This window comes from Klebsiella sp. HN106, assembly GCF_051209435.1.
Lineage (GTDB): Bacteria > Pseudomonadota > Gammaproteobacteria > Enterobacterales > Enterobacteriaceae > Klebsiella > Klebsiella oxytoca.
Map to the genome: position 1 here is coordinate 173,014 of NZ_JBLURD010000003.1, position 56,086 is coordinate 229,099.

Annotated in this window: 59 protein-coding genes and 3 tRNA genes (1 of these 62 cut by a window edge); 25 read left to right on the forward strand and 37 right to left on the reverse strand. The window is 53.8% G+C overall.

What is annotated here, in order from left to right; translation table 11 throughout:
- A complete protein-coding gene (locus tag ACSIPU_RS11760; RefSeq protein ID WP_004117442.1) occupies window positions 1-663 on the forward strand; it encodes a LysM-like peptidoglycan-binding domain-containing protein in 663 nt (220 codons plus the stop codon).
- 18 nt (window positions 664-681) lie between these two features.
- Here the strand turns inward: ACSIPU_RS11760 and ACSIPU_RS11765 are convergent, their stop codons facing one another.
- The 5 genes from ACSIPU_RS11765 to rpsF all read right to left on the reverse strand — a co-directional run bounded on the left by ACSIPU_RS11765 (window position 682) and on the right by rpsF (window position 3,217).
- The gene (locus ACSIPU_RS11765) at window positions 682-1,632 is read right to left on the reverse strand and encodes a DMT family transporter (protein WP_004109067.1); all 951 of its coding nucleotides are present in this window, start codon (window positions 1,630-1,632) and stop codon (window positions 682-684) included.
- A 146-nt stretch (window positions 1,633-1,778) separates the two neighbouring features.
- Entirely contained in the window at window positions 1,779-2,228 is a 450-nt protein-coding gene (gene rplI, locus ACSIPU_RS11770; protein ID WP_004109068.1) for a 50S ribosomal protein L9, read from the reverse strand.
- 41 nt (window positions 2,229-2,269) lie between these two features.
- Entirely contained in the window at window positions 2,270-2,497 is a 228-nt protein-coding gene (gene rpsR / locus ACSIPU_RS11775; RefSeq protein ID WP_000135199.1) for a 30S ribosomal protein S18, read from the reverse strand.
- 4 nt (window positions 2,498-2,501) lie between these two features.
- Window positions 2,502-2,816, reverse strand: coding sequence for a primosomal replication protein N (gene priB / locus ACSIPU_RS11780; RefSeq protein WP_004098002.1), 315 nt, complete (start codon window positions 2,814-2,816; stop codon window positions 2,502-2,504).
- Between the two features lie 5 nt (window positions 2,817-2,821).
- A complete protein-coding gene (gene rpsF, locus ACSIPU_RS11785; protein ID WP_004098001.1) occupies window positions 2,822-3,217 on the reverse strand; it encodes a 30S ribosomal protein S6 in 396 nt (131 codons plus the stop codon).
- 337 nt (window positions 3,218-3,554) lie between these two features.
- Here rpsF and ACSIPU_RS11790 point away from each other — a divergent pair, with 337 nt between their 5' ends.
- Together ACSIPU_RS11790 and ACSIPU_RS11795 are read left to right on the forward strand one after the other, a co-directional pair.
- Entirely contained in the window at window positions 3,555-3,830 is a 276-nt protein-coding gene (locus ACSIPU_RS11790) for a DUF1471 domain-containing protein (RefSeq protein WP_004109070.1), read from the forward strand.
- Between the two features lie 238 nt (window positions 3,831-4,068).
- Entirely contained in the window at window positions 4,069-5,262 is a 1,194-nt protein-coding gene (locus tag ACSIPU_RS11795; protein WP_004109072.1) for an MFS transporter, read from the forward strand.
- A gap of 62 nt (window positions 5,263-5,324) precedes the next feature.
- On the opposite strand, the gene ACSIPU_RS11800 is transcribed toward ACSIPU_RS11795, so the two are convergent.
- From ACSIPU_RS11800 to ulaA, 6 genes are read right to left on the reverse strand one after another with little or no spacing between them, the layout of a single operon-like run.
- Window positions 5,325-6,011: an L-ribulose-5-phosphate 4-epimerase gene (locus ACSIPU_RS11800; protein ID WP_108704292.1), complete on the reverse strand. Its 687-nt coding sequence runs from the start codon at window positions 6,009-6,011 to the stop codon at window positions 5,325-5,327.
- Window positions 6,011-6,865, reverse strand: coding sequence for an L-ribulose-5-phosphate 3-epimerase UlaE (gene ulaE / locus ACSIPU_RS11805; RefSeq protein ID WP_023329136.1), 855 nt, complete (start codon window positions 6,863-6,865; stop codon window positions 6,011-6,013). The genes ACSIPU_RS11800 and ulaE overlap by 1 nt, the downstream gene beginning before the upstream one ends.
- 9 nt (window positions 6,866-6,874) lie before the next feature.
- Window positions 6,875-7,525: a 3-keto-L-gulonate-6-phosphate decarboxylase UlaD gene (gene ulaD, locus ACSIPU_RS11810; RefSeq protein ID WP_004109088.1), complete on the reverse strand. Its 651-nt coding sequence runs from the start codon at window positions 7,523-7,525 to the stop codon at window positions 6,875-6,877.
- 12 nt (window positions 7,526-7,537) lie between these two features.
- Window positions 7,538-8,005 (reverse strand): PTS ascorbate transporter subunit IIA, encoded by a 468-nt coding sequence (ulaC, locus tag ACSIPU_RS11815; RefSeq protein WP_004109090.1) that lies wholly within the window; start codon window positions 8,003-8,005, stop codon window positions 7,538-7,540.
- 9 nt (window positions 8,006-8,014) lie between these two features.
- Window positions 8,015-8,320, reverse strand: coding sequence for a PTS ascorbate transporter subunit IIB (ulaB, locus tag ACSIPU_RS11820; RefSeq protein WP_004109091.1), 306 nt, complete (start codon window positions 8,318-8,320; stop codon window positions 8,015-8,017).
- Window positions 8,321-8,332: 12 nt separating this feature from the next.
- On the reverse strand, window positions 8,333-9,733 hold the full coding sequence (gene ulaA, locus ACSIPU_RS11825) for a PTS ascorbate transporter subunit IIC (protein ID WP_004109094.1): 1,401 nt from the start codon (window positions 9,731-9,733) through the stop codon (window positions 8,333-8,335).
- 365 nt (window positions 9,734-10,098) lie between these two features.
- On the opposite strand from ulaA, the gene ulaG reads away from it, so the two are divergent.
- The gene (ulaG, locus tag ACSIPU_RS11830; protein ID WP_004109111.1) at window positions 10,099-11,163 is read left to right on the forward strand and encodes an L-ascorbate 6-phosphate lactonase; all 1,065 of its coding nucleotides are present in this window, start codon (window positions 10,099-10,101) and stop codon (window positions 11,161-11,163) included.
- Between the two features lie 106 nt (window positions 11,164-11,269).
- Window positions 11,270-12,025 (forward strand): HTH-type transcriptional regulator UlaR, encoded by a 756-nt coding sequence (gene ulaR / locus ACSIPU_RS11835; RefSeq protein ID WP_004109113.1) that lies wholly within the window; start codon window positions 11,270-11,272, stop codon window positions 12,023-12,025.
- Here the strand turns inward: ulaR and yjfP are convergent.
- The gene (gene yjfP / locus ACSIPU_RS11840) at window positions 12,022-12,738 is read right to left on the reverse strand and encodes an esterase (protein ID WP_023329135.1); all 717 of its coding nucleotides are present in this window, start codon (window positions 12,736-12,738) and stop codon (window positions 12,022-12,024) included. The genes ulaR and yjfP overlap by 4 nt on opposite strands.
- A gap of 202 nt (window positions 12,739-12,940) precedes the next feature.
- Between yjfP and bsmA the strand changes: the two genes are divergently transcribed.
- Both bsmA and yjfN read left to right on the forward strand, forming a co-directional pair.
- On the forward strand, window positions 12,941-13,249 hold the full coding sequence (bsmA, locus tag ACSIPU_RS11845; RefSeq protein WP_004109119.1) for a biofilm peroxide resistance protein BsmA: 309 nt from the start codon (window positions 12,941-12,943) through the stop codon (window positions 13,247-13,249).
- 137 nt (window positions 13,250-13,386) lie between these two features.
- Entirely contained in the window at window positions 13,387-13,662 is a 276-nt protein-coding gene (yjfN, locus tag ACSIPU_RS11850; RefSeq protein WP_026055994.1) for a DUF1471 family protease activator YjfN, read from the forward strand.
- On the opposite strand, the gene ACSIPU_RS11855 is transcribed toward yjfN, so the two are convergent.
- Window positions 13,653-15,290 (reverse strand): isovaleryl-CoA dehydrogenase, encoded by a 1,638-nt coding sequence (locus ACSIPU_RS11855; RefSeq protein WP_049593779.1) that lies wholly within the window; start codon window positions 15,288-15,290, stop codon window positions 13,653-13,655. The two genes, yjfN and ACSIPU_RS11855, sit on opposite strands and share 10 nt — an antisense overlap.
- Window positions 15,291-15,395: 105 nt before the next feature.
- On the opposite strand from ACSIPU_RS11855, the gene ACSIPU_RS11860 reads away from it, so the two are divergent.
- A complete protein-coding gene (locus tag ACSIPU_RS11860; RefSeq protein WP_004109127.1) occupies window positions 15,396-15,758 on the forward strand; it encodes a hypothetical protein in 363 nt (120 codons plus the stop codon).
- 36 nt (window positions 15,759-15,794) lie between these two features.
- Here ACSIPU_RS11860 and rlmB read toward each other — a convergent pair whose 3' ends face one another.
- The 14 genes from rlmB to nnr form a co-directional block, all read right to left on the reverse strand.
- Window positions 15,795-16,526, reverse strand: a complete 732-nt coding sequence (gene rlmB / locus ACSIPU_RS11865) for a 23S rRNA (guanosine(2251)-2'-O)-methyltransferase RlmB (RefSeq protein WP_004109129.1) — start codon at window positions 16,524-16,526, stop codon at window positions 15,795-15,797.
- Between the two features lie 88 nt (window positions 16,527-16,614).
- Window positions 16,615-19,062 (reverse strand): ribonuclease R, encoded by a 2,448-nt coding sequence (gene rnr, locus ACSIPU_RS11870; RefSeq protein ID WP_016809365.1) that lies wholly within the window; start codon window positions 19,060-19,062, stop codon window positions 16,615-16,617.
- A gap of 37 nt (window positions 19,063-19,099) precedes the next feature.
- On the reverse strand, window positions 19,100-19,525 hold the full coding sequence (gene nsrR, locus ACSIPU_RS11875) for a nitric oxide-sensing transcriptional repressor NsrR (protein ID WP_004097980.1): 426 nt from the start codon (window positions 19,523-19,525) through the stop codon (window positions 19,100-19,102).
- A gap of 151 nt (window positions 19,526-19,676) precedes the next feature.
- Window positions 19,677-20,975: an adenylosuccinate synthase gene (locus ACSIPU_RS11880; RefSeq protein WP_196557782.1), complete on the reverse strand. Its 1,299-nt coding sequence runs from the start codon at window positions 20,973-20,975 to the stop codon at window positions 19,677-19,679.
- 102 nt (window positions 20,976-21,077) lie between these two features.
- The gene (locus tag ACSIPU_RS11885; RefSeq protein ID WP_004097978.1) at window positions 21,078-21,275 is read right to left on the reverse strand and encodes a DUF2065 domain-containing protein; all 198 of its coding nucleotides are present in this window, start codon (window positions 21,273-21,275) and stop codon (window positions 21,078-21,080) included.
- A gap of 335 nt (window positions 21,276-21,610) precedes the next feature.
- Window positions 21,611-22,615, reverse strand: coding sequence for a protease modulator HflC (gene hflC / locus ACSIPU_RS11890; RefSeq protein ID WP_004109137.1), 1,005 nt, complete (start codon window positions 22,613-22,615; stop codon window positions 21,611-21,613).
- A gap of 2 nt (window positions 22,616-22,617) precedes the next feature.
- Window positions 22,618-23,874, reverse strand: coding sequence for an FtsH protease activity modulator HflK (gene hflK, locus ACSIPU_RS11895; protein WP_163529557.1), 1,257 nt, complete (start codon window positions 23,872-23,874; stop codon window positions 22,618-22,620).
- 65 nt (window positions 23,875-23,939) lie between these two features.
- Window positions 23,940-25,220, reverse strand: coding sequence for a ribosome rescue GTPase HflX (hflX, locus tag ACSIPU_RS11900; RefSeq protein ID WP_004109143.1), 1,281 nt, complete (start codon window positions 25,218-25,220; stop codon window positions 23,940-23,942).
- A gap of 75 nt (window positions 25,221-25,295) precedes the next feature.
- Entirely contained in the window at window positions 25,296-25,604 is a 309-nt protein-coding gene (hfq, locus tag ACSIPU_RS11905) for an RNA chaperone Hfq (protein ID WP_004097968.1), read from the reverse strand.
- Between the two features lie 89 nt (window positions 25,605-25,693).
- Window positions 25,694-26,644 carry a tRNA (adenosine(37)-N6)-dimethylallyltransferase MiaA gene (gene miaA, locus ACSIPU_RS11910; protein WP_163529559.1) on the reverse strand — a complete coding sequence of 317 codons (951 nt, stop codon included), beginning with the start codon at window positions 26,642-26,644 and terminating at the stop codon, window positions 25,694-25,696.
- Window positions 26,637-28,532 carry a DNA mismatch repair endonuclease MutL gene (gene mutL / locus ACSIPU_RS11915; RefSeq protein ID WP_105889536.1) on the reverse strand — a complete coding sequence of 632 codons (1,896 nt, stop codon included), beginning with the start codon at window positions 28,530-28,532 and terminating at the stop codon, window positions 26,637-26,639. Before mutL ends, miaA begins: the two co-directional genes overlap by 8 nt.
- A gap of 10 nt (window positions 28,533-28,542) precedes the next feature.
- Window positions 28,543-29,874 (reverse strand): N-acetylmuramoyl-L-alanine amidase AmiB, encoded by a 1,332-nt coding sequence (gene amiB, locus ACSIPU_RS11920; protein ID WP_196557780.1) that lies wholly within the window; start codon window positions 29,872-29,874, stop codon window positions 28,543-28,545.
- 16 nt (window positions 29,875-29,890) lie between these two features.
- Window positions 29,891-30,352 (reverse strand): tRNA (adenosine(37)-N6)-threonylcarbamoyltransferase complex ATPase subunit type 1 TsaE, encoded by a 462-nt coding sequence (tsaE, locus tag ACSIPU_RS11925; protein ID WP_004109155.1) that lies wholly within the window; start codon window positions 30,350-30,352, stop codon window positions 29,891-29,893.
- Window positions 30,345-31,856: a bifunctional ADP-dependent NAD(P)H-hydrate dehydratase/NAD(P)H-hydrate epimerase gene (gene nnr, locus ACSIPU_RS11930; RefSeq protein ID WP_196557779.1), complete on the reverse strand. Its 1,512-nt coding sequence runs from the start codon at window positions 31,854-31,856 to the stop codon at window positions 30,345-30,347. The genes tsaE and nnr overlap by 8 nt, the downstream gene beginning before the upstream one ends.
- A 13-nt stretch (window positions 31,857-31,869) precedes the next feature.
- On the opposite strand from nnr, the gene queG reads away from it, so the two are divergent.
- A complete protein-coding gene (queG, locus tag ACSIPU_RS11935; RefSeq protein WP_004117369.1) occupies window positions 31,870-33,009 on the forward strand; it encodes a tRNA epoxyqueuosine(34) reductase QueG in 1,140 nt (379 codons plus the stop codon).
- A gap of 269 nt (window positions 33,010-33,278) precedes the next feature.
- On the opposite strand, the gene ACSIPU_RS11940 is transcribed toward queG, so the two are convergent.
- From ACSIPU_RS11940 to ACSIPU_RS11950, 3 genes are all read right to left on the reverse strand, one after another.
- Window positions 33,279-33,354, reverse strand: a tRNA-Gly gene (locus ACSIPU_RS11940).
- Between the two features lie 24 nt (window positions 33,355-33,378).
- A tRNA-Gly gene (locus ACSIPU_RS11945) sits at window positions 33,379-33,454 on the reverse strand.
- Window positions 33,455-33,598: 144 nt separating this feature from the next.
- Window positions 33,599-33,674 (reverse strand) — tRNA-Gly (locus ACSIPU_RS11950).
- A 286-nt stretch (window positions 33,675-33,960) separates the two neighbouring features.
- Between ACSIPU_RS11950 and ACSIPU_RS11955 the strand changes: the two genes are divergently transcribed.
- A complete protein-coding gene (locus tag ACSIPU_RS11955; RefSeq protein WP_196557777.1) occupies window positions 33,961-34,692 on the forward strand; it encodes an arginine ABC transporter substrate-binding protein in 732 nt (243 codons plus the stop codon).
- Between the two features lie 41 nt (window positions 34,693-34,733).
- On the opposite strand, the gene orn is transcribed toward ACSIPU_RS11955, so the two are convergent.
- A complete protein-coding gene (orn, locus tag ACSIPU_RS11960) occupies window positions 34,734-35,279 on the reverse strand; it encodes an oligoribonuclease (protein WP_004097954.1) in 546 nt (181 codons plus the stop codon).
- Between the two features lie 94 nt (window positions 35,280-35,373).
- On the opposite strand from orn, the gene rsgA reads away from it, so the two are divergent.
- The 3 genes from rsgA (at window position 35,374) to mscM (ending at window position 40,843) form a co-directional block, all read left to right on the forward strand.
- Window positions 35,374-36,435, forward strand: coding sequence for a small ribosomal subunit biogenesis GTPase RsgA (gene rsgA, locus ACSIPU_RS11965; protein ID WP_004109167.1), 1,062 nt, complete (start codon window positions 35,374-35,376; stop codon window positions 36,433-36,435).
- A 95-nt stretch (window positions 36,436-36,530) separates the two neighbouring features.
- Window positions 36,531-37,493 (forward strand): archaetidylserine decarboxylase, encoded by a 963-nt coding sequence (asd, locus tag ACSIPU_RS11970; protein WP_004109169.1) that lies wholly within the window; start codon window positions 36,531-36,533, stop codon window positions 37,491-37,493.
- Window positions 37,494-37,516: 23 nt separating this feature from the next.
- Window positions 37,517-40,843, forward strand: coding sequence for a miniconductance mechanosensitive channel MscM (mscM, locus tag ACSIPU_RS11975; RefSeq protein ID WP_196557775.1), 3,327 nt, complete (start codon window positions 37,517-37,519; stop codon window positions 40,841-40,843).
- 119 nt (window positions 40,844-40,962) lie between these two features.
- On the opposite strand, the gene epmA is transcribed toward mscM, so the two are convergent.
- Entirely contained in the window at window positions 40,963-41,940 is a 978-nt protein-coding gene (epmA, locus tag ACSIPU_RS11980; protein ID WP_196557773.1) for an elongation factor P--(R)-beta-lysine ligase, read from the reverse strand.
- Window positions 41,941-42,215: 275 nt separating this feature from the next.
- On the opposite strand from epmA, the gene frdA reads away from it, so the two are divergent.
- The 5 genes from frdA (at window position 42,216) to ACSIPU_RS12005 (ending at window position 46,169) form a co-directional block, all read left to right on the forward strand.
- Window positions 42,216-44,006 (forward strand): fumarate reductase (quinol) flavoprotein subunit, encoded by a 1,791-nt coding sequence (gene frdA / locus ACSIPU_RS11985; protein ID WP_023320198.1) that lies wholly within the window; start codon window positions 42,216-42,218, stop codon window positions 44,004-44,006.
- On the forward strand, window positions 43,999-44,733 hold the full coding sequence (locus tag ACSIPU_RS11990) for a succinate dehydrogenase/fumarate reductase iron-sulfur subunit (protein WP_004109180.1): 735 nt from the start codon (window positions 43,999-44,001) through the stop codon (window positions 44,731-44,733). The genes frdA and ACSIPU_RS11990 overlap by 8 nt, the downstream gene beginning before the upstream one ends.
- Window positions 44,734-44,743: 10 nt before the next feature.
- The gene (gene frdC, locus ACSIPU_RS11995; RefSeq protein ID WP_004117355.1) at window positions 44,744-45,139 is read left to right on the forward strand and encodes a fumarate reductase subunit FrdC; all 396 of its coding nucleotides are present in this window, start codon (window positions 44,744-44,746) and stop codon (window positions 45,137-45,139) included.
- A gap of 10 nt (window positions 45,140-45,149) precedes the next feature.
- Entirely contained in the window at window positions 45,150-45,509 is a 360-nt protein-coding gene (gene frdD, locus ACSIPU_RS12000; protein WP_004109192.1) for a fumarate reductase subunit FrdD, read from the forward strand.
- Window positions 45,510-45,638: 129 nt separating this feature from the next.
- Entirely contained in the window at window positions 45,639-46,169 is a 531-nt protein-coding gene (locus ACSIPU_RS12005) for a lipocalin family protein (RefSeq protein ID WP_004109193.1), read from the forward strand.
- Here ACSIPU_RS12005 and sugE read toward each other — a convergent pair.
- From sugE to efp, 4 genes are all read right to left on the reverse strand, one after another.
- Complete coding sequence (gene sugE / locus ACSIPU_RS12010) at window positions 46,166-46,483, reverse strand: quaternary ammonium compound efflux SMR transporter SugE (protein ID WP_023320197.1); 318 nt, start codon at window positions 46,481-46,483, stop codon at window positions 46,166-46,168. The two genes, ACSIPU_RS12005 and sugE, sit on opposite strands and share 4 nt — an antisense overlap.
- 139 nt (window positions 46,484-46,622) lie before the next feature.
- A complete protein-coding gene (gene ecnB, locus ACSIPU_RS12015; RefSeq protein ID WP_004109200.1) occupies window positions 46,623-46,769 on the reverse strand; it encodes a lipoprotein toxin entericidin B in 147 nt (48 codons plus the stop codon).
- A gap of 164 nt (window positions 46,770-46,933) precedes the next feature.
- Window positions 46,934-47,065, reverse strand: coding sequence for an entericidin A/B family lipoprotein (locus tag ACSIPU_RS12020; RefSeq protein ID WP_016809373.1), 132 nt, complete (start codon window positions 47,063-47,065; stop codon window positions 46,934-46,936).
- Between the two features lie 69 nt (window positions 47,066-47,134).
- Window positions 47,135-47,701, reverse strand: a complete 567-nt coding sequence (efp, locus tag ACSIPU_RS12025) for an elongation factor P (protein WP_004109203.1) — start codon at window positions 47,699-47,701, stop codon at window positions 47,135-47,137.
- A 42-nt stretch (window positions 47,702-47,743) separates the two neighbouring features.
- On the opposite strand from efp, the gene epmB reads away from it, so the two are divergent.
- Window positions 47,744-48,772, forward strand: a complete 1,029-nt coding sequence (gene epmB, locus ACSIPU_RS12030) for an EF-P beta-lysylation protein EpmB (RefSeq protein ID WP_004109206.1) — start codon at window positions 47,744-47,746, stop codon at window positions 48,770-48,772.
- Window positions 48,773-48,931: 159 nt separating this feature from the next.
- On the opposite strand, the gene ACSIPU_RS12035 is transcribed toward epmB, so the two are convergent.
- The gene (locus tag ACSIPU_RS12035) at window positions 48,932-49,498 is read right to left on the reverse strand and encodes a winged helix-turn-helix domain-containing protein (protein WP_004109209.1); all 567 of its coding nucleotides are present in this window, start codon (window positions 49,496-49,498) and stop codon (window positions 48,932-48,934) included.
- Window positions 49,499-49,989: 491 nt separating this feature from the next.
- Here ACSIPU_RS12035 and ACSIPU_RS12040 point away from each other — a divergent pair, with 491 nt between their 5' ends.
- The 6 genes from ACSIPU_RS12040 to ACSIPU_RS12065 all read left to right on the forward strand — a co-directional run.
- Entirely contained in the window at window positions 49,990-50,550 is a 561-nt protein-coding gene (locus tag ACSIPU_RS12040; RefSeq protein WP_004109211.1) for a fimbrial protein, read from the forward strand.
- A gap of 58 nt (window positions 50,551-50,608) precedes the next feature.
- Window positions 50,609-51,301, forward strand: a complete 693-nt coding sequence (locus ACSIPU_RS12045; RefSeq protein ID WP_004109214.1) for a fimbrial biogenesis chaperone — start codon at window positions 50,609-50,611, stop codon at window positions 51,299-51,301.
- A gap of 30 nt (window positions 51,302-51,331) precedes the next feature.
- Window positions 51,332-53,875, forward strand: a complete 2,544-nt coding sequence (locus ACSIPU_RS12050) for a fimbria/pilus outer membrane usher protein (protein WP_023320196.1) — start codon at window positions 51,332-51,334, stop codon at window positions 53,873-53,875.
- Window positions 53,876-53,893: 18 nt separating this feature from the next.
- Window positions 53,894-54,919: a fimbrial protein gene (locus tag ACSIPU_RS12055; protein WP_023320195.1), complete on the forward strand. Its 1,026-nt coding sequence runs from the start codon at window positions 53,894-53,896 to the stop codon at window positions 54,917-54,919.
- A 340-nt stretch (window positions 54,920-55,259) separates the two neighbouring features.
- Complete coding sequence (locus ACSIPU_RS12060) at window positions 55,260-55,625, forward strand: hypothetical protein (protein WP_023320194.1); 366 nt, start codon at window positions 55,260-55,262, stop codon at window positions 55,623-55,625.
- Between the two features lie 68 nt (window positions 55,626-55,693).
- A protein-coding gene (locus tag ACSIPU_RS12065; RefSeq protein ID WP_004109226.1) for an HlyD family secretion protein crosses the window boundary here: on the forward strand, window positions 55,694-56,086 show its start. It continues 894 nt past the right edge of the window; only the first 393 of its 1,287 coding nucleotides appear in the window; the start codon lies at window positions 55,694-55,696; the stop codon falls past the right edge of the window.

Genomic DNA, 56,086 nt, shown 5'->3' on the forward strand with positions numbered 1-56,086 from the left:
ATGCCCGGGCGCTTTGAACTGAAATCTACCCTGGAGAAGATCTGGCATGCCCCGGATCATTTTCGCCTCATGGATCCGCTACCGCCGATGCACCGCCGCGGTATTATTGCCGGAGCGCTGCTGGTGGTTATCGGCGTTCTGCTCCCTTCAGAGGATAACGGCAGTTCAGTTCAGGCCAGCCGCGAGGCGAATCTCGACCTGCAATCTCAGTCGCAGCCGCAGTCTTCAGGTAATCAGGCCGTCCCACTGCCGCCCATCACCAACACGCCGCCGGTCAACGATGCCGATCAGGTGGCGCCGGTCGCGCCGGAGCCCATTCAGGATGAGCAGCCGGATCAACCGCAGCAGCAGACCGCTTCCCAGCCTTATCAGGAGCCGCAGTCGACTCCCGGCATTGAGCAGCAGTGGCGGACCTACCGTATTGAATCCGGCAAAACCCTCGCGCAGCTGTTCCGCGACCACAACCTGCCGCCGACCGACGTTTACGCCATGGCCCAGGTTGAAGGTGCCGGTAAGCCGCTAAGCTCGCTGCAAACCGGGCAGACGGTACAGATCCGCCAGAATGCCAGCGGCGTGGTCACCGGGCTGACTATCGATACCGGCGGCGGGCAGCAGGTGCTGTTTACCCGCCAGTCGAACGGTAGCTTTATTCGCGTCCGTTAAGCGTTCCGGCCGGGTAGCTTACCCGGCCTGCTGTGAAGATTTTCCGGATGTTGCCCCCGGCTTATTTACCCACCAGATCCCGGCGCACACCAGCACCAGCGCAACCGCATATTTCGGTTCAAAAATATTCTCGCCAAGGAAGATGGCCGACAGCACGGTTCCGGCTACCGGGATGACAAAGTTGAACGGCGCAATCATGCTCACGCGGTTATGCTTCAGCAGCACGCTCCACAAAGCAAAAGCGATGGAAGAGAGCAGCGTCAAATAAGCCAGAACCAGCACCGCTGCGGAGCTGTGAACCTCGAGGGTTCCGCCGGTCAGGTAACCGCCGCCAACCAGCACCAGACCGCCAAACGCCAGCTGCCAGCCGGTCATCACCGTTGGGTCAACCGTTTGTGAAATGCGTTTACCATATAGCGTCGCCGCCGACAGAATAAAAGCCGCCAGCACCACAAAACCATCTCCTTGCCAGACAAAGCTAAAATCGCTCAATGAATGATTAAAGTTCACCAGCATGACGCCGGCAAAACCGAGAATGCAGCCGATGGCCTTGTTATAGCTCAGCTTGTCATTCTGATAGATGAAGTGCGCCAACAGGACGCTGAAGAAGGTTCCGGTAGCGTTCATAATCGAGCCCTTCACGCCGGTGGTAAACGCCAGGCCCACGTAGAAGAAAACGTACTGGATAGACGTTTGCGTAACGCCCAGTATCGCCAGCTGCCCGCACTGACGCGGATTTAAGCGGGCAATCGGCTTACGTTGCACCAGCGCGAAGAGCAGCAGCAGGGTTCCGGCAAACAGGAAGCGATAGCCAGCAAAAACGATTTTTGACGGCACATCATCAGTGGCAATCTGAAACAGTTCATAGCCGCTTTTAATCGCCGGATAGGAGCTTCCCCACAGCAGGCAGCAGAGGGTTGCGCAGGCATAAGCCACATTCTTGCGGGAAAATATTGAGGGTGCGTCCATTCACTTTACCAGAAATAAAATAGTGTTTTATTTTATTATCCAGAAAGTTGCTAAGAATAGCCACCATACCAGGAAAAGATTAGGCAAATACAGAAAAGCAAAACGCCGGCACAGGGCCGGCGTCTCGACGTGAGTTGAGTAATAAATTACTCAGCTACAACGTTAACAACCAGTTTAGCGAAGACTTCGCTGTGAACCTGGAAGTCCACTTCGTGCTCACCGGTGGTGCGCAGAACGCCGTTCGGCAGACGAACTTCGCTCTTAGCAACGGCAACGCCAGCTGCAGTTACAGCGTCAGCGATGTCGCGAGTACCGATGGAACCGAACAGTTTACCTTCGTCGCCAGATTTAGACGCGATGGTAACGGTGCCCAGTGCGTTGATTGCTTCAGCACGTGCGTTAGCAGCGCTCAGAACTTCTGCCAGTTTGGCTTCCAGTTCAGCACGGCGTGCTTCGAAGAATTCAACGTTTTTCTTGGTAGCAGGAACAGCTTTACCCTGTGGTACCAGGAAGTTACGAGCATAGCCCGCTTTAACGTTAACCTGATCACCCAGGCTACCCAGGTTTGCTACTTTATCAAGCAGAATAACTTGCATTACCTTATCCTCTCAAAGTCGTATTAATGGACCGTGACCGATTACTGATGACGATCAGTGTACGGCAGCAGGGACAGGTAGCGAGCGCGTTTGATAGCGCGAGCCAGCTGACGCTGATATTTTGCACGGGTACCGGTGATACGGCTCGGGACAATCTTACCGCTTTCGGTGATGTAGTTTTTCAGCGTAGCGATATCTTTATAGTCGATCTCTTGAACGCCTTCCGCGGTGAAACGGCAGAACTTGCGACGACGGAAATAACGTGCCATATGGCTAGTCTCCAGAATCTATCAATTCAATCTGCTCGGCATGCAGAACCATTTTGCTCAAGCCGTTCTTTGCCTTGTGGCAAGAGATGAACCCTCGAACGATTACTGCGCTACCGACCGTTATACTGTGAGTAATGGCCTGGTTCTGGTGTCCGCTGATTATCACGGGCATCTGGCACCACGCCTGCCGGTGAAAACCGGCTTCCTCCTGCACTGAACGATGCTCAAGCACGAACTGGCAGTGTGGAATTCCTGACGGGCTGACCTTACGAAGTGGAGTCCTGCAAACAATGCCGGACAGCTCCAGACGATTGGTCATCAGGATTACTCTTCAGAATCCCCAGCTTCAGAATCATCTGCGGTTTCGTTAGCGAAATCTTCGCGACGCTCACGGCGCTCGTCTTTCGCTTTAACCATCGGAGATGCTTCGGTAACAGCGTGCTTAGTACGCATTACCATGCTGCGGATAACGGCGTCGTTGAAGCGGAAGTTAGTTTCCAGCTCATCGATCGCTTCCTGCGGCGCTTCAACGTTCAGCAGAACGTAGTGAGCTTTGTGCAGTTTGTTGATCGGATAAGCCAGCTGACGGCGGCCCCAGTCTTCCAGACGGTGGATCGTACCTTCTGCTGCAGTGATTGCACCAGTGTAACGTTCGATCATGCCCGGAACCTGTTCGCTCTGGTCAGGATGGACCATAAAAACGATTTCGTAATGACGCATCGAATTGCTCCTTACGGATTATTCAGCCTCCTGTCTGGGTCAGCCGCGGCCCATGGAGGCAAGGAACGTGTTAAAGGGCGGCTGAAAAATTGACGCGTCATAATACGGGCGAGCGGGGTTTAAGACAAGTGAATTGTGCAAATAATTCGCACTAAGCGCAAAGTGACCCTAAGCCAGTGATTTAAAATTAATCAACAACGGAAGCGACAATTTTTTGAACAACTGCATCAGAAATGGTCGCGATGCGCCAGAGAGGCAGCGATTACAATTAGATCAGAAGCAATCCATACCCCAGGGAAGCGGGTGAACGTCAGGACTGTCATAAGGAGCGTAGATGATGAAATACATCCTCATAACCATGATGGCAGCGCTTTTGTTATGCGCCAACGCGCTGGCTGCTATTAAAATCGATGCCCGCCAGGCCCGCAATATGGATGATGTGCAGAGCCTCGGCGTTATCTATATCAACCATAACATCGCCACCGAGCAGGAAGCTGACCAGGCGCTTAGCCAGCAGAGCGATGTTCAGGGAGCGAAATACTTCCAGCCAATCCTTATTCATGAACCGGGAAGCGATGGGCAAATTCACGCCAGCGCCGTCATTTACCGCTAACGCCTCCGGAGCGCTGACTTCATCCAATAACAGAGGAAGTCAGCGATGCTCCTGCCCGGCCCGCTGACGTTGCTCAATTCGACACAAAACACAGAACCTGATGTTTGTAAGGCGTCAGCCGCGTCGCGGAAGAGAGCGTTGCTTAATGCAATTGAGAATTATTTTTCCACGTGACTTATCAGCCTGCGCGTAACCTGATTTAATCTCTCTTTAACTACATGATTCTCTGGAGTGATTCATGGTTCCGCGTTTTGCCACGCTCAGCCGTATCCCAAAAGGGGTTTGGGTGCTGGGCGGCGTTAGCTTGCTGATGGATGTTTCCTCAGAAATGATCCACAGCCTGCTCCCTTTATTTATGGCCACCACGTTGGGAGCCAGCGTGATTATTATCGGCATTATCGAAGGCGTGGCGGAAGCCACCGCGCTGATGCTGAAGGTGTTTTCCGGCGTCATCAGCGATTATGTCGGCAAACGTAAAGGGCTGGCGCTGCTCGGCTATGGTCTGGGAGCGCTGAGTAAGCCTCTTTTTGCTATCGCCCCTACCTCCGGCATGGTGTTTAGCGCACGAATGATCGACCGCATCGGCAAAGGAATACGCGGCGCGCCGCGGGATGCGCTGGTTGCCGACGTCACTCCCCCGGAAATTCGCGGGGCCGCCTACGGGCTGCGCCAGGCGCTGGACACCATCGGCGCGTTTCTGGGCCCGCTGCTTGCCGTCGCGCTGATGTTTCTCTGGGATAACGATTTCCAGTCGATTTTCTGGGTCGCGGCGATTCCCGCCGTCCTCTCAATCGCTCTGTTGGGCTTTGGGTTAAAAGAACCCAACACATCGGTCGTCCAGAAACGCACCAATCCCCTGCGCCGCGAGAATCTCAAGAAGCTTTCCGCCGCTTACTGGTGGGTGGTGGCTATTGGCTCGATTTTCACCCTCTCCCGCTTCAGCGAAGCCTTTCTGGTGCTACGCGCCCAGCAAATGGCGATCCCGCTATTCGCCATACCGCTAGTAATGGTCGCCATGAACCTGGTCTACAGCCTGACTGCCTATCCTTTCGGGAAATTATCGGACAGGATGAGCCACAGCAAAATGCTGCAGTGGGGCCTGCTGGTGCTGATTGCCGCCGATATCGTGCTGGCGCTGAGTAGCCACTGGAGCACGCTTTTAGCCGGCGTCGCGCTGTGGGGTATTCATATGGGCATGACGCAGGGTCTACTGGCGGCAATGGTGGCGCATACCGCCCCGCCTGAACTGCGCGGCACTGCGTTCGGAATGTTCAACCTGATGAGCGGAATCGCGCTACTGCTGGCCAGCGCCGGTGCAGGCGTGCTGTGGGAGATGTTGGGCGCCGCCTCGACATTTTATGCTGGCGCGATAATTTGCGTCGTGACGCTGATAGGTATGCGCTGTATGCCGTCGGCTTATCAACAACGATAAAAAAGGCTCCGGAGCAGACCGGTTGATTCATCATAAAGATGAAATGCTCCGGAGCACGTATTTCACTTTTGCCCGTAGTAGGCGTTTGGCCCGTGCTTGCGCATGAAGTGTTTGTCCATCAGCCAGCTATCGATGGGCTTCAGCTGCGGGTTGATCCCGCGAGCAATCCACGCCATCCGCGCCACTTCTTCCATCACCACCGCGTTGTGCACCGCATCGTGCGCATCTTTGCCCCAGGCAAAAGGCCCGTGCTGATAGACCACGACGCCCGGCGTATGCAGCGGCTCAACGTCGCCCAGCGTTTCGATGATCACGTGGCCGGTATTCAGCTCATAAGCCTCCGCCACTTCCTGCGCGCTTAACGCCCGGGTGCAGGGGATATCGCCAAAGAAGTAGTCCGCATGGGTCGTTCCCAGCGCGGGAATGGCCAGACCCGCCTGTGCCCAGGCCGTTGCGTGCGTCGAATGAGTATGTACCACGCCCCCCAGACTCGGGTAGCGGCGATACAGCGCCAGATGCGTGGCGGTATCGGAAGAGGGACGATACCGCCCGTCGACCACTCTCCCCTCCAGATCCACGACCACCATATCGTCCGCTTTCATAACCTCGTAGGCGACGCCGCTGGGCTTAATCGCCACCAGCCCGCGTTCGCGGTCGATAGAGCTGACGTTACCCCAGGTAAAAGTGACCAGGCCGTAGCGCGGTAAATCCATATTGGCTTCAAATACCTGCCGTTTTAGCGTTTGCATTATGCTGCCTCCACCAGACCGGCGCTGGCCATCCTCGCCTTCACCCAATCGCGTGCTTTCGCGACCTCGGCGGCCGGATCGTCGGTCGTTTCGCTCCACATTTCAATTAGATACGGGCCGCAGTAGCCCGTCTGCTTGAGCGTTTCGAAACAACGTTCAAAATCGACGACGCCTTCGCCGAACGGCACGTTTTTAAATACGCCGGGTTTCGTATCTTTTACATGCACCCCCACGATATGTCCCATACCGGCCTGCAGCTCCATCTGCACGTCGTTATCCCAGGCGGAAAGGTTGCCGATGTCCGGATAGAGCTGGAACCACGGATTATTCAGGTAATGAGCATAGCCCAGCGCCTTGCTGATCGAGTTCATCAGCGGATAGTCCATGATTTCCATCGCCAGCGTTACCTGCGCGCGGCTGGCCATTTCAACGCTCTCTTTTAGCCCGTCACGGAAACGACGGCGCGTCTCGTTGTTGGCCTCCTGGTAGTAAACGTCGTAACCCGCCAGCTGAATAACGCGAATGCCTACATCCTGCGCCAGCTGAATGGCTTTGCGCATAATCTCCAGCCCCTGCGCCCGTACCGCGTCGTCTTCGCTACCGAGCGGGAAGCGCCGATGGGCGCTCAGGCACATTGAGGGCACACGCACCCCGGTTTCGGCAATCGCGTTAACCAGCGCGAAGCGCTGCTCCCGGCTCCAGTCGAGTCGGGCCAGGCGGGCGTCAGTTTCATCGACCGACATTTCGACGAAATCAAAACCGAGCGCCTTAGCCAGCTGCAGGCGTTCCAGCCAGCACTCCCCGGCGGGGAGCGCTTTTTCATAGATGCCGAGCGGAATATGTTTCGACAGCATAGCCGCTCCTTAGCCCCACAGTTGGGCGATAGAACGTTTGAACTGCCGGGCGGCTTCCACCGGCGAAGCGGCGTCGCGAATGCTGCGCCCGGCGATAAAGACGTGGATCGGAATTCCCTGGAACAGCGGCAAATCCTCCAGCGCCAGGCCGCCGGTGACGGTGACTTTAAAGCCCATATCGGACAGGCGTTTGATAGCGTTAATATCCGCCTCGCCCCATGCCACCCCGGCCGCCTGGGCGTCGCGGCTACGGTGATAGACTACCTGCTGGATACCCGCTTCGCGCCACTCCTGCGCCTGCTCCCAGGTCCAGTAGCCGGTCAGTTCAATCTGAACGTCGCCGTTGAACTCTTTCGCCACGTCCAGCGCGCCTTTGGTGGTGTTGATGTCCGCACAGCAGATCACGGTTACCCAGTCGGCGTTGGCTTCAAAGCACATGCGGGAGAGGATTTTACCGGCATCGGCGATTTTAGCGTCCGCCAGCACGATTTTGTTGGGATAGAGCGCCTTCAGGTCGCGAACGGCGCGAACGCCTTCAGCCACGCAAAGGATGGTACCGACTTCAATAATGTCCACTTCATCGGCTATCAGGCGCGTCGTTTCATACGCGGAAGACATGGATTGATTATCGAGCGCAACCTGCAACATAGGTAATGACATTTTCTCTTCCTTTTAAACGGCCGCCGCCGTGGCGTTATCAATTAAATCCAGCACTTGCTGCGCGGTGCGGCAGGCGCGTAAACGGTCAAAATTGGCTTCGTCTTCAAACAGATTGACGATCTGCATGATGCCCACTTCCTGATGGGTATTGGCATCCACGGCCGCCATGGTGATCAGGATGTCGACCGGGTCGTTATCCTCATGATTGAAAACCAGCGGCGTTTTCAGCGTGACCAGCGCAAAGCCAGTTTTCTTGACTCCCTCTTCCGGGCGACCGTGCGGCATCGCCAGGCCTGGAGCTATCACAAAATAAGGGCCGTGCTGAGCTACGCCATCCAGAATGGCCTGGTAGTAGCGCGGCTCTACCACATCGGCTTTCACCAGCAAATCAACGCTCAGCTTGACGGCTTCCTGCCAGGTGCTGGCATCAGCCTGTAAAAGGATGGAGTTATTCTCCACCAGCGAATCACGTAATTTCATTTGGCGTCCTTACTTCACATCCTGCGGAAAGTGCGCTTTGATCACTTCCAGCAGTTTTGGGCCAAAATCCGCTGGCGAGAGCATGTTGCGTACCCCAACCACGTATTTATTGCCGGAGACGCTAATCTCACCGGCGATATGGGTGGAGGCGATGATAATGTCCGCGCCGTTTAGTTCGCTTTTATATTCCCCCACCGCGCAGCTGTTCACCGTGTGATCGATATTTGACTGGGTCAAAAACTGGTCCACCTTCATCTTCATGATCATGGAACTTCCTTGCCCGTTGCCACATACAGCCAGAATACGTACGGTCATAGTCAAAACTCCTTATTGAGCAGAAGCATCTGCCAGTTGTTTTTCCGCGTCCTCTTCAGCACGCAGCGTGCGCCCTGCGAAGAACATATAAGCCAGTGCAATAATGATGATGACGGCCATAAACGCGATACCGATGGAGGCGAAGCCCTGCATCATCGGCGGCGCCAGAATTGACCAGTCCGCCATGCCCATCCAGGCGCTCATGCCGGTCAGCTTCACCGCCCAGACGCAGCCAAAGATTTCAATCATTCCCATCACCAGGCAAATCTTGAGCGCCGCGCGCCAGCCGCCAAAGTGGTTAGCAAAGACGCCGATGGTGGCGTTCGAGAAGAACATCGGGATAAAGCCCGGAATAATCAGAATGGAAGAGCCGACGCCCACCAGAATACCGACGGCGATCAGCTGGCCGATGGTGCCCCACATAAAGCCCCAGACGACGGCGTTTGGCGCAAAGCTATAGATCGCCGCACAGTCAATGGCTAGCACGGCGCCGGGAATCAGGCGCTGGGAGATACCGTTGAACGCCTCGGAAAGTTCGGCGACGAACATGCGCACGCCCTGGGTGATAATGAAAATAGCCACGGCGAACGAGAAGCCCGTTTGCAGGATATAGACCGTCCAGTGGGTATTGCCCGCCATCGCCTGTACGGTATCGATGCCGAAGGAGAGCAGGATCGCGCCGAAGAAAATAGTCATCACAATGGCCGTGGAGACGATGTTGTCGTGAAAGATGTTCAGCCAGCCCGGCAGCTTAAGATCTTCAACGCTCTCCTCCTTTTTACCCAGATACGGAGCGACCTTGTAAGCAATCCATGAAGCGAACTGCTGCTGGTGACCGATGGAGAAGCCGCAGCCGTCAGTCACTTCCTGGGTCGGCTTGTACATCATGTTCGAGGTAATGCCCCAATAGAGCGATACCAGCACCGCCGTACAGATGATGGTCGTCCACATCGGGTAGCCGAAGATGTAAAAAGAGACGGCAATCAACCCAGCCTGCTGGAACATGATGTGCCCGGTCAGCATGATGGTGCGAATACCGGTAATACGCCGCAGCAGGACGTAACAAATATTCAACGCCAGAGCTAACAGCACGGCATAGCCCACCCAGCTGTAGGCGTCTCCCATGCGTTCGATCGTGGCCATCATTGATGCGTAGGTATCGGAGATAGCCCCGTTAATGCCATAAACCTCAGACATTTTCGCCACTACCGGCTTAAAGGTGCTGGTCAGAATGCCGGAGCCAGCCTGCAACAGCATAAAACCGATAATGGTTTTAATCGTCCCTTTAACAATAACGCTGGCGCTTTTACGCAGCAGGATATAGCCCAGGCAGGTCACAATCCCCAGCAGTAGCGGGGCGTTAGTCATTACCTGGTTAAAGAACACGGTAAAGATGTGGTAGAGAATCTCCATAACACACTCCAGAAGGTGGACGCTCTGAACGCACGCTACGCTCAGGGTTTGTTGTTGGGATCACTCTAATAATCAAAAATAATCACAACAAGATTATATTTGATTAAATGTGACGCACGCCGCAAATAATCACACAATCCGCCATCGTATTAATTCTCATTTTCATAAAATAAAAAATAATGCATTAAAATCAATAAAATATAATTCCACCCATATCATAAAATCTGTCTTAACCTCCGTTTACCCCTTAGGATTGCCCCCAGAACAGGCAAAATTCAGGATTGCAATCCTGAACAAACGATGCCAGTATTCTTCAAAACAAATCACAATGTGATTACTTTTGATAATATGTGAGGGGAAAATAAATGAGTAAAGTGCAAACCATCACCCGCGAATCATGGATCCTGAACACTTTTCCGGAATGGGGCAGCTGGCTGAACGAAGAGATTGAGCAAGAGCAGGTGGCGCCGGGCACCTTTGCCATGTGGTGGTTGGGTTGTACGGGCATCTGGCTAAAATCCGAAGGCGGAGCCAATATCTGCGTCGACTTCTGGTGCGGCACCGGCAAGCAAAGCCACGGCAACCCGCTGATGAAAACGGGCCACCAGATGCAGCGCATGGCGGGTGTGAAGAAGCTCCAGCCAAACCTGCGGACCACTCCGTTTGTCCTCGATCCGTTCGCCATTCGCCAGATCGACGCCGTGCTGTCTACCCACGATCATAACGATCATATTGATGTGAACGTGGCCGCCGCGGTCATGCAGAACTGCGCCGAAGACGTACCGTTTATCGGCCCGCAAACCTGCGTCGATCTGTGGATGGGCTGGGGCGTTCCGAAAGAACGCTGCATAGTGATGAAACCGGGCGATGTGGTTAAAATCAAAGATATTGAAATCCACGCGCTCGACGCCTTTGACCGTACCGCCCTGATCACCTTACCCGCAGAACAAAAAGCCGCGGGCGTGCTGCCGGATGGGATGGATCAGCGCGCGGTGAACTACTTGTTTAAAACGCCGGGCGGCAACCTGTACCACAGCGGCGATTCTCACTACTCTAACTACTACGCGAAGCACGGGAACGAGCACCAAATCGACGTGGCTCTGGGCTCCTATGGCGAGAACCCGCGCGGCATTACCGACAAAATGACCAGCGCCGATATCCTGCGCATGGCCGAGGCGCTGAATACCAAAGTGGTGATCCCTTTCCATCACGATATCTGGTCAAATTTCCAGGCCGATCCGCAGGAGATCCGCGTTCTGTGGGAAATGAAAAAAGACCGCCTGAAGTATGGCTTTAAGCCATTTATCTGGCAGGTCGGCGGGAAGTTCACCTGGCCGCTGGATAAAGACAACTTCGAATACCACTATCCTCGCGGATTCGACGATTGCTTCACCATGGAACCGGACCTCCCCTTTAAGTCCTTCCTCTAAGCCATCTCCGGCGGGAGCCCCCGCCGGAAATTATCCCCGTCAGCATTAGTATTTTCACCTGATTTCAAATATCATCTTTGCTTATCACTTTTAATCGGATTTGCTCATGACGGAAGCGCAAAGACATCAAATTTTACTGGATTTGCTGGCACAAACGGGATTTGTCACCGTGGAGCAGGTGATTTCCCGACTGGGAATTTCTCCGGCGACGGCACGGCGCGATATCAATAAGCTCGACGACAGCGGCAAACTAAAAAAAGTCCGCAACGGCGCGGAAGCCATCAGCGAGCAGCGCCCGCGCTGGTCACCAATGAATATTCACCAGGCGCAAAACCACGACGAGAAAGTGCGGATTGCACGTGCGGCTTCGCAACTGGTCAACCCCGGCGAAAGTATTGTTATCAACTGCGGCTCTACCGCCTTCCTGCTTGGGCAAGAGCTGTGCGGAAAACCGGTACAGATCATCACGAACTATTTGCCGCTGGCCAATTACCTGATCGATCAGGAACACGACAGCGTCATCATTATGGGCGGACAGTATAACCGCAGCCACTCCATCACCCTGAGCCCGCAGGGCAGCGAAAACAGCCTGTACGCCGGGCACTGGATGTTTACCAGCGGCAAAGGTCTCACCGCCGAAGGGCTATATAAAACCGATATGCTGACAGCGATGGCGGAGCAAAAAATGCTTAACGTCGTCGGTAAACTCGCGGTACTGGTCGACAGCAGTAAAGTTGGCGAACGCGCCGGAATGCTGTTTAGCCAGGCCGGGCAAATCGACCTGGTGATTACCGGAAAACAGGCGGATGAAGCGATCCTCAAGCAGCTTGAGGATCAGGGCGTTCAGGTGATTCGCGTTTAAAGATGGCGTTGAAAAAACGCCACCGTCGCTGCTAACGCCTCTGGCGTAATGCGGTGACGGACGCCCTTCTGCCAGAGGCAGGTTAACTTATCGGTCATTTCATGTTGCCGCAGCGCCTGCTGCAGACGGAAGGTCTCTTCCGGAGGCACCACATCATCTTCATCGCCGTGCCAGAGCAGCAGCGGCCGACTGGCAAGCGTCGCCAGCTGCTGGCTGACGTCCCAATCCGCCAGCTGCGTTGCATCAAATGAAGGCGAAGGGAAAAGCCTCTGCGAGAGCGTACTGAAATAGCCAGACCCCATCAGGCAGGCAACGCTTTTCAGCTCTGGATGATGGGTCATTATCCCCAGCGCCGTCATTCCGCCCATCGATGCTCCGGCAACCGCCAGCCTGTCGTCAGCAAGCCATCCCTGCGTACGAATCGCCTCCTGTAATGCCGGAAATTCAGCAAAATTTTGCATCAGGATCGGCCAGAAGCGCTGCATCCGCCCTTGTTCATCTCCCTGATAGCGCGCACCGTGTTCGGCCGCATCGGGCATAATGACCCGAAACCCGGCCTCTGCCAGAGCAACGGCAAAGTAGCTGTAGACTAGCTTAGAAGAGGTAAATCCATGATAAAAGACGATGCAAGGCAGCGGTGAATCCGCAGCGCCGTGCGGGCACGCATGGAGAACTTCCCCACCCGCAAGGTTACGCATTTCTAGTGCAATCATTTACCGTCTCCTTTCTCTATAGTGGTGTGGTGCTATGTTATTACTCGAGTCTCTTGTTCGCACATGATTCATAATCTTGAGAACCAGATTACGCTTTCACGATATTTTCATTCGAAAATCGCGTACCGGATAACAATTTGGGAACATTCCCCAGAAATGAGATTCAGGCTACCACTACACTATGACTATCAGGAAACGAGATATGGCTATGCGTAGGTTTATACCCTGGCTATTGGCTATCGCTTTAAGCGGCTGTAGTGCGCTACAAGGGACGCCAGAAGCGCCGCCGCCAGCAACCGACCATCCGCAAGAGATCCAACGTAATCAGACGATGGGCTTGCAGAAGATGGGCACGGTGAGTGTCTTAAAGTACGGCTCACCGATGGATGTCGAGGCTGCGCTAAAAGTCAAAGCTGAAGCAGCTAAGGCGGATTACTACGTCATCATTATGATTGATGACACCATGGTTCCCGGCCAGTGGTATTCGCAGGCGATTTTGTACCGTAAATAGCGGTCAATCTTTAAGCGAGCTTTACACTGCTTTGCGCCCATTCACGTTCTCCTGTGCATAATAACGTTCGGCCAGCTGTAACCTGGCAGAACGTTAGCAACGGACTGCCCTCAGGACTATGTGAAATGGAGCTGACGATGAAACGAAATTTTTCCCTACCCAGCCTGATGTTGACCACCGTCACGGCCAATACTTCCGCGCAGTCAGCGGAGTTTGCCAGCGCTGACTGCGTGACTGGCCTGAACGAAATTGGCCTGATTTGCGTTAACAATATTTCCGGCAGCCAGCAGGACGTTGAACATGCTATCGCCTTGCAGGCCGATGAGCAGGGCGCGTCCTGGTATCGCATCGTCCAGATGTACGAAGAGCAGCAGCCGGATAACTGGCGGGTACAGGCCATTCTCTATGCCTGAGGCGCCTGACGTCCACGCCCCATTGCCCGTAGCAGCAAGTCGTCCAGCGTCTGCTCGTCCAGACGCATGCCGCCGCGCGTGTCGAGCATCATACGGCACCAGGCTTCCGCCAACGGCGGTGAAGCAACGCGTAATACCTGCGCGCCAGCGCCCAGCCTATAGACCAGCCGGGTAATTTCCCGCCCCTGCGCTTCCACAGGTCGCCGCAACCATTGCTGCAACTGCCGCCATGCGCGATCGAAATGACGGTTTTGCCCTTTCACTTCCGCGCACTCCGCCGCCAGTAGTTCAAGCGCCGCCGGCTGCTTCATCAGTACACGCATCACGTCCAGGCACATAATATTAGCGGAACCTTCCCAGATACTGTTTACCGGCATTTCGCGGTACAAACGCGGTAGTTCACTCTCTTCGCAATAGCCCGATCCCCCCAGCACCTCCATCGCTTCAGCGACGAAGGCGATCCCGGATTTGCAGACCGCAAATTTTGCCGCGGGCGTGAAAAGCCTTGCCCACAGCGCTTCCTGCGCATCACCGCGTCTGTCCCAGGCACGCGCCAGGCGGAACAGAAAGGCGGTTTGCCCTTCCAGCCGCAGCGCCATTTGCCCCAGAACCTGACGCATCATCGGTTGATCGACCAGATTTTTGCCAAATGCCTGGCGCTGCAGAGCATGATACAGGGCGACTGAATAAGCCCGGCGCATCAGCGCATGGCTGCCCAGCGCGCAGTCAAAGCGGGTCAGGCCCCCCATCTTAAGAATCTGACGGATGCCATCGCCCTCTTCCCCGATCGGCCAGCCGCAAGCATTGTAAAACTCAACCTCGCCACTGGCGTTCGCGCGGTTACCTAATTTATCTTTCAGCCTTTCCAGGCGTACGCCGTTACGCTGACCGTCCGGCAGCAGGCGCGGGACAAAAAAGCAAGAGAGTCCCGCCGGCGCCTGCGCCAGCACCAGATGAGCATCGCTCTGCGGTACCGAGAAAAACCATTTATGACCGATAAGATGATAAAAGCCTTCGGCGGTTTTTTCCGCACGCGTCGTGTTGCTCAGGACATCGGATCCCCCCTGCTTTTCCGTCATCCCCATTCCGATAAGCAGCCCTCGCTTCTGGTTACCCGGCGCCAGATGCGGATCGTAGCGATCGCTTAGGAGCGGCGATAGCCAGTCGCTAAAAGCCCCGTGTAAGGAGCGCTGCAGCATTGGAATAGCGGCAAAGGTCATCGTGACGGGGCACAGGGTTCCCGCCTCGACTTGCGCATGCAGCATAAAGCGGGCAGCGCGGGCAACGAAGGCGCCTTCGCGAGCGTCATCCTGCCAGGCAAGGTTATGCACCCGGTTAGCGCATAATCCTTGCATCAGCAGATGCCAGGCGGGATGGAAACGAACATCGTCAAGCCGCGATCCCGTCGCATCATAGCGCAATAGTTCCGGCGGATTACCGTTAGCCAGACGCCCCAGCTCCAGCGATTCTGCCGTCCCCAGCTGTTGGCCAATACTCGCCAGCAGATCGCCATCCCAGCCCGCGCCTTCGCGGACAACGGCTTCACGCAGGGCGGTATCGGACAGGAATAAGTTGCTGTTACACAGCGGCGCGGGTTGATTAAATACGGTATGAGTTTGCCAGTGCATGATGTTTCCCTCCTTCAATGGCTCTGCCGATAAGTATGGACAACGGCGCACTTTCCGTCAGAGAACTCTGTTATAAAGTTCTCTCACAATCTGAAAGGGAATTTCATGATTCATTTAATTATTGAAGATCGGGAAAACGCACTGACCTATATTCCGCTTATCCGTCGGCATCTACCCCATCTGGCGATTAACGCCATCAAGCAGAACCTGAACGCTTCGGGCTACGTTACCTCATTTGATGAAAGCAAAATTTGCGACGATATCCTTGAAGAGCAGAATCCTGTTGGAAATTTTCTCAATCTCATCAAGATATTAAAAAATCGGGGCGCGCAGCTTAAATTCATCGAGCAAACGGGAGATGAACCAGGAGAGGCGTTATCCTTAAGCCAGCTATTGAACTATGTGGAAAGAGGTCTGGAAATCGCCCGTCAGACGGAACGAGAAGATGAACAGGCAAGACGAAGATAAGCCATCCCGGAGAATGGCTTATACAGGAAGAAGAGATTAGCTGCGCTGACGCACCGCTTCAAACAGGCAAATCCCGGTGGCGACCGATACGTTCAGCGACGAGACGCTGCCGGCCATCGGAATGCTGATCAATTCGTCGCAGTGCTCGCGGGTCAGGCGTCGCATGCCTTCACCTTCCGCGCCCATCACCAGCGCCAGCGAACCGGTCATCTTGCTCTGGAACAGCGTATGGTCGGCTTCACCCGCGGTACCGACGATCCAGACGTTCTCTTCCTGCAGCAGACGCATGGTGCGTGCCAGGTTGGTGACGCGAATGAGCGGAACGTTCTCCGCCGCGCCGCAGGCGACTTTTTTCGCCGTGGCATTCAGCTGCGCGGAGCGATCTTTGGGCACAATCACCGCATGTACGCCTGCAGCATCAGCGCTACGCAAACAGGCGCCGAGGTTGTGCGGATCGGTCACGCCGTCGAGGATCAAAAAGAATGGCTGATCGAGAGAAGCGATCAGATCCGGCAGATCGTTCTCCTGATACTGACGTCCGGGCTTCACGCGGGCAATAATTCCCTGATGAACGGCGCCTTCGCTTTTCTCATCGAGAAACTGGCGGCTGGCGACCTGAATCACTACGCCCTGTGCTTCCAGAGCATGGATCAGCGGCATAAGGCGCTTATCCTCACGGCCTTTCAGAATAAAGACTTCCTGAAAACGCTCAGGTGCGCGCTCCAGCAGTGCCTGCACCGCGTGGATGCCGTAAATCATTTCACTCATTTATCTACTCGTTTTAGGTTCTGTTATCAGTTCCCTTCACCCCGACCACTGCGGAATAACGCAAGAAGCCAGGGTAAAGGAAATCTCATTACTCAGCTATTTTCTTTTTCGCCGCGCGCCTGGCTTTGGTCGCAGCAGCTATCTTTTGGGTTTTCGCCGACGGCTTCTTCGCTTTCTTCTCGCCTTTTGGCTGAGCGGCCTTCGGCTGGGATTGACCTTTCGGTTTACGGAATGCGCTATCCGGCTCGAAGTTTACCTGCTTACCAGCCTGGCGGCGACGTCCGGAAGCTTTACCTGCCGCCCCTTTCTTCGCCTTTTCACGCTCGGTCTTACCGACGTTGCGCGGGGCGCGCTCGCTGGAGATAAGCGAGAAATCAATTTTACGCTCATCCATATTCACCGCTTCAACGCGTACTTCAACGCGATCGCCCAGACGATAGGTTTGACCGCCGGATTCACCGATCAGACGCTGTCCTACCTGGTCGAAACGGTAGTAATCGTTATCAAGGGAAGAGACGTGCACCAGACCATCGATAAATAGTTCATTAAGACGTACGAAGAAACCAAAGCCGGTCACGCTGGCAATCACGCCCTTAAAGACGTTACCGACCTGATCCAACATGAAATCACACTTCAACCAGTCCGAGACATCGCGCGTCGCTTCATCAGCACGGCGCTCGGTCATCGAACAGTGCGCCCCCAGTTGCAGCATCTCATCCATGCTGTAGTGCCAGCCGCCGGTCTCAGTGCTATTACCTTTATGCCCTTGCTCTTTCGCCAGTAAATACTTGATCGCGCGATGCAGCGACAGGTCAGGATAGCGGCGAATCGGCGAAGTAAAGTGAGCGTAAGATTGCAGCGCCAGACCAAAGTGGCCGCGGTTTTCCGGATCGTATACTGCCTGTTTCATCGAGCGCAGCAGCATAGTTTGCAGCATCTCAGCGTCAGGACGGTCGGCGATAGACTCCAGTAATTGCGCATAGTCGCGCGGCTCCGGCTTGTTGCCGCCAGGCAGCTCAAGCCCCAGCTCTGCAAGAACCGAACGGAATGCGGTAATCGCTTCGGTGCTTGGTTTGTCATGGATACGGAACAGCGCCGGCTCCTCGGCCTTCTCAACGAAGCGCGCCGCGGAAATGTTCGCCAGGATCATGCACTCTTCAATCAGCTTGTGCGCGTCGTTACGCTGAGTCTGCTCAATACGTTCAATACGACGTTCAGCATTAAAGATGAATTTAGCTTCTTCACTCTCAAATGAGATACCGCCACGCTCTTCACGCGCGCCGTCCAGCACTTTGTAGAGGTTGTGTAGCTCTTCAATGTGCTTGACCAAAGGCGCGTACTGCTCACGCAGATCCCGATCGCCCTGCAGCATATGCCAGACTTTGGTATAGGTCAGACGGGCATGAGAGCTCATCACCGCTTCGTAGAATTTGAAGCCGGTGAGACGACCCTTAGCCGAAATCGTCATTTCACAAACCATACAGAGTCTGTCGACCTGAGGATTCAGTGAGCACAGGCCGTTAGAGAGTACTTCAGGCAGCATGGGAACGACCTGCGACGGGAAGTAGACCGAGGTGCCGCGGCTGCGCGCCTCGCCATCCAGCGGCGTGCCAGGACGCACGTAGTAGCTCACATCGGCAATCGCCACCCACAGACGCCAGCCGCCGCCGCGTTTCTTCTCGCAGTACACGGCATCATCAAAGTCACGGGCATCTTCGCCATCAATAGTAACCAGCGGCAGATTACGCAAATCCACGCGACCGGCTTTCGCTTCTTCCGGTACCTGCTCTTTCAGGCCAGCAACCTGTTTTTCTACTGCTGGCGGCCAGACGTAGGGGATTTCATGGGTGCGCAGGGCCATATCGACCGCCATGCCGGTACCCATGTTGTCGCCGAGGACCTCAACAATTTTGCCGACCGCTTTGGTGCGCCGGGTTGGACGCTGGGTCAGCTCAACTACCACTACAAAGCCCATCCTCGCGCCCATGATCTCTTCGGGAGGAATCAGGATATCGAAGCTCAAGCGGCTGTCATCAGGCACAACGAAGCCTACGCCCGCTTCGGTAAAGTAGCGGCCCACGATCTGGCTGGTTTTGGGCACCAGCACGCGGACGATACGCGCTTCCCGGCGGCCTTTACGGTCGGCGCCTAACGGCTGCGCCAGTACCTGATCGCCGTGAATGCAGGTTTTCATCTGCTCGGACGACAAATAAAGGTCATCTTTACGGCCTTCAACGCGCAGGAAGCCATAACCGTCGCGGTGGCCAATAACGGTCCCCTTTAGCAGATCGAGACGTTCCGGCAGCGCATAGCACTGACGACGCGTAAAGACCAGTTGACCATCGCGTTCCATTGCGCGCAGTCTGCGGCGCAATGCTTCTTGTTGTTCTTCGCCTTCAATATTCAGCTCAATTGCCAGCTCATCTCGGCTGGCCGGTTTTTCACGTTTTGCTAAATGATCGAGGATAAATTCCCGGCTCGGGATTGGATTAGCGTATTTTTCAGATTCGCGGTCCAGGAAAGGATCTTGTGACATGTCGGTTCCTCCGTTGTCATCTCCAGTGAAGTTTACGTCACTCCACCAGTAATAATTTATAAAGCGGTTGATTCTTTTCAACCAAATCGGCCAGCGTGTAGTTATCCAGTTCCTTGAGAAAACTTTGCGCGGCTTCAGCAAGCGCCTGTTTCAGACGACAGGCGGGCGTAATATGGCAAAATTCACTGCTGCAGTTGACTAAAGAGAGCGGCTCCAGATCGCGAACCACATCACCCACGCGAATCATATTTGCCGGTTTCCCCAGACGAATTCCGCCGTTCTTTCCCCGAACCGCCGTCACATAACCCACGCGGCTCAGCTGATTGATTATCTTAACCATATGATTACGGGAAACGCCGTAAACCTCCGTCACTTCGGAGATACTGGTCATTCTTCCATCCGGCAGCGACGCCATATAAATCAGCGCGCGTAGTCCGTAATCAGTGAAACTCGTTAACTGCACAATCAACCTCAGGGAAAAGAAAAACAGAGTGCGTCGGTAGACGTAATTACTATTGATGATAAACCAGCCAGCGCTCAGGCCGCTAATTTATTTAAATGGGGCGGGCGAACAGCAAAAACAAGAGGCGCCTGAACGGCGCCCCTGGAGATAATTATGCGTCGAAAGGATCGCGCAGAATCATCGTCTCGGTACGGTCAGGACCGGTAGAGATAATATCAACCGGTACGCCGGTCAGCTCTTCAATGCGGGCGATGTAGTTCAGCGCTGCCTGCGGCAGACCGCTGCGCTCTTTCACACCGAAGGTGGTTTCAGACCAGCCCGGCATTGTTTCATAAACCGGCTCAATACCTTCCCAGTTGTCGGCAGCCAGCGGAGTGGTGGTCACTTCACGGCCATCCGGCATACGGTAGGCAACGCAGATTTTAACTTCTTTCAGGCCGTCCAGGACGTCAAGCTTAGTCAGGCAGAAACCAGACAGGGAGTTAATCTGCACCGCGCGGCGTATCGCAACGGCATCCAGCCAACCGGTACGACGACGACGGCCGGTGGTGGCGCCAAACTCGTTACCCTGTTTACACAGGAACTCGCCGGTTTCATCAAACAGCTCAGTCGGGAACGGGCCTGCGCCTACGCGAGTAGAGTAGGCTTTGATAATACCCAGAACGTAATCAACATAACGCGGGCCCAAACCGGAGCCGGTCGCCACGCCACCTGCGGTGGTGTTGGAAGACGTTACGTACGGATAGGTACCGTGGTCGATATCAAGCAGCGTACCCTGCGCGCCTTCAAACATGACGAAATCGCCACGCTTACGCGCCTGGTCAAGCAGATCGGAAACATCAACCACCATGGAGGTCAGGATGTCGGCAATCGCCATCACGTCATCCAGAACTTTCTGGTAATCAACCGCTTCAGCTTTATAGAAATTCACCAGCTGGAAGTTGTGATATTCCATCACCTCTTTCAGTTTGTCAGCGAAGGTAGCTTTATCAAACAGATCGCCAACGCGCAGACCGCGGCGAGCCACTTTATCTTCGTAAGCCGGGCCGATACCGCGACCGGTCGTACCGATAGCTTTCGCGCCGCGCGCTTTCTCACGCGCAACATCCAGCGCAACATGATATTCGAGGATAAGCGGACAAGCTTCAGAAAGCAGCAGACGCTCGCGAACAGGGATACCACGGTCTTCCAGACCTTTCATCTCTTTCATCAGCGCAGCCGGAGACAGCACCACACCGTTACCGATGATGCTGGTGACATTCTCACGAAGAATTCCTGATGGAATGAGATGGAGGACGGTTTTTTCACCGTTGATTACGAGAGTATGGCCGGCGTTGTGACCGCCCTGATAGCGCACAACATATTTAGCCCGTTCAGTCAGGAGATCGACGATCTTCCCTTTACCTTCGTCACCCCATTGGGTGCCCAGTACGACGACGTTGTTACCCATTTTTCAAAATCACCGTTTGCTTAAAAATGGATTCTACCATCGCTTTTTCAGAGTTACAGCACTTTTTGCACTCAAAAGACGGTAAATTAGTCTACTTTGCGCTCAGCCAATCGTTTTCCTCAACATGTAGTAGATGACGATGCCGGCAACCACAAGTCCCCCGCCAAAGCGGCGTAATAAATTATCCGGTAGCTGGCTCATCGTGGCGACCATACGGCGCCATGCGCGGGGATAAAGCAGCGGTCCAAGCCCTTCAAGTACTAAAACCAGCGCCAGTGCCAACCAGATTGTTGAGTTCATTATTCACCTTTATTTAAATGCAGCCAGTACAGCACCAGTCGCTCACTCGCGTTGAGTTGCACTCACTTCACATTCTCCGCTATTTCATCAATGTTATGAACCGGCTTTATGAAATGAAATACATAACAACCTGTTTTTTCTTAATTTCAATGATCGATTAGCGTACTAACCCCAGAAACGAAGATAATGAATTAAGCGCTGGTTTTATAAATGAAGCATTCTCGCAAAACGTAGCATCCGTGGGTTCATTGAATAAAAAACACCGCGGTAATTAATCGCTTTCATCATGTAAAAAAGGCGCCCCGATGGACGCCTTTTTGCATACTCATTGCTTATCAGCGAGTCGCTGCCGCTGGAGATTTCATATAGCGGAAGAAATCACTGTCCGGACTGAGAACCATCACGTCCTGATTGCTCTTGAAGCTGTTCTCGTACGCACGCAGGCTACGGATAAAGGCGTAGAATCCTGGATCCTGACTGAATGCATCAGCAAACAGTTTTGCGGATTCCGCATCGCCTTCACCGCGCAGGATACGCCCCTGGCGCTCGGCTTCCGCCAGCGTTTTGGTGACTTCATAGTCCGCAGTCGCGCGCAGTTTTTCAGCTTCTTCCTGACCCTGTGAGCGATGGCGACGAGCTACCGCTTCACGCTCAGCGCGCATACGGTTGTAGATCGCTTCAGACACTTCAGCAGGCAGGTTGATCTGCTTAATACGAACGTCGACGACTTCAATACCCAGCGCCGCCATACTGTTCGGGTTGATCACCTGAACCTTACCGTTCGTTTCTGCTTCAACTCGCTCCGCCGCTTTGGCAATTGCATCATCGGCAGCCGGCGTACTGACTTCATCTTCTGTGCCCGCAGAGCCTGAGTTCAGGGCATCGCGCACTTCCAGGGTCAAACGACCGCGGGAGTCGGTCACGATGTCTTTCACATCCAGACGACCAATTTCAGAACGCAGACGGTCGGAGAATTTACGCTTCAACAGTACTTCGGCCTGGGAGACGTCACCACCGCCGGTAGCCAGGTAGTAACGGCTAAAGTCGCTGATGCGCCACTTGATATAGGAGTCAACGATCAGGTCCTTTTTCTCTTTGGTAACAAAGCGGTCGGCCTGATTGTCCATCGTCTGAATACGCGCATCGAGCATCTTCACGGATTCAATAAATGGAATCTTGAAGTGAAGGCCAGGCGCATACACCAGCGGTTTGTTTTCATCGTCGCGCAGAACTTTACCAAAACGCAGCGTGATACCGCGCTCGCCCTCTTTGACAACAAAGATGGACATATAGAGCACCACCAGCACGATGACAATTATCGCGATAACAGATTTACGCATCGTTATTCCCCCTGACGCTGGTAGTCGTTACGCTGCGCGTTGGCGCGGCGTTGGTCCATAATGGTGCCTCCCGTAGAGGTAGAAGCGTTACTGGCGCTGCTTGAGCTGGATGCAGGCGGCAGACGCAGCAGATCGCTTGCGCCACTGCTATCACTCTTTGCCGCTGGCGCGCCAGCGCCTTTCAGCATCTGATCCAGAGGCAGAACCATCAGGTTGTTCCCCTTATCGTTAACCAGCACTTTGCGAGTATGGCTCAGCACTTTTTCCATGGTTTCGATATACAGACGCTCGCGGGTGATTTCCGGAGCCGCTTTATACTCAGGCAGAATTTTTGCAAAGCGAGCCACTTCACCCTGCGCTTCAAGAACGGTCTGGGTCTTGTACGCACGAGCCTCTTCAAGGATACGCTGCGCCTGACCGTTAGCCCGTGGCTGAACTTCGTTGGTGTAAGCTTCCGCTTCACGAATGTACTGCTGTTCGTTTTCACGTGCGGCAATCGCATCATCAAATGCGGCTTTCACTTCCTCCGGCGGACGCGCCGTCTGGAAGTTGACGTCCAGCAGGGTGATACCCATGTTATACGGACGAATCGTCTCTTCCAGCTCACGCTGGGTATCGCTACGAATGACGGTACGCCCTTCGGTCAGGATACGGTCCATCGTGTATTTACCAATAACGCCACGCAGCGCGCTGTCGGTTGCCTGACGCAGGCTGTCGTCAGCGCTGGTCACGCTAAACAGATAGCGTTCCGGGTCGGTCACGCGGTACTGTACGTTCATCTCAACGCGCACGACGTTTTCGTCTGACGTCAGCATGACGCCAGAGGCCGCCAGTTCGCGCACCGACTCAACGTTAACCGCCTGAACGTTATCAATGAAGGTGGGTTTCCAGTTAAGGCCAGGCTCAACCAGATGGCTAAATTTACCAAAGCGAGTGACGACGCCACGTTCAGCTTCTTTAATGGTATAGAAACCGCTGGCTGCCCAGATAATAACCGCAGCGGCGGCAACGATGCCGACGATACGTCCGCCCATAGGCCCGCGTGGTCCCTGTGAGCCGCTACCGCCGCCCAGTCCACCTTTTCCGCCGCCCAGGCCGCCAAGTTTTTTACTTAGCTTACGGAAGATATCATCCAGATCGGGAGGTCCCTGCTCGCGACCACCTTTGTTGCCATTTCCCCCAGAGTTGCCGCCTTGGTTATTGCTGCTTCCCCACGGGTCGCGGTCCTGTCCGTTATTACCGGGCTGATTCCACGCCATGTATATGCTCCATATTTGTTTTTGATATCCCCACAGGGGTTAATATCTTCAGGCAAGCTGCAAGGTCAAATCACGTATTCAACCAGCGCTGGCTCTTGTTTACAGAGGCGACGCCAGTCAACGATCGGCATGCGCACCTGCAGACCAACGCTACCGTCATCCTCCATCCACTCTTTCTCTATCGCCTGAAGCTGATAGAATCGGCTTCTCAACCGGCCTTCCTGCGGCGGCAGGCGCAGCGTATGCTGAGCCACTTCACCAGAGAGCCGTTCCGTCAAAGCCTGAAAAAGCAGCGGTACGCCAACCCCGGTCTGGGCGGAAAGCCAGACCCGAATCGGTTTGTTTTCTTCATCCCGATCGATACGCGGCTCAAAATCATCCAGCATGTCGATTTTATTCATGACCAGCAGCGCCGGGATCTCATCGGCCTCGATTTCCGCGAGTACCGTATTTACTGCGTCAATATTTTCCTGCACGCGAACATCCGCCGCATCAATGACATGCAGCAGCAGCGTCGCCTGGCGCGTCTCCTGGAGAGTCGCTTTAAACGCGGCCACCAGATCGTGCGGCAGATGACGAATGAAACCTACGGTATCCGCCAGCACGGTTTCGCCAACATCAGGGACATCGATGCGGCGCAGCGTCGGATCCAGAGTGGCGAACAGCTGGTTCGCTGCATAGACCTCAGCTTCAGTTATCTGATTGAACAGCGTGGATTTACCGGCGTTGGTATAACCGACCAACGACACGGTGGGAATATCGGCTTTGGCCCGTGACCGCCGTCCTTGCTCGCGCTGTTTTTCAACTTTTTCCAGTCGCGACAGGATCTGCATAATACGGTTACGCAGCAATCGGCGGTCAGTTTCGAGCTGGGTTTCACCCGGGCCGCGCAAACCAATCCCGCCTTTCTGTCTTTCAAGGTGGGTCCAGCCGCGAACGAGGCGAGTCGCCATGTGGCGCAGCTGCGCCAGCTCAACCTGCAGTTTCCCTTCGTGGGTACGCGCTCGTTGGGCAAAAATATCTAAAATCAGGCCGGTGCGATCGATAACCCGACATTCGCATAAGCGTTCGAGATTTCGTTCCTGCGCCGGACTCAGGGCATGATCGAAGAGCACGACCGATGCACCGGTCGCTTTTACGGCTTCCGCAATTTCGACAGCTTTACCTTCACCAACAAAATACTTCGGGTGCGGTGCTTTACGGCTACCGGTAATCACCTGCATTGCTTCGACACCGGCGGAAGAGGCCAGAGTTTCAAACTCCTGGAGATCTTCCATATCTTTGTCTTGCGAAAAATAGATGTGTACCAGTACCGCCTGCTCACCGGCATCATAACGGTCAAACAAGCGTAAACCCCTTATAAAATACCAGCGGGGAACGCAGAAAACCTGGCTCCCCGACGTGGAAAAACAGCATCTGCCTTATTCGGCGTCTTCGCTGTCTTGCTGCGGTGCAGAAGAACCCTGCGCACCACCACCGTGGTGATAGTTGTTAGTACCGCCGCCAGCATTGTTGCTGTGGTGTGACACCGGGCGAGACGGAACAACGGTAGAAATTGCGTGCTTATAGACCATCTGGCTGACCGTGTTTTTCAACAGGATCACGAACTGATCGAAAGACTCAATTTGCCCTTGCAGCTTAATACCATTCACCAAATAAATAGAAACCGGAACACGTTCCCGACGCAAAGCGTTCAGGAACGGATCTTGTAAAGATTGCCCCTTAGCCATTCTCTCTTTTCCTTATATGTATGCTTGTTTTGTACTCAGAACCTTACGATTCTTAAAAATTACGCACGATACCGTTCAATTGTACACGTTCAGTCCAGGCTAGCACCAACAACCTGTAATACTTTGTTGAACGCTTGTTCAGGTTGTTCACTGTCTAACCAGTGAATACCTTCCCAACCGCGCAGCCAGGTAACCTGACGTTTAGCTAACTGTCTCGTGGCGCAAACACCTCGATAAACCATTTCATCATACGGGATCTCGCCATTAAGGTAAGACCACATCTGGCGATATCCGACACAACGAATGGAAGGCATATCCGTATGCAAATCTCCCCGGGCAAAAAGCGCCCGCACTTCTGCTTCAAAACCTGAAGCCAACATCTGATGAAAACGCTGTTCTATGCGCTGATGGAGCAGTTCACGGCTCGCCGGGGCGATGGCGAACTGGTGCACCTTATACGGCAGAGCATCACCTGACGTTTGCGTCAGCTCCGTTAAAGTTTTACCCGAAATGAAAAAAACTTCCAGTGCTCGGGAAAGTCTTTGCGGATCATTTGGATGAATACGCGCTGCGGCAACGGGATCTATTTCCTGTAGCTGCTGGTGTAACGCGTTCCATCCCTGCTCTGCGGCCTGTTGCTCAATCCGCGCTCTGACCTGCGGATCTGCCGAAGGCAAAGGCGACAATCCTTCCAGCAACGCTTTGAAATACAACATTGTTCCGCCAACCAGTAGCGGAATACGCCCGGCCGCAACCATATCAGCCATCTCTGCCAGCGCATCGCGACGGAAATCCGCCGCGGAATAAGCCTCGGCCGGGTCCAGAATATCCAGCAGGCGATGCGGCGCAGCGCTCAGCTCCGCGGCATCGGGCTTGGCCGTACCGATATCCATCCCTCGATAGATTAGGGCTGAATCAACGCTAATCAACTCTACTGGCAAAACTTTACGCAGGGCGATAGCCAATGCGGTTTTACCAGAGGCCGTCGGGCCCATTAAAAATATTGCCTTAGGCAGGCTTGCCTCGGTTACATTACTCATCTTTCAGGGCATTCATCGCCGAATGTAAATCAACAGGTTGTAACAGGCCACCCGGCGGCGCTTTAACCAGCTGCGGACATAAACGCTCGATATCCGCCAGGACGGCAATCGCCTGCGCCATATTCCACTGCGCATGTTCGCTCGCCAGATTACGCGCTATCCACTGAGCAATATTGTCGGCGTCGCATGTTTTTTGCTGCGCCAGGTAGCCTATCAGTTCAGGAATCAAGATTTGTAAATTTTGTTGTCTTAAGGGTAAAGGCACTGCGCGGATCGTCACGTAGTGCGCATCGGACTGCAGTTCAATACCGACTTCTGCCAGCGCCGACTGCGCCTGCTCAAGCGCGTCCTTTTCTGCCCCGGACACTTTTATCCGCAGCGGGATAAGCAGCGGCTGGGCACAGACCGCCTCCGCGCCCGGCGTTAGCTGCGCCTGGCGTAGCCAGCGCTCGGCAACCGGCAGGGCCAGCAGCGCAAGCTTGCCATCGCGCTCCAGCAGCGCACAGTCGTTATCGACGATCGTCAGCACGCGGCCAAAACTTTGGCTATGGCCTGCCAGGCCTTCCGCTACCGGCGCAGGAGATTTTGGTTTTCGCTCCGCGGCCGGAGTATCCAGCAGTTGGCGATAGAGCGCCCCCTGCTGTTTTTGATAACCTGGCTGCGCATGCGGCCAGCCGGCTCCGCCAGATGACCCCGTGGCAGCGGATTCTCGCGAGCCGCCGGTGCTGGTATTAAAGCGCGGCGCGACGGGCTCGTCACGATAACGGGGAGCGGCAGTTTCACGCGCAACGGCGGGCTGGGCAAAATGATTGCCGCCTGCCGCAATGCGGTTTTCAGGCACCTGACGCGGCGCGGGCTCTGCGCCCTCTTCTGCCAGGGGAGCGTTCAGTTGCTGCTGCAGAACGCTTAGCACGCCTTGATAGATAAAATCGTGCACCAGGCGCGACTGATGAAAACGCACCTCATGCTTGGCCGGGTGCACGTTCACATCCACCTGATGCGGATCTATCTTCAGGTACAGCACAAAAGCGGGCTGCTGATCGGCGCCCAGTTTGTCTTCGCAGGCCTGACGGATCGCGTGATTAATCAGGCGATCGCGCATCATCCGTCCGTTGACATAGCAATACTGAATCTCCGCCAGCGTCGGATTGGTATGCAGAGGATCGGCCACCCAGCCGCTGAGGGTCAGGTCGCCGTGCTGCCACTCGATAGCCAGAGCATGTTCGAGAAACGGCAAACCGCAGATTGCGCCCAGACGCCGTTCGCGCTGGCCATCCTGCGATACCGCCCGGTACTGGCGCACGGCCTTTCCGTTGTGGCTGAGGTTAATGGTCACGTCAAAGCGCGCCAGCGCGATGCGCCGTACGATCTCGTCGATATGGCCAAACTCGGTTTTCTCAGTACGCATAAACTTGCGCCGGGCGGGGGTGTTATAAAACAGATCCAGTACTTCCAGCGTCGTACCCACCGGGTGCGCCGCCGGCTTCACGGTTACCGCCTGATCGCGTCCTTCGGCATAGGCCTGCCAGGCCTCCTGCTGATCCTCGGTACGCGAGGTCAACGTCAGGCGAGCGACTGAGCTGATACTGGCCAGGGCTTCGCCGCGAAAACCGAGGCTAATTATCGCTTCAAGATCATCAAGCGAAGCAATTTTACTGGTCGCGTGGCGAGCCAGCGCCAGCGCCAGCTCGTCTTTTTTAATGCCGCAGCCGTTATCGCGGATGCGGATTAACTTCGCGCCGCCGCGCTCAATATCAATATCGATGCGCGTCGCCCCGGCATCGAGGCTATTTTCCACCAGCTCTTTAACCACCGACGCCGGTCGTTCCACCACTTCACCTGCGGCAATCTGGTTGGCGAGCTGCGGCGGTAGAACCTGAATCGGCATGGCCGTCTCCTTAATTTAACAGCGTCCCATCTGACGAACCTGCGCTGGCAGTCTGCGCGGCTGCCCCGCGCGGCGCGGATTGTAGAGGATGTTGCATAAAGTAGTTACGCAGACCGTTATAAATGGCCTCTGCGACCTGCTGTTGATAAGCATCGCTCCCCAGCAGCCGCTCTTCGCCGTTATTACTGATAAACCCCGTTTCCACCAGGATTGACGGGATATCCGGCGAGCGCAGTACGCCGAGGCTGGCATGTTCAGGACGACGCTTATGTAAATCGCCGATCCGCTGCAGCTGGCTCAGCACGTTAGTCGCCACATCATACCCGACGCGCTGGGAATGGCCGAACTGTAAATCCAGCACCGCCTGGCTCAGGTAAGGGTCCGACTGGCTGTTGGCCAACACATCGCCTGCACCGCCCAGCAGTTCGGATTGTTTCTCATGTTGCTCGAGCCAGCCGGCCATTTCGCTGTTCGCGCGACGGTTGGAAAGCACCCAAACCGATGCTCCGGTAGCATCGCGATTCGGTGCAGCGTCGGCGTGAATCGAGACAAGGAAATTGGCGTTTTGCTTACGCGCGACGTCAGAACGCCCCATTACTGAAATGAAATAATCGCCGTCGCGCGTCAGCACGGGTTTGAACTGAGGATCGGCATTCAGCAGCGCGCGGAGCTTACGCGCAATAGCAATGGTCACATTCTTCTCTTTAGTGCCGTTCGGACCAATCGCTCCCGGATCCTGGCCACCGTGACCGGCATCAATGGCGATAATCACTTTATCGTCGGTAGAAACGGTACGTGCCGCAGGACGCGTTACGCTGGTCGTACTGGTCACCGCAGTCAGGCGGTCGTTATCGGCTTTAAACGGGTTGCGCGCCGGCTCGCTCGGACGCACGGGCTGCGCCACGGGCCGTTCTGCCTGTTTCACCACGACACGCGGTGGCGGAGGCGGAGGCGGTTCATCGGCATTAATCGTAAACACCACGGTATAGTAAGAACCGTTCTGCTGTTTCACCGCGCGCGTTTTGCCGTCGGCGGTTAAATCCACCAACAGACGCAGCGACTGGGTATCCTGCGGCGCTCCGGAACGAATGCTTTTTACCAGATTATTGCCGCTAAACTGCAGCGGCAAGCCCTGGAGTACGCCGCTCTGTTTGATATCCAGCGCGACGGTGCGTTTGCCCTGCGGGCTAAACGAATATTCAGGGTCGCCGATAAAACTTATGGTAATACGGGCCTGCCGATCGCCATTTGAGACCTGGATATCGGATAAACTTGCCGCAGTGGCCTGAATGCTGAACAGCATCAGTGCGGCGGTCAGCCAACTGGTTAAGCGATACATCATCCCGTCGTCCTTCAGGCTAATTAGCCAAACGCGCCAATAAAGACTCACCCAATGAGGAGACCGCAGTTACGCGCGCCTCACGCCCTTGAGCCTGATATTCAAGGTGAATTTCAACATCCGGTTCCGGCAGTACGCCTGTACCCTGCTGCGGCCATTCCACCAGGCAGATGGCGTCGTCGGTAAAATAATCGCGGATCCCCATAAACTCGAGCTCTTCAGGGTCCGCCAGGCGATAGAGATCGAAGTGATAGACCATCAACTTATCGAGACTATAAGGCTCGACAAGGGTATAGGTCGGGCTTTTAACGTTGCCGCGGTGACCGAGAGCCTGAAGGAAACCGCGGCTAAAGGTCGTCTTACCCGCCCCTAAATCGCCGTACAAATAGATGACCGTCGCGCCAGTGCATGCCTGCGCTACGCGGTTGCCAAGGCTGAGAGTTGCCTGCTCGTCGGGTAAAGGAATCACTCGATTAATCATGGTCTACGTCAATCACATCCGGGTTAACAACACGCCTGAGCGTGGAAAAAAGATCGGTCGCCAGCATGCCGCGGGTGCCGTATCTGGCCGCCAGACGATCGGCGGCTTCGCCATGAACAACGCATCCGGCGCAGGCGGCATCATACGGCGTCAGCTGCTGGCCTAACAACGCAGCAATTATGCCGGTCAGGACATCGCCCATTCCGCCGCTGGCCATTCCGGCGTTGCCGGCATCGATAATACCCGTCTCGCCAGCGTCACTCGCCACGATCGTACCTGCGCCTTTCAGCACTACGACGCCGCCATAACGTTTTACCAGACGTTGTGCAGAATGTAAGCGATCGCTTTCAATTTCTGCCGCACTCACGTTCAGCAGACGAGCGGCTTCGCCGGGATGCGGCGTCAGCACGCGATTGTGACGTTTATCGGGATTGATTGCCAGCAGGTTCAGCGCATCCGCATCCCAGACCATCGGTTTGCGAAAATTCTCCACCTGGCGCAGCGCATTTTTACCCCACTCGCCCTGCCCCAGACCCGGCCCAATCGCGACGACATCCGCCCATTGCAGGCTCTCTTCGAGAGAGCGGGAGGTCAGCTCATGGACCATCAGTTCAGGCCTGGCGGTCAGAATGGGCGCAATGTTGTCCCGGTGAGTCAGTACTCGCACCAGCCCGGCGCCCGCGCGCAGCGCCGCTTCACCGCTCATTCGTATGGCGCCCGCCGTCCCCGGTTCGCCGCCAATAATCACCAGCTTACCGTGGTCGCCTTTGTGCGACGTTGGGCGTCTGGGCGGTAGCCAGTCGGCAAGCTGCGAGGCATCGAAGCGATTGAGTGCCGTCGTCTGGCCTGCCAGCCAACCCTCAAGCCCCAGGGCGTGGTGATGCAAGCGGCCAACGACATCGCGAGCCTTGCCGGTCAGCAATCCGGGCTTAAGCGCGATAAAGGTGATGGTATGAGCGGCCTGGATAACCGCACCCGGCGTTGTCCCCGTCTGCGCATTCAGACCTGAGGGGATATCCAGCGCCACAACCGGCGCCGGATGGGCATTAACGCGCGCGATAAGCTCCGCAACGTTTTCCCGTGGAGCGCTCTGTAATCCGGTCCCGAGCAGGCCGTCAATAATTAGCGTGATATCTTCTGGCCAGGCGATGTCGGCGGCATGAATCGTACCGCCAGCGTTGAGCCACTCTTCACGCGCGGTACTGGCCTCTTCCGGCAGCGGCTTCTCGCTCTCCAGCGCCAGCAGCGTGACCTGAATACCTCGCGACTGCGCCAGGCGAGCCACCACGTAGCCGTCGCCGCCGTTATTGCCGTGACCGCAGAGAATCAGCCAGCACCGGTTTTCAGGATAGTGCTCGTAAGCCCGTTCAAAAGCCGCTTCGCCCGCACGACGCATCAGCTCGTATAACGTCAGCCCGAGAGCATCCGCCGCCTCTTTTTCCGCCCGCCGTAGCGCATCCGCCGACCAGATGATATGTGGTATACTGTCAGCGTTTTTCGTCATCGTATGGTCCATCATGTCACAGCCCCTCGATCTCAATCAGTTAGCGCAGCAAATCAAACAATGGGGCACAGAGCTGGGGTTCCAGCAGGTCGGTATTACCGATACCGATCTCAGCGCCAGCGAACCCAAACTGCAGGCGTGGCTGGATAAACAATACCATGGCGAAATGGAGTGGATGGCACGTCATGGCATGATGCGCGCGCGACCTCATGAACTCCAGCCCGGTACGCTCCGCGTGATTAGCGTCAGGATGAACTATCTTCCCGCTAATGCCGCTTTCGCCCGCACCCTGAAAGATCCCGCGTTGGGTTACGTTAGCCGTTATGCCCTTGGACGGGACTATCACAAGCTGTTACGTAATCGCCTGAAAAAATTAGGTGAGATGATTCAGGGGCAGTGTGCTTCGCTCAATTTTAGACCTTTTGTCGATTCCGCGCCGATTCTTGAACGCCCTTTAGCCGAAAAAGCGGGGCTGGGATGGACAGGTAAGCACTCACTCATCCTTAGCCGCGATGCCGGCTCGTTCTTTTTCCTCGGCGAATTGCTTATCGATCTCCCTCTTCCCGTCGACCAGCCCGTTGAAGAAGAGTGCGGACGCTGCATTGCCTGCATGACCATCTGCCCAACCGGCGCCATCGTCGAGCCCTATACCGTTGATGCCCGGCGCTGTATCTCCTATCTGACTATCGAACTGGAAGGCGCTATTCCGGAAGAATTTCGTCCGCTGATCGGTAACCGCATATACGGCTGTGATGACTGCCAGCTGATTTGCCCGTGGAACCGCTTCGCGCAATTAACCGATGAAGATGATTTCAGCCCGCGTCAGGCGCTGCATGCCCCGGCGCTGGTAGAACTGTTCGCCTGGAGCGAGCCCTGGTTTTTAAAAGTGACGGAAGGATCGGCCATTCGCCGTATTGGTCATCTGCGCTGGCTGCGTAATATCGCCGTTGCGTTGGGCAATGCGCCCTGGAATGAAGCGAACCTGCAGGCGCTGGAAAGCCGCCGGGGTGAGCACCCACTTCTCGACGAACATATCGAATGGGCGATTGCGCAGCAAATTGCAAAAAGAAATGCCAATGTGATTGAGGTGCAACTACCGAAAAAGCTACGGCTGGTCAGGGTGGTTGAAAAAGGGTTACCGCGCGACGCCTGATTCATTCACAGGGTGTGAATAAAAATAAAAACACATTGCGTTTCAACATGCAGACGTTCGTCAAGCGATCGAGTTAACACTTTGAAATGAAATTTTCTTATTATATTTCAACAATATAGATAAATACTATTTACATAGTGAAGTATTTTTCGGGATTAAGGCAAAAGATTAACCTGTGGATAAGTCTGTTCACAGTATTTTCTGGACAGGACGAAAATCATCCCCGGCGCGTGATTGCGCTGTGGATAAATCAGGTATAAGAAGAAATTTGGAGCGGGAAACGAGACTCGAACTCGCGACCCCGACCTTGGCAAGGTCGTGCTCTACCAACTGAGCTATTCCCGCTTGGGTATGGTGACTTTCAAATTTTGGAGCGGGAAACGAGACTCGAACTCGCGACCCCGACCTTGGCAAGGTCGTGCTCTACCAACTGAGCTATTCCCGCTTAATCTTTGTCTTTCAAGCCGCTTCTGCGTTAGCTGCCTTCACTCACTTTAGTCACTTACTTTAGTAAGCTCCTAAAGATTCGTTCAGTTGCTGCCTTGCTGCAACTCAAAATCCGGTGATTAGGATGGTACTTTCAAATTTTTGGAGCGGGAAACGAGACTCGAACTCGCGACCCCGACCTTGGCAAGGTCGTGCTCTACCAACTGAGCTATTCCCGCAAACTTCTGGCCATATTTCTATGGCGTCGTGATTTGCATTTCTGCTTCGTCACGGGAGGCGCATTATACGAGAATTCGATTTACCTGCAACCCCCCTGAAAGCAATTTTTTTCGTTTTTGATTTAAGTGACCACTTTATCGCCACATTCAGGCCTGTTTTGTCTAAATAAGCAGCAAATGCGGCAAAATGACTTTTTCCGGGCTCGCTAAAGGCGCAAAATCACTCAAGTTTACAGGCGGATATCGCCCGCTGACGGTCAACAACGATGATAACCAGGGAAATAAAATGAAAAAAGCGCTTACCGTCCTGCTGCTGGCTATGCTTGCCACAGGAACAGCATCGGCAACAACGCTACATTTTGGAACAACGACGGCCAACCCGCCGTTTGAAACCGTCAGTGGCAAAAACCAACCCACGGGTTTTGATATCGATTTGGCCAACGCGTTGTGCAAGCAGATGCAGGTCGAATGCAAATTTACTCCCCAGGGCTTCGATACTCTCATCCCGGCACTGCGCTTTAAGAAATTCGACGCCGTGATTGCCGGTATTGAAGTGATTCCAATGCGAGAAAAGCAGGTTGCATTCAGCCATCCCTATCGCCAGGAGCTCTCCGGTGCAATAGTTACAGCGAAAGACGCTGCCCATACCTTTGCCGATCTCAAAGATAAAAAACTCGGCGTCGTAAAGGGCACCATTCATCAGCACTACCTGCGTGATAAACAAAAAGCCGTGCACGTGCTGCCTTATGACAGCGATGAAAGCGCCCTGAACGCGCTGAAAGAAGGTGTGATTAGCGGAGTGATGGGCGATCAGGAGACCTTAACGAAATGGCTCGAGGATAATCCCGAATACGCGATTATGGACGAGCGCGCCACGGATCCCAGCTACTACGGTAAGCAGTACGCCATTGCGGTGCGTAAAGATGATCCTGAACTGCTGAATAATATCAATGCCGCTCTGGATGTCGTCAAAGCCTCGCCGGAATTCCAGGCGATGGAACAGAAGTGGTTTAAATAGTCAGACGTACTACCGGGGCGCTTCTGGCCCCGGCATAAGCATTAGAGCTTGATGAAGTGCTCGCGGTAGTAAGCCAGTTCCGCTACCGATTCGCGAATATCATCCATCGCCTGATGCGTTCCTTGTTTTTTAAAGCCGTCGAGAATTTCCGGCTTCCAGCGACGAGCCAGCTCTTTAAGCGTACTGACGTCAAGATAGCGATAGTGGAAATAGGCTTCCAGCTCAGGCATATATTTAAACAAGAATCGGCGATCCTGGCCGATGCTATTGCCGCAGATCGGTGACTTACCCGCCGGCACCCACTTTTTGAGGAATTCGATAGTCGCCAGTTCTGCCTCACGATCGCCCTGGGTACTCGCCTTCACCCGCTCCACCAGTCCGCTACCGGTATGGGTACGCACGTTCCACTCATCCATTAATGCCAGCTGCGCGTCTGACTGATGTACGGCAATCGTCGGCCCTTCCGCCAGAATGTTCAGATTCGCGTCAGTCACCAGGGTGGCGATTTCGATGATGCGATCGCGCTCCGGATCCAGCCCCGTCATTTCAAGATCGATCCAAATCAGGTTGTTTTCATCTGCACTCATGTTATTTTCCACCCTTCTTACGTCACTATATTCATCTAAAATAGCGTGTATCATAGAGGTTTTGCCCGTACAGGGCGACCAGGAGCCAGTTCGATTGAGTAAAAATAAACTCTCCAAAGGCCAACAGCGCCGCGTGAAGGCCAACCACCAGCGCCGCCTGAAAACGACTTCGGAGAAGGCCGATTTTGATGACAACCTTTTCGGTGAAAAATCCGAAGGGACCGTTATTAGCCGCTTTGGCATGCATGCCGATGTCGAATCCGCCGACGGTAGCGTCCACCGTTGCAATATACGCCGCACTATCCGTTCGCTGGTCACCGGCGATCGTGTGGTCTGGCGGCCAGGCAAAAGCGAAGCTGACGGCGTCAACGTCAAAGGCATCGTCGAGGCCGTGCATGAACGGACCTCCGTACTGACGCGCCCGGATTTCTATGACGGCGTCAAACCTATCGCCGCCAATATCAATCAGATTGTCATCGTTTCCGCCATCTTGCCTGAGCTTTCTCCGAATATTATCGACCGCTATCTGGTGGCCTGCGAAACGCTGAACGTCGAGCCGCTGATCGTGCTCAATAAAATCGATCTCCTGGATCAGGAGAGCATGGACTTCGTCAACGAGCAAATGGACATTTATCGCCATATTGGTTACCGCGTACTGATGGTCTCCAGCCGCACGCAGGATGGCCTGAAGCCGCTTGAAGAGGCGCTTACCGATCGTATCAGTATCTTTGCCGGGCAGTCTGGGGTAGGCAAATCCAGCCTGCTGAACGCGCTGCTGGGCCTGCAGGATGACCAAATCCTTACCAATGACGTTTCGGATGTCTCCGGACTGGGGCAGCACACCACTACGGCCGCGCGCCTGTACCACTTCCCGCACGGCGGCGATGTGATTGACTCGCCGGGGGTACGCGAGTTCGGCCTGTGGCATCTCGACGCGGAACAAATCACCCACGGCTTTGTCGAATTCCATGATTATTTAGGCCGATGCAAATACCGCGACTGCAAACACGATACCGATCCGGGCTGCGCCATTCGCGAAGCGGTGGAGAAGGGCGAAATCGCTGAAAGCCGGTTTGAAAACTACCATCGCATTCTGGAAAGCATGGCGCAGGTGCAGGTAAAAACGCGTAAAAGCTTTTCATCAACCGATGACTGACATTTAAGCTGAGCATCGTTAGAATCGTCCCCCTTTTTCAGGCCCCCGCCGACGCGCGGGGGTCAGGAACGACAAATAATGGCCTGGAGGCTACCTTGTTAAACGATCTTAAACTTTCACTGCAATACATTCTGCCTAAACTGTGGCTCACCCGCCTCGCAGGCTGGGGTGCACGCAAGCGGGCAGGCTGGCTGACAAAACTGGTCATCGATCTGTTCGTGAAATATTACAAGGTCGATATGAAAGAGGCGCAAAAGCCTGATACTGCCAGCTACCGGACCTTTAACGACTTTTTTGTTCGCCCGCTGCGCGATGACGTTCGTCCATTAAATACTGACCCGAACGTTCTGGTGATGCCCGCCGATGGCGTCATCAGCCAGCTCGGCGCTATTGAAGACGATAAAATTTTGCAGGCCAAAGGCCACAACTACAGTCTGGAAGCGCTGCTGGCCGGCAACTACCAGATGGCGGATCTGTTCCGAAACGGCAGCTTTGTCACTACCTATCTTTCCCCGCGCGATTACCACCGCGTGCACATGCCGTGCAACGGTATTCTGCGCGAAATGATCTACGTACCGGGAGATCTGTTCTCCGTAAATCATCTGACCGCGCAAAACGTGCCGAATCTGTTTGCCCGCAACGAGCGCGTCATCTGCCTGTTCGATACTGAGTTTGGCCCCATGGCGCAGATCCTGGTCGGCGCCACCATCGTCGGCAGCATCGAAACCGTGTGGTCCGGTACCGTCACGCCGCCGCGTGAAGGCATCATTAAGCGCTGGACCTGGCCTGCGGGCGAGAGCGAAGGTTCCGTCGCCCTGCTTAAAGGCCAGGAGATGGGCCGCTTTAAACTGGGTTCCACGGTGATTAACCTGTTTGCTCCGGGTCAGGTGAAGCTGGTTGAGCAGTTACAAAGCCTGTCGGTAACCAAAATAGGCCAGCCGTTGGCGATCGCGCCTGAAGCCGTGACGCCGGTCGAGCCCGCTCCGCTGGCAGTCGAAGAAGTCCGCGCTGAACACGCCGCCAGTCCGCTGGTTGACGATAAACAAGACGAAGGTTAATTCCTGAAAGAAAAGGTTACGCCGTGCGCCTGATATACACTTTCCTGTTGGCCTGGTGCCTCAGTTTCGGGGCGTACGCAGCGACAGCCCCGGATGCTAAACAGATAGCCCAGGAGCTGGAACAGGCGAAGGCGGCAAAGCCCGCCCAGCCTGAAACCGTCGAAGTCCTGCAGTCTGCCCTGAATGCGCTTGAGGAGCGTAATGCCTCCCTTGAGCGCACCCGCCAGTATCAGGACGTTATTGATAACTTCCCCAAACTGTCGCAAACCCTGCGCGCGCAGCTCAACAATCTCAGCGATGAGCCGCGCCAGGTCTCCACTACCCTCTCCTCCGATGCCCTGAACCAGGAGATTCTCCAGGTCAGCAGCCAACTGCTGGAAGCCAGTCGTAAAGCTCAGCAGGAGCAGGACCGCGCCCGCGATATCGCCGACTCGCTCAACCAGCTGCCGCAGCAACAGAGCGATGCCCGCCGCCAGCTGAATGAGGTCGAGCGCCGGATCGGCGCGCAAAGCAGCAATACGCCGCTGGCGCAGGCGCAAAATCTTGGTTTACAGGCGGAGTCCGCGCGGCTGAAAGCGCTGGTCGATGAACTGGATCTGGCGCAGCTTTCCGCCAATAACCGCCAGGAGCTATCACGGTTGCGATCCGAGCTGGCGCAGAAAGAGAGTGAGCAGCTCGACGCCTGGCTACAGGCATTAAGAAATCAGCTCAATAACCAACGGCAGCGCGAGGCGGAGAAAGCGCTGGAAAGCACCGAGCTGCTGGCGGAAAACAGCGAAAACCTGCCGCCGGATATCGTGGCGCAGTTCAAAGTGAACCGCGAACTGTCGCAAGCGCTAAACCAGCAGGCGCAGCGGATGGACTTGATCGCCTCTCAGCAGCGCCAGGCGACCAATCAAACCCTGCAGGTGCGTCAGGCTTTAAACACGCTCCGCGAGCAGTCCCAATGGTTAGGTTCTTCCAATCTGCTTGGCGAAGCCCTGCGCGCGCAGGTGGCGCGTCTGCCGGAAATCCCGCGACCGCAGCAGCTGGATACCGAAATGGCGCAGCTGCGCGTGCAGCGCCTGCGCTATGAGGATCAGCTCGGCAAGCAGCCACAGCTAAGACAAATTCGTCAGGCCAACGGTGAACCCCTCACCAGCGAGCAGAACCGCATTCTTCAGGCTCAGATGCGCACGCAGACAGAGCTGCTCAACTCCCTGCTGCGCGGCGGCGATACGCTTATGCTCGAACTGACCAAGCTGAAAGTCGCCAACGGCCAGCTGGAGGATGCGCTCAAAGAGATCAACGAAGCGACCCACCGCTATCTGTTCTGGACCTCCGACGTCAGCCCAATCGGCTTCTCCTGGCCACTGGAGATTGTTCAGGATTTACGCCGACTGATCTCGCTCGATACCATGAGCCAGCTCGGTAAGGCCAGCATGATGATGCTGACCAGCAAAGAGACCCTGCTGCCGCTCTTCGTCGCACTCATTCTGGTAGGGTTCAGCGTCAGCTCGCGGCGCCATTTCACCAGCTTCCTGGAGCGTTCCAGCGCGCGCGTCGGCAAGGTTACGCAGGATCACTTCTGGCTCACCCTGCGAACGGTGTTCTGGTCTATACTGGTGGCCTCGCCGCTGCCGGTACTGTGGATGACGCTGGGCTACGGTCTGCAGTCTGCCTGGCCTTTCCCGCTGGCCGTGGCGATTGGCGATAGCGTCACCGCAACGGTGCCGCTGCTGTGGGTGGTAATGATTTGCGCCACTTTTGCCCGCCCGAACGGTCTGTTCATCGCCCACTTTGGCTGGCCGCGCAGTCGGGTTAGCAAGGCGATGCGCTACTATCTGATGAGTATCGGGCTCATTGTGCCGCTTATTATGGCGCTGATTACTTTTGATAATCTCAACGATCGCGAGTTCTCCGCCTCGCTGGGTCGCCTCTGCTTTATGCTGATTTGCGGCGCGCTGGCGATGGTGACCCTGAGCCTGAAACGCGCCGGCATCCCGCTGTATCTCGATAAAGAAGGCAGCGGCGACAATATGCTGAACCGACTGCTGTGGAATATGCTGCTCGGCGCGCCGCTGGTGGCAATGCTGGCGGCGGCAATCGGCTATCTCGCTACATCGCAGGCGCTGCTCGCCAGGCTCGAAACGTCGGTCGCCATCTGGTTCCTGCTGCTGGTGGTTTATCACATCATTCGCCGCTGGATGTTGATTCAGCGCCGTCGCCTGGCGTTCGATCGCGCTAAGCACCGTCGGGCGGAGATCCTCGCCCAGCGCGCGCGTGGCGAAGAGGACGTCCAGCATACCAGCAGCCCGGAAGGTTCAATGGAAGCCGAGGTCAGCGAGGTCGATCTGGATGCTATCAGTACCCAGTCCCTGCGTCTGGTGCGCTCCCTGCTGATGCTGATCGCGCTGGTGTCGGTTATCGTGCTATGGTCAGAAATCCACTCCGCATTTGGCTTCCTGGAGAATATCTCGCTGTGGGACGTGACCTCCACGGTGCAGGGCGTTGAGAGCCTGGAGCCGATCACCCTCGGCGCGGTGCTGATTGCTATTCTGGTGCTGATTATTACCACCCAGCTGGTGCGCAACCTGCCCGCTCTGCTGGAACTGGCCATCCTCCAGCACCTGGAACTGACGCCGGGCACCGGCTACGCCATCACCACCATCACCAAGTATCTGCTGATGCTGATTGGTGGTCTGGTCGGTTTCTCGATGATTGGGATTGAGTGGTCGAAACTGCAGTGGCTTATTGCCGCGCTCGGTGTAGGTCTCGGTTTTGGTTTGCAGGAGATCTTCGCCAACTTCATCTCCGGCCTGATTATTCTGTTTGAAAAACCGATACGCATTGGCGATACGGTCACCATTCGCGATCTCACCGGTAGCGTGACGCGCATTAATACCCGCGCCACCACCATCAGCGACTGGGACCGTAAAGAGATTATCGTGCCGAACAAGGCGTTCATCACCGAACAGTTCATCAACTGGTCGTTGTCGGATTCTGTAACCCGCGTGGTGTTAACGGTGCCTGCCCCGGTGGATGCCAATACCGAAGAGGTGGCGCAGATCCTGCTAAATGCCGCGCACCGCTGTTCGTTGGTTATCGATACCCCGGCGCCGGAAGCGTTTCTTGTTGACCTGCAGCAGGGGATCCAGATTTTCGAGCTGCGTATCTACGCCGCCGAAATGGGTCACCGTATGCCGCTACGCCATGAGATGCATCAGCTGATTCTGGCCGGATTCCGCGAGCACGGTATCGATATGCCGTTCCCGCCGTTCCAGATGCGCCTGGAGAGCATCGATGGCAGAAAAAGCAGCAGGGCGCTGACCTCGGCAGGGAAAACCAGTCGCGCGCCCGGCAGTCTGTAATATCGGCCTTGCCTGAACGCGGGCAAGGCCAGAACTGTCGCACTCCCGGACAATCAACCATACCGCCGCACATCGGCGGTCATCCCGGTCAATATCCTGCGGGAAAGCGGAAAGAAAGATCAGGCGCGGTCGACGGTAAACGAGATAACGTCGCCGATGCTTTCTGCGCCCAGCGCCAGCATCACCACCCGGTCAACGCCCAGCGCTACGCCGGAACAATCCGGCAGCCCGGCTTCCAGAGCGGCCAGCAGATGATGATCGATTGGCTGCTTCGGCAGACCGCGAGCCGCACGCTTGCGGTTATCCTGCTCAAAACGCTGCCGCTGTTCTCGGGCGTCGGTGAGCTCATGAAAACCATTAGCCAGCTCAATGCCTTTGTAATAGACCTCGAAACGTTCCGCTACGCGATGATCTTCGGTGCTGATTTGCGCCAGTGACGCCTGGCTGGCCGGGAAATGATAGATAAACGTCGGACGATCCTTACCAATATGCGGCTCAATGCCCATGACAAAAAGTAGCTGAAGCAGCGTGTCCCGATCCTCTTCCGTATCGGCAATATTGCTCAAATCGAGCTTAGCCGCCACTTCGCGCAGCTGCGTTTTATCTGCCGACAGCGGGTCGATTTCCAGATGACGCAGGAAGGCTTGCTGATAAGAGAGGCTTTCGGCCGGCTGGCAGTCGAGTACCTGCTGTAGCAGATCGTCTACTTCGTTGATTAGCCGGTACATGTCATAGCACGGACGATACCACTCCAGCATGGTGAATTCCGGATTATGGTGGCGACCCATCTCTTCATTGCGGAAGCTACGGCATAGCTGAAAAACCGGGCCGCAACCGGCCGCCAGCAGGCGCTTCATGTGATACTCCGGGCTGGTCATCAGATACAGATTCAGCCCCTGAGAATGACCCGGTCCTACGAAACGCGTTTCAAACGGGACCATATGGATATCCGTCACCGTCGCCTGACTCATGCAGGGCGTCTCCACCTCCAGCACGCCGCGGTCAGTAAAGAAACGACGAATTTCCGCCATCACCGCTGCACGTTTTAACAGGTTTGGAATGGATGCGCTCGGCTGCCAGGTTGCCGTTTCGCTCATGGTACTTTCTCCGATTTGAAACAAGGGCCCGAAGTCTACTCGTAACTGGCGAATGAAACAAATTTTGTGCGAAAAGGCAAAAGCGTCACATACGCTTAATTTATTGATAACCCAAAAACATACAGTGGATAGATAAACAACCGCACATAACGATAAAAAAATCGAACACGTCAATTTTCCCTCATAACCCTGCGGCTATACTCCTTACCTATAAAGGAGCAGTGATACGTTTTCGCCAGCCCGGCGGCGAAATAAACAAAAACTGGAGGAATGTCGTGCAAACTTTTCAAGCCGATCTTGCCGTTATTGGCGCAGGCGGAGCAGGTCTTCGTGCTGCAATTGCCGCCGCGCAAGCTAATCCAAATGCTAAAATCGCTCTAATTTCAAAAGTCTATCCTATGCGCAGCCATACCGTTGCTGCTGAAGGGGGTTCCGCTGCCGTCGCGCAGGATCATGATAGCTTTGAGTACCATTTCCACGATACTGTTGCAGGCGGCGACTGGCTATGCGAACAGGATGTCGTCGACTACTTCGTTCATCACTGCCCGACGGAAATGACCCAGCTTGAGCAGTGGGGTTGTCCGTGGAGCCGCCGCCCTGACGGCAGCGTCAACGTCCGGCGCTTCGGCGGTATGAAGATCGAGCGAACCTGGTTCGCAGCCGATAAAACCGGCTTTCATATGCTGCACACCCTGTTCCAGACCTCGCTTCAGTTCCCCCAAATCCAACGCTTCGACGAACACTTTGTCCTCGATATCCTGGTCGACGAAGGTCAGGCGCGCGGTCTGGTCGCGATGAATATGATGGAGGGTACGCTGGTACAGATCCGCGCCAACGCGGTAGTTCTGGCGACCGGCGGCGCAGGACGCGTATATCGCTACAATACCAACGGCGGGATCGTCACCGGCGATGGTATGGGTATGGCGCTCAGCCACGGCGTACCGCTGCGCGATATGGAGTTCGTGCAATATCACCCAACCGGCCTGCCGGGTTCCGGTATTCTGATGACGGAAGGCTGCCGCGGTGAAGGCGGTATTCTGGTCAACAAGAATGGCTACCGCTATCTGCAGGATTACGGCATGGGCCCGGAAACTCCGCTGGGCGAGCCAAAAAACAAATATATGGAGCTGGGTCCGCGCGACAAAGTCTCCCAGGCTTTCTGGCACGAATGGCGTAAAGGCAACACGATCCCAACGCCGCGAGGCGACGTGGTCTACCTCGATCTGCGTCATTTGGGCGAGAAAAAGCTGCTTGAACGTCTGCCGTTTATCTGTGAACTCTCAAAAGCCTACGTGGGCGTCGATCCGGTGAAAGATCCCATTCCGGTACGTCCAACCGCGCACTACACCATGGGCGGTATCGAAACCGACCAGCAGTGTGAAACCCGTATTAAAGGGCTGTTTGCCGTTGGCGAATGCTCTTCTGTCGGTTTGCACGGCGCTAACCGTCTCGGCTCCAACTCGCTGGCGGAGCTGGTGGTGTTTGGTCGTTTGGCCGGTGAACAGGCCATGCAGCGCGCCACCGAAGCGGGCGAAGCCAATAGCACCGCGCTGGACGCGCAGGTCGTCGATATCGAGAAGCGCCTGAAGGACCTGGTGAATCAGGAAGGTAACGAAAACTGGGCGAAGATCCGTGATGAAATGGGTCTGTCGATGGAAGAAGGCTGCGGCATCTACCGTACGCCGGAGCTCATGCAGAAAACGGTTGATAAGCTGGCCGAGCTGCAGGAGCGCTTCAAGCGCGTGCGTATCACCGACACCTCCAGCGTGTTCAATACCGACCTGCTGTATACCATCGAACTGGGTCATGGTCTGAACGTCGCCGAATGTATGGCGCATTCCGCCATCGCGCGTAAAGAGTCCCGCGGCGCGCATCAGCGTCTGGATGAAGGCTGCACCGAGCGTGACGACGTCAACTTCCTCAAGCATACCCTCGCCTTCCGCGACGCCAACGGTAATACCACTCTGGAGTACAGTGATGTGAAAATCACCACTCTGCCGCCGGCAAAACGCGTGTACGGGGCGGAAGCGGAAGCAGCCGAGAAGAAGGAGACGACGAATGGCTGAGATGAAAAACATGAAAGTCGAAGTGGTGCGCTATAACCCGGAAGTGGATATCGCACCGCACAGCGCTTTCTATGAAGTTCCCTACGACGAGCAAACCTCGCTGCTGGATGCGCTGGGCTATATCAAAGATAACCTCGCGCCGGATCTTAGCTACCGCTGGTCCTGCCGCATGGCGATTTGCGGTTCCTGCGGCATGATGGTGAACAAAGTACCAAAGCTGGCCTGTAAAACCTTCCTGCGCGAATACACCAAAGGCATTAAGGTTGAAGCGCTGGCTAACTTCCCGATTGAACGCGATCTGGTGGTCGATATGACCCACTTTATTGAAAGTCTGGAAGCCATTAAGCCGTACATCATCGGCAACCCGCGCACGCCCGATCAGGGACCAAACAAGCAAACGCCGGCGCAGATGGCGAAATACCATCAGTTCTCCGGCTGCATTAACTGCGGCCTGTGCTACGCGGCCTGCCCGCAGTTTGGTCTTAATCCGGAGTTTATCGGCCCGGCGGCGATCACCCTCGCCCATCGCTATAACGAAGACAGCCGCGACCACGGTAAAAAGGAACGTATGGCGCAGCTTAACGGCCAGAATGGCGTATGGACATGTACTTTCGTGGGCTACTGCTCCGAAGTCTGCCCGAAACACGTCGACCCGGCAGCTGCGATCCAGCAGGGTAAGGTAGAAAGCTCGAAAGACTTTCTTATCGCCACCCTGAAACCACGCTAAGGAGTGCAGTATGACGACTAAACGCAAACCCTACGTGCGGCCGATGCCGTCCACCTGGTGGAAAAAGCTGCCGTTTTATCGCTTCTATATGCTGCGTGAAGGAACAGCGGTCCCCACGGTCTGGTTCAGTATCGTGTTGATCTACGGGCTATTCGCGCTGAAGCACGGTGCGGAGAGCTGGGCCGGGTATATCGGTTTTCTACAAAATCCGATTGTCGTGATTCTGAACCTGATCACGCTTGCGGCCGCGCTGCTGCATACCAAGACCTGGTTTGAGCTGGCACCGAAAGCTGCCAATATTATCCTCAAAGGCGAAAAAATGGGGCCAGAGCCAGTGATTAAAGGGCTTTGGATCGTCACCGCGGTCGTCACCGTAGTGATTCTGTTTGTCGCCCTGTTCTGGTAAGGAGGCTGGAATGATCAATCCTAAACCAAAACGTTCTGATGAGCCCGTATTCTGGGGGCTGTTTGGCGCTGGCGGCATGTGGGGAGCAATTGTCGCTCCTGTCATCGTACTGCTGGTAGGTATTATGCTGCCGCTGGGCCTTGCGCCCGCAGACGCCTTCAGCTACGAACGCGTGCTGGGCTTTGCCCACAGCTTCATTGGCCGTGCGTTTATTTTTCTGATGATTGTGCTGCCGCTATGGTGCGGACTTCATCGTATTCACCATGCGATGCACGATTTAAAAATTCATGTACCCAACGGTAAGTGGGTCTTCTACGGCCTCGCGGCGATTCTGACCGTCGTCACGCTGGTCGGAATATTGTTCATCTAAACCGCTGCTTTAACCTCGACTGCGGCAAGCCCGGTAGCAGGATGTTACCGGGCTCTCTTCTCAAGAAAAATCTGCCGCATTTTTCCTGCCTGAATCTACACTTAGCTTAAAACTGGCAAGGAAATAACTATGCGTCTGCTCCCCGTCATGGCGGTTGTTGCCGCTTCATTTCTGCTTATCGCCTGTAGCACGCCGACGCCGCCTACCGGCGTCACCGTGGTCAGCCCATTCGACACGCAACGCTATCTCGGTACCTGGTATGAAATCGCCCGTTTCGATCACAATTTTGAGAGTGGCTTAGAAAAGGTCACCGCAACGTATAGCCTGCGCGATGATGGTGGGCTGAACGTGGTAAACAAGGGATATAACCCCGACCGGGGTATGTGGCAGAAAACCGACGGCGTCGCTTACTTTACCGGCGATCCCACGCGCGCCGCGCTGAAGGTCTCATTTTTCGGCCCTTTCTATGGCGGCTATAACGTCATTTCACTGGATAAGGATTATCGCTATGCGCTGGTTTGTGGGCCAGATCGCGACTATCTCTGGCTACTGGCGCGTGCGCCGAAAATCCCGCCGGAAGTGAAGCAGCAGATGCTGGATATCGCCAGCCGGCAGGGATTTGACGTGAGCAAGCTCATCTGGGTCAATCAACGCTATTAATGAGCGCTCATTTTCAGGCCAATGATGCCAATGACAATACATGCCAGGCTGGCAATGCGCATCGGGCTGGCGGATTCTCCTAGCAGGATAATCCCCGTGACCGCTGCGCCAACCGCGCCAATACCGGTCCAGACGGCGTAAGCCGTTCCCACGGGCAGCGTTTTCATCGCCCATGATAAAAGCGCCATACTGATAACCATGGCGGCAATCGTAATTACGCTCGGCACAAGCCGACTAAAACCATGGGTATATTTAAGACCGACTGCCCAGACAACTTCCAGCAGACCCGCGATAAACAGAATTAACCAGGGCATAAGGCTCCTTTGATGGGGCCGTCCCCAGATGTGAAACGCTTACGGGTCGTCCCGCAAGGTAGATGATAATCCGCGGAAATAATACACGATGTCGCTAAAGAGAGGAAGAACGGTACGACCACGGCCGTACCGCCATGGTCTATTGCTGAGCTTTGGTTGCGGCGCCGGAAATCGCATCGCCGCCATCTGAAATATCCTGACCGACACCGCGCGTGGTGTTACATCCGGTCAATGCTGAGGAGAGGACCAAAACCGTAAAGACCGCTGCAATCGCTTTTTTTACCATGATGTTATCCTTAATTTACCAGTTTTAGTTATCGTGCCTTATAAGCATAGACAACCTGGTTCAGGATGAGGGAATCTCAACGTTTTTTCGGAGAAAAAGAGGTTTAAGGTATTAAGTCAGGAACAGAAATGGATTATGAATGAGGATTTCCTGATGAAATCAGGTTAGCTGGCAGCGTGAGAAATAGCATGGCCCAGGCTTTGGATATCCTCACCCACGCCGCGAGCCGTATTGCATCCGGACAGAAGGGCGCAGCTAAGAAATAATAATACCGGGAGCGTTAATTTATGAGCCATCTTCCCTGCCTGCAGTTACGCCGGTAGAGGGCGCAGCGAAAGGCTGCGCCAACCGTCTCAGCGCATCGATTACTTCACGCGGGATACGTATTCGCCAGAGCGAGTATCCACTTTGATGACTTCGCCAATCTGAACGAACAGAGGAACTTTAACCACTGCACCAGTGGACAGGGTAGCCGGTTTACCGCCGGTGCCAGCAGTATCGCCTTTCAGACCTGGATCGGTTTCAACGATTTCCAGCTCAACGAAGTTCGGCGGGGTAACGGAGATCGGCTGACCGTTCCACAGAGTAACGATGCATTCAGCCTGATCCAGCAGCCATTTAGCATTATCACCAACGGCTTTAGAATCTGCGGCCAGCTGTTCAAACGTCGAGTTGTTCATGAAGTGCCAGAACTCACCGTCGTTGTACAGATAAGTCAGGTTCATATCGACAACGTCTGCGCCTTCAGCAGAATCTGTAGACTTGAAGGTTTTCTCTACGCGGGTACCGGTCAGCAGGCGGCGCAGCTTAACGCGCGCAAAAGCCTGGCCTTTGCCCGGTTTAACGAATTCACTGGCTTCAACTGCATAAGGTTCGCCGTCCATCATGATTTTAAGACCGGCACGAAAATCGTTGCTATAGTAAGTCGCCATAAGGCCCTCTGAAACTTTGTTAATTGGTAGCTAAGCCACAAAATGGCGCATATTGTAACCCTAAATACCCCATCCAGAGAAGATTGGTTAACGCAACTTGCCGATGTTGTGACCAGTCCCGATGAACTGCTGCAGCTTTTAAATGTAGACGCTGATGCGAATCTATTGGCAGGACGCGACGCTAAGCGCCTGTTCGCACTGCGTGTCCCACGGGCATTTATTGCTCGTATGGAACCAGGAAATCCAAACGATCCTCTTCTCCGTCAGGTACTTACCTCCCAGGAGGAGTTTATTCATGCTCCAGGATACTCCACCGATCCGCTGGAAGAACAGCATAGCGTTGTGCCAGGTCTGCTGCATAAATACAGCAACCGCGCTTTACTGTTGGTGAAAGGCGGCTGCGCGGTAAATTGTCGATATTGTTTCCGTCGGCACTTCCCGTACGCGGAAAACCAGGGCACGAAGCGCAACTGGCAGAAGGCTATGGAATACATCGCGGCTCATCCAGAGCTGGATGAAATTATTTTTTCCGGCGGTGACCCGTTGATGGCGAAGGACCATGAACTGGACTGGCTGCTTACCCAGTTGGAATCCATTCCACATATTAAACGCCTGCGCATCCACAGCCGGTTACCCATTGTGATCCCTGCGCGGATTACCGATACCCTGGTTGCGCGCATCTCTGCATCTTCGTTGCAGGTGCTGCTGGTGAACCATATTAACCATGCCAACGAGATCGATACCGCGTTTCGTAGGGCAATGAAGAGCCTGCGTATGGCTGGCGTCACCTTACTCAATCAAAGCGTACTGTTACGCGGTGTGAACGATAATGCGCGCACGCTCGCCGATCTGAGCAATGCGTTATTCGATGCCGGGGTTATGCCTTATTACCTGCACGTTCTGGACAGAGTGCAGGGAGCGGCGCATTTCATGGTCAGTGACGAAGAGGCCCGGGTAATCATGCGCGAACTACTCACGCTGGTCTCCGGTTATTTAGTCCCTAAACTTGCACGGGAAATCGGCGGAGAACCCAGCAAGACCCCCCTGGACTTAGGATTGAAGCAACGATAGCGAATCCGTCTGCCGGGCACTGCCTGGCAGACTACCTGTTGCTAATACTTACTGGTGTATAAATACTGACGCTTTATAATTTTCGTAGAACCAGTAATTATTCTTCCAGGGGAGAGTAAAGCGAATATAAAAGCAAGCGGTTAATCCATTCATTATTACTTACAAAAAAAGAGAAAGAATGTTTGCGGCGGTCATCACCAATAACAGAGGCAAAATCCACCCGGGTAATTTAAATACTGTTGCTTTATCGTCTGTGGAAATTTTTTGCGCATCTTCGCGGACAGCGGAATTATTCATCACATTTTTCTCAATCGGAGGCGAAGAGGTGCTTGCGGTAACCTGCACATTTTCAGAATTTTCCGGTGCCTTTTCTTCCGAGCGTAAGAATGAGGCAATATTTGAGCCTGCCGCGAGAACAAACCCGCGCTGCCTGACTGTAACAATAATATCTTGCGATAATCCTGCTTTCACTAACGACTTTCTTAACAATGATATGTTTTGATAAAAAGTATTCTGCGAAACGACAACCCCTCTGGTTTTCCAGACACTATCCAGAAACTCTTCTCGGGATATAATTTTCCCATTGCTTTCCAGTAAAAGTTGCAGGCAGCGTGCAGTCGGCGCGTTCAGCGTCACGCTCTCACCATTGTCCCCCACCGGCTGCAGCTCATTCATATTTACATTAAAAATAACTTCATTGTTAATGATATATTCATTGAATATCATAATCCCTTTCCTCCCTCACCATTCCATATGAAACAAAGATGAATTAAATTCAAATTCATCTTTAGCTATCACAGTACATCCCTTTAAGCCTGCCAGATTAGATAATTTCAAAGAAAAATCCCAGCTCTTCCCAGAGCAAAGATAAGATTATCATGATATTTGAACCAAAGGGAAGACTGATTTACAACTATACCTTCCAGGCACACTCATTATTATCTACGAAATCTGCTTGTGAAATTGCAACCTTCAATAAACAGAGTTTAAATTCAAACAGAATTCACATGCATTTTATCAGCCCTGCACTTAGATTTGTCACCGCTCCGGCACATTACGCTCTATGTATACCAGGTATGCACAATGCGGCGGCAGGAGAATGATAACGATAGCGATCAGGCATACATAGCGGAATGTTAGTTGTTACCTATCAGACTAATTAACATCTTCGCCTTGACGCTATTCAGGACTTTAGTATCTATAAATGGATTAAATAAATGAAAAAAACAATTGTAGCTGTAATGGTTGCTGCTTCAGCAGTTCTGAGTGCTCAGGCTTTCGCGGCAGGGAACAGTTCTTCTCTGACTATTCTGGGTAACGTTACCGACACCGGCGAATCCTGTAACGTAACGCCGTCCGCTATGATTTCCGGCGGTTCTTTAACTCTGGACGATGTTAAAGCATCTGTACTGGACGCAATGGCAGTTAATACTCCGTATATGTCAACTGCAAAAGACATTGAGTACAAAGTCGAAGATTGCCAGAAAGGTGCAACTAATTACACCGGTAACATCAACGTGACCGTAACCGGCGACTATATCAGCGGCCAGGACAACGTGCTGACCAACACTGCTGCCAGCCCGGCGACTAACGCTGCGGTTACCGTAGTGAACACCGACGGCACTCGCGTAAGCTTCACCGGTACGACTCCTCAAGTTGTTGCTTATACCGCAGGTACTCCGTCTTACCTGCGTTATAAAGCTGCATACGTTAAAACCGCAAATGGCGTTACCGATGGTGCAGTTAAAGGTGTAGCCACCTTTACTATTAGCTACTAATAAGTACAACGGGGCCTGCCTCAGGCAGACCCCGTTATTTTTATTCAGGGAATGAATTATGCTGAAGTCATTATTAAGATTAGCTGCAATTTCTTTTATTTCTGTCAGCTTTGTAGCCCAGAGCGGAGTCGTGGTTGATTCAACCCGCCATCTTTATAAAGAAGGTTCGCGAGAAATCAGTACGAACATTGAAAACAAAGATGACACGCCTTATTTAATTAAATCCTGGGTAGAAGCGTCTGAAGGAATGAAAGACAGCTTTTTTATGGTGACTCCCCCGCTTTTCCGCCTGGAGGGCAAGCAAACCAACACGGTACGTATTTTCCCTAACGCGTATATCTCTAAAGCGCCTCAGGATCGTGAAACCGTCTACTTCTTTAACGTGATGTCTATTCCGCCAACCAGCGACAGTGAAGCTGATAAAAACAAACTGCAGCTGGCGGTGCGCCATAGAATGCGTCTTATCTATCGCCCTCGCGCCATTCAGGATATGAATATTAATACCGAAGCTAAAAATCTGCAGTGGCATAAATCCGGTAATAAGATAACGCTAAAGAATCCGACACCTTTTTTCATTTATTTTAAGTCGATAAAAATAAACGGCAGAGATATTAGCAGCTCAGTCAATAACATTGATGCTTTTTCCAGCAAAGAATTTACTTTGCCTGCCGGTATAAATGGTTCAGAAATCGAGTGGAAGGTCGCCACTGATAACGGAGGCTCGGGTTCTGCCCACACATCATCGATTTAAATTCTTTTTTGATTGGCCAGGGTGAAAAGTATGTCTATTTCAATAAAAAAAAGGGGAGGCGCGCTATCCGGAACCTCCCACACATTTTTCGTTCTTGTTCCTGCGCTAGCTCTCGGTTTATGCGCCAATGCTTTAGCTCGTGATTTTTTTGATCCCGCATTTATAAAATCAGTCGGTCAGAGCGACCCCTCTTCAATACCGGACTTATCCCTCTACGCCACTCGTGATGCCCAGGCTCCTGGGGAGTATCGCATTGACGTTATTTTAAATAACAGTCTGCAAGAAACGGCTGATATCCGGTTTGTGGAAAAAAAAGATCCAACAACAGATACGTTGAAATTAATTCCCTGTTTAAGCATTGCTAAATTAACCAGCTATGGTTTGCGTGCAGACGCTTTTCCTGGCTTAAAAGAAGATGCGAATGGCTGCGCAGATACTCATGTCATTCCTGATTTTACCACCGATTTTAACTTCAATACTCAACAGCTGCTGGTATCCATACCGCAGGCGGCGCTGTCCACTATCGCGCAGGGCTTCGTTTCCCCCGATGAGTTTGACGACGGTATTAATGCCTTACTGACCAACTATCAGTTTAGTTCAGGCAAAGACTATGAAGCCAATAATGAGTATTACAATCTTAACTTACAATCCGGCCTGAACCTCGGGCCATGGCGCCTGCGCAATCTGAGTACATGGAACAAGTCAGCGGGGGCAAAGAGCGACTGGGATTCCGTATATCTCTATGCGCAGCGGAGCATTGTCCCGTTAAAAAGTACTTTAGTTATGGGCGAAAGCAGTTCGCTGTCAAGCATCTTTGACAGCGTGCCGTTCACCGGGATTCAGCTGGCAACCGACACGGACATGATTCCTGAAAGCCTGCGCGGATTCGCGCCCATCGTTCGCGGTATTGCCCGAACCAATGCGCGTATCGTCATTAAGCAGAATGGCTACCAAATTTACCAGGCTTTTGTCGCTCCGGGCGCTTTCGAAATTACCGACCTCTACTCAACCGGCGGCAACGGTGACCTTTACGTCACCGTCGAGGAGTCCGATGGCTCCCGACAAAACTTCGTGGTGCCCTACGCTTCTCTGCCATTAATGCTCCGGGAAGGCCAGATGGAGTATGAGATTACCAGCGGGAAATATCGTCCCTACGATGGCAACGTTGACGAGAAACCCTTTACGCAAGCAACGATCAGCTACGGCGTATTAAGCAATACCACTCTCTATACGGGCGTACAGGCGGCGGCCAATTACCAGGCGCTCGCTTTTGGCGCCGGGCAAAACCTCGGCGATATTGGCGCAGTTTCCGCCGATGTAACGGCAGCATGGTCTAAAAAGAAAGATGAAGAGAAAACGTCCGGCCAGTCCTGGCGCATTCGCTACGGTAAAAATATCCTTGAAACAGGCACTAATATTACCGTAGCCGGCTACCGCTATTCGACCTCCGGGTACAATACGCTAACGGATGTGATGAATACCTATAACAACAGCTACGGCGGATATACGCCACACTCGCTGCGTAACAGAACCAATATTACCGTGAGCCAAAGCCTGGGTTCAGGGCTGGGTAACCTTTCTGTATCCGGTATTTTTGAGGATTATTGGGATAGCAATCGCCGCAATAACTCGCTGAATATTGGCTATAACGGCGGGTTCCGCCGCTTTAACTATTACGCTGGCTATAGCTATAGCCGCTATAGCTGGGGAAATAATGGTTCCAGCCGTCACGTTGAGGATGACCATGTTGTTTCATTTAATATCTCCATTCCTTTAAGCGATTGGTTACCTAATGCCTATGCGACCTATAACGTGACCAACAGCAGTCCGGGTTCAACCGATCAGTATGTTTCTCTGAGTGGCGTCGCGCTGGAAAACCATAACCTGGACTGGAACGTCCAGCAGGGCTACAGCAATCGTGAAGATGCCAGCGGCGGCGTCTACGGCAACTATCGTGGTTCCATGGGTTCGGCTAACGCCGGCTACAGCTATGCCAAAAATAGTCAGTTAATTAACTACGGCCTGAGCGGCGGCGTGCTGGTTCATGCTGACGGAATAACATTAGGTCAGGAAATGTCTGAAACCGCCGTATTGGTTAAGGCGCCCGGCCTGAAACACGTCCGTCTGGAAAACGACGCGACGATCGAAACGGACTACCGCGGCTACGCGATTATTCCTTACGTTACGCCATACCATCGAACCAGCGTGACCTTAGATAGCACGACTTTGGGAGATAATATGGAATTGCCAAATACGACGCAGAAAGTGGTGCCAACCCGTGCAGCCGTGGTACGGGCAAACTTCGCGGGCAATATTGGCCGCCGCGCGTTCCTTATTCTCAAGAGAGCGTCGGGTGAAAACGTTCCTTATGGCGCCACAGTAACGTTGACTACGGATAAAAACGCCCAGGCCAGCATCGTTTCTGATGGTGGTATGGTCTATTTGTCCGGCCTGAAAGATAACGGTGAAGTCTATGCACAGTGGGGATCAAAGAGCGGGCAGCAGTGTAAAGCGCCTTATAGCCTGGCTGCGGTAAACGAAGGTATTGCTCAGGCCACTGCGGTTTGCCAGTAACAGGGATGAATACAGACTATGAAAAAAATACTCCTTTTTATTAGTTTACTTTTACTTAATCAGACAGTAATGGCTGACTGTAATTACAACGGAACTGATGCTGCATTCAATGTTACATTCAGCCCAGCTAAAATTTTATCCGATTCAAGCCTGGCGCCCGGTAGCGTACTGGCAGTAAGAACGGTAGGCGGAGCGATTGCCAATGCAAAAACTTTTTATAACTGCAAGGCAAATGATGTTTACGCCATTATCGCCACGCCCAGCGTCAATCTGGCGGCAGGCGTGACCGGAGTGCTCGGTGGTCCGGTGTATGAAACAGGAATACCGGGTATTGGTTTTGAAATTTCGGAAGCAATTGCCGGCGCCATCGGCCGCCCCGTTCCGGCTACGTTAGGTACTGTTTCTGCCTATGGCCTTAGCGATCCCGGCGTGAAACAACTAACCGTCTGGCTGATAAAAACCAGGGACAATATTGATACGAGCTTCTCAGGGAAAAAAGAGATTTCGGTGTCCTATCGTGCAGGAAGCGTCAATCAGGTCAATGCTAATTCATCAATTGCCCGGCTTGCCCAAGCCAACATCAAACTCGGCCCTTTCTCCTACCGGCAAACTACTTGCAATATAAACCCTCGGGGTGGTAGCTCTGTCAATCTTTCCAATATAGAAGCATCGCAGCTTAAAGCTATCACTCAGGGCGGAGTAACTGGCAAGCAAAAAGACTTTACGCTCGATATTACCTGCCCTGACTCATCCGTTGGAACCAAATATACCTACTGGTTTAACCCTATAACCGAGAACTCAGCATCAAAAGATGGCGTACTGCTAAACTCCATCCCTGATACTATCGGAGGAGCCAAAGATGTTGGTTTCATAATTAAACAGGGTTCCAGCCCTATCACCTTTTTTGATTATAAAAACTACTCTATTGCCAGTATGAAAAAGAGCCAGTCTCTTACCTTCACTGCGGACTATTACAAGCTATCTAACACCATAACACCAGGTAGCGTTCGAGCTATATTTGAAATTATTCTACAGGAAGAATGACTCGTCAATAATTGCCTTTGGCACCATCAGTTAACTTGATGGTGCCTCTTCCCCTCTCCGCCTTCAACAGAAACGCCCCCAACTGTCGATAGCAATGTGGACTCATACTTACTTGCAAAAAAAATAATTAGATGAAACACTAAAATTCAATATGAATTGATTTTAGTTGAGATTGGCAAATCCTTTTTAACGATTAGAATCCTCATCGAAATTTTTCTTTGTGAGCGTTTTTGTTGTATCTGCGCCAGCAATATAATTTCGCAACACATAAACCGGAACAATCAATAATAGATATAATCAACTTTAGATTATATAAGATATCCATAACTAAGGAAAGTATATGAAACAATTAACTGTATTTGAAATGGAAGAAATTTCTGGCGGCTATTCCTGGGATTTTTCCTCGCTCGGCAACGCACTTAGTTCTATGGCAGGTAATGCAGTTGAATTAGTTGCCTCAGTTGCAGTTGCAGCCTCTGCAGGTGGTATGGCTGGTTCTGTTATTGGTGGTCGTTGGGGTGGCGCTGGTGGCGGCATCTTAGGTTTTGGTGCCATCGGTCAGGGTGTCGGAATGATTTGGGGCTTAGTAGTCGGAGCTATCGGTTGTGGCATTGCGGGTGCGTTTGTAGGATGGGATGTTGTATCTACAGAAGCTATCGCTTTAGCCGAAGGTGTCATAAACGGTACAACCAAGCTTTGGAGCTAAATATAAATCATTAATTAACTGAGCCCAATTACGGGCTCAGTTTTCTTCAATTAAAAATCTGGAATAATATGTTAAAAAATATCTATCGCAAGGAAGCGATTGAGTACAAAAAAATCCACTGGAAAGGAAAGGCATTATTATTAGCAGGCATTCCAGCGTGGCTAGTCACTCTTCTGGCATTTATTTTTCTTATTGCCATTGTGCTTTCACTCATATTTTGCACCTTTACCCAGCGTATTGATGTACGCGGAGAGGTCATTACGCTCCCCCACTCCGTTAACGTCTTTGCCCCACAGCAGGGTTTTGTTGTGAATCTGCATGTAAAGGTGGGAGACATTGTCAAAAAAGGCCAACCGCTTTATGAACTTGACGTTTCACGTAATACGATCGGTGGCAACGTTAGCGCGGCTCAGATTGAAGTTATCAATGAAAAGATTGCTAACGCCGAAGATATTATAAGC

Bases quoted from the DNA above. Each gene is read 5' to 3' on its own strand.
- ACSIPU_RS12040 (WP_004109211.1), top strand. From the start codon at position 49,990: ATGAAAAAAACAATTGTAGCTGTAATGGTTGCTGCTTCAGCAGTTCTG.
- ecnB (WP_004109200.1), bottom strand. From the start codon at position 46,769: ATGGTAAAAAAAGCGATTGCAGCGGTCTTTACGGTTTTGGTCCTCTCC.
- epmB (WP_004109206.1), top strand. From the start codon at position 47,744: ATGGCGCATATTGTAACCCTAAATACCCCATCCAGAGAAGATTGGTTA.
- ACSIPU_RS11955 (WP_196557777.1), top strand. From the start codon at position 33,961: ATGAAAAAAGCGCTTACCGTCCTGCTGCTGGCTATGCTTGCCACAGGA.
- efp (WP_004109203.1), bottom strand. From the start codon at position 47,701: ATGGCGACTTACTATAGCAACGATTTTCGTGCCGGTCTTAAAATCATG.
- ACSIPU_RS11990 (WP_004109180.1), top strand. From the start codon at position 43,999: ATGGCTGAGATGAAAAACATGAAAGTCGAAGTGGTGCGCTATAACCCG.
- ACSIPU_RS12005 (WP_004109193.1), top strand. From the start codon at position 45,639: ATGCGTCTGCTCCCCGTCATGGCGGTTGTTGCCGCTTCATTTCTGCTT.
- ACSIPU_RS11855 (WP_049593779.1), bottom strand. From the start codon at position 15,290: ATGCACTGGCAAACTCATACCGTATTTAATCAACCCGCGCCGCTGTGT.
- yjfP (WP_023329135.1), bottom strand. From the start codon at position 12,738: ATGATTGCACTAGAAATGCGTAACCTTGCGGGTGGGGAAGTTCTCCAT.
- ACSIPU_RS12045 (WP_004109214.1), top strand. From the start codon at position 50,609: ATGCTGAAGTCATTATTAAGATTAGCTGCAATTTCTTTTATTTCTGTC.
- ACSIPU_RS11765 (WP_004109067.1), bottom strand. From the start codon at position 1,632: ATGGACGCACCCTCAATATTTTCCCGCAAGAATGTGGCTTATGCCTGC.
- ulaC (WP_004109090.1), bottom strand. From the start codon at position 8,005: ATGAAATTACGTGATTCGCTGGTGGAGAATAACTCCATCCTTTTACAG.
- tsaE (WP_004109155.1), bottom strand. From the start codon at position 30,352: ATGATTAATCGAGTGATTCCTTTACCCGACGAGCAGGCAACTCTCAGC.
- queG (WP_004117369.1), top strand. From the start codon at position 31,870: ATGTCACAGCCCCTCGATCTCAATCAGTTAGCGCAGCAAATCAAACAA.
- priB (WP_004098002.1), bottom strand. From the start codon at position 2,816: ATGACCAATCGTCTGGAGCTGTCCGGCATTGTTTGCAGGACTCCACTT.
- ulaB (WP_004109091.1), bottom strand. From the start codon at position 8,320: ATGACCGTACGTATTCTGGCTGTATGTGGCAACGGGCAAGGAAGTTCC.
- rpsR (WP_000135199.1), bottom strand. From the start codon at position 2,497: ATGGCACGTTATTTCCGTCGTCGCAAGTTCTGCCGTTTCACCGCGGAA.
- epmA (WP_196557773.1), bottom strand. From the start codon at position 41,940: ATGAGCGAAACGGCAACCTGGCAGCCGAGCGCATCCATTCCAAACCTG.
- frdD (WP_004109192.1), top strand. From the start codon at position 45,150: ATGATCAATCCTAAACCAAAACGTTCTGATGAGCCCGTATTCTGGGGG.
- rlmB (WP_004109129.1), bottom strand. From the start codon at position 16,526: ATGAGTGAAATGATTTACGGCATCCACGCGGTGCAGGCACTGCTGGAG.
- bsmA (WP_004109119.1), top strand. From the start codon at position 12,941: ATGGCTATGCGTAGGTTTATACCCTGGCTATTGGCTATCGCTTTAAGC.
- frdC (WP_004117355.1), top strand. From the start codon at position 44,744: ATGACGACTAAACGCAAACCCTACGTGCGGCCGATGCCGTCCACCTGG.
- miaA (WP_163529559.1), bottom strand. From the start codon at position 26,644: ATGAGTAATGTAACCGAGGCAAGCCTGCCTAAGGCAATATTTTTAATG.
- amiB (WP_196557780.1), bottom strand. From the start codon at position 29,874: ATGATGTATCGCTTAACCAGTTGGCTGACCGCCGCACTGATGCTGTTC.
- ACSIPU_RS11880 (WP_196557782.1), bottom strand. From the start codon at position 20,975: ATGGGTAACAACGTCGTCGTACTGGGCACCCAATGGGGTGACGAAGGT.
- rnr (WP_016809365.1), bottom strand. From the start codon at position 19,062: ATGTCACAAGATCCTTTCCTGGACCGCGAATCTGAAAAATACGCTAAT.
- ACSIPU_RS12020 (WP_016809373.1), bottom strand. From the start codon at position 47,065: ATGGCTCATAAATTAACGCTCCCGGTATTATTATTTCTTAGCTGCGCC.
- hflC (WP_004109137.1), bottom strand. From the start codon at position 22,615: ATGCGTAAATCTGTTATCGCGATAATTGTCATCGTGCTGGTGGTGCTC.
- ulaD (WP_004109088.1), bottom strand. From the start codon at position 7,525: ATGTCATTACCTATGTTGCAGGTTGCGCTCGATAATCAATCCATGTCT.
- ulaE (WP_023329136.1), bottom strand. From the start codon at position 6,865: ATGCTGTCGAAACATATTCCGCTCGGCATCTATGAAAAAGCGCTCCCC.
- yjfN (WP_026055994.1), top strand. From the start codon at position 13,387: ATGAAACGAAATTTTTCCCTACCCAGCCTGATGTTGACCACCGTCACG.
- rplI (WP_004109068.1), bottom strand. From the start codon at position 2,228: ATGCAAGTTATTCTGCTTGATAAAGTAGCAAACCTGGGTAGCCTGGGT.
- ACSIPU_RS12050 (WP_023320196.1), top strand. From the start codon at position 51,332: ATGTCTATTTCAATAAAAAAAAGGGGAGGCGCGCTATCCGGAACCTCC.
- ACSIPU_RS11760 (WP_004117442.1), top strand. From the start codon at position 1: ATGCCCGGGCGCTTTGAACTGAAATCTACCCTGGAGAAGATCTGGCAT.
- ACSIPU_RS11795 (WP_004109072.1), top strand. From the start codon at position 4,069: ATGGTTCCGCGTTTTGCCACGCTCAGCCGTATCCCAAAAGGGGTTTGG.
- ulaA (WP_004109094.1), bottom strand. From the start codon at position 9,733: ATGGAGATTCTCTACCACATCTTTACCGTGTTCTTTAACCAGGTAATG.
- mutL (WP_105889536.1), bottom strand. From the start codon at position 28,532: ATGCCGATTCAGGTTCTACCGCCGCAGCTCGCCAACCAGATTGCCGCA.
- ACSIPU_RS11885 (WP_004097978.1), bottom strand. From the start codon at position 21,275: ATGAACTCAACAATCTGGTTGGCACTGGCGCTGGTTTTAGTACTTGAA.
- sugE (WP_023320197.1), bottom strand. From the start codon at position 46,483: ATGCCCTGGTTAATTCTGTTTATCGCGGGTCTGCTGGAAGTTGTCTGG.
- ulaG (WP_004109111.1), top strand. From the start codon at position 10,099: ATGAGTAAAGTGCAAACCATCACCCGCGAATCATGGATCCTGAACACT.
- orn (WP_004097954.1), bottom strand. From the start codon at position 35,279: ATGAGTGCAGATGAAAACAACCTGATTTGGATCGATCTTGAAATGACG.
- ACSIPU_RS11800 (WP_108704292.1), bottom strand. From the start codon at position 6,011: ATGCAAACGCTAAAACGGCAGGTATTTGAAGCCAATATGGATTTACCG.
- ACSIPU_RS11860 (WP_004109127.1), top strand. From the start codon at position 15,396: ATGATTCATTTAATTATTGAAGATCGGGAAAACGCACTGACCTATATT.
- ACSIPU_RS12055 (WP_023320195.1), top strand. From the start codon at position 53,894: ATGAAAAAAATACTCCTTTTTATTAGTTTACTTTTACTTAATCAGACA.
- ulaR (WP_004109113.1), top strand. From the start codon at position 11,270: ATGACGGAAGCGCAAAGACATCAAATTTTACTGGATTTGCTGGCACAA.
- rpsF (WP_004098001.1), bottom strand. From the start codon at position 3,217: ATGCGTCATTACGAAATCGTTTTTATGGTCCATCCTGACCAGAGCGAA.
- ACSIPU_RS12060 (WP_023320194.1), top strand. From the start codon at position 55,260: ATGAAACAATTAACTGTATTTGAAATGGAAGAAATTTCTGGCGGCTAT.
- hfq (WP_004097968.1), bottom strand. From the start codon at position 25,604: ATGGCTAAGGGGCAATCTTTACAAGATCCGTTCCTGAACGCTTTGCGT.
- hflK (WP_163529557.1), bottom strand. From the start codon at position 23,874: ATGGCGTGGAATCAGCCCGGTAATAACGGACAGGACCGCGACCCGTGG.
- ACSIPU_RS11790 (WP_004109070.1), top strand. From the start codon at position 3,555: ATGAAATACATCCTCATAACCATGATGGCAGCGCTTTTGTTATGCGCC.
- nnr (WP_196557779.1), bottom strand. From the start codon at position 31,856: ATGACGAAAAACGCTGACAGTATACCACATATCATCTGGTCGGCGGAT.
- ACSIPU_RS12035 (WP_004109209.1), bottom strand. From the start codon at position 49,498: ATGATATTCAATGAATATATCATTAACAATGAAGTTATTTTTAATGTA.